This is a genomic window from Zhongshania aquatica (genome assembly GCF_027257955.1).
GTDB lineage: Bacteria > Pseudomonadota > Gammaproteobacteria > Pseudomonadales > Spongiibacteraceae > Spongiibacter > Spongiibacter aquatica.
In genome coordinates this window covers 1-57671 of sequence record NZ_JANZNQ010000012.1, presented here as the reverse complement: position 1 = coordinate 57671, position 57671 = coordinate 1, and the positions used below count along the sequence as shown (strand labels likewise).

Here is a 57671-nt window from a genome sequence, read left to right as displayed (position 1 = left end):
TATTGGCCTCGCCCCCGGCAACGCAACAGGACCCGGGTGAACAAGTACTGAAAAATAGCGGCGATGTGTCCGGCACCATTCAAGTTATTGTGGAATAGCACAAAGCAAATATACGAGCTTAAATCGCCCGTTTCGTTTACCTCGAACTGGCGATTTAAGCTTAAGCCCACCTCCAACACCACGTGATTTTTGACCTTTGTATAAAAAATTATCCTGAGTAATCCCCTTTCACCGTTCTGTAAGTTTTCGCCCCACTGGACGACCCGTAGTGCAGAATAACTAAGTCGCCCAGCAAGAGGGAAATTAGAGCTGGCAGAAACCCTACATAACCGCTTTTTGACCCAATATCTGAACAAAGGCATTCGCTTTGCTCACATGGATACCCGATCAAGCTTGGGTATGGCGTGAAACAAAAAGTACTAAAGCTATTCACGGCAATACCGTCGGCACGGCAAATGACCCCTTTGCGTCTTGCCAGGCAGGAACTAATATCTCTTACTATGATCAACTAGAACGCAAGCGCAAATACCAAGCGCCTTTTTGGGGGTGGATGGAAAGGTGTTCATGTCAAAAACCTTAAGTTACAGGATCGACCTAGTAGAGCGACCTCGTGAACGTGTCGCGAGAGACAATGGTGCTTTAATTATTATTACAATGTTTGCGTTGTTGCTCTCCTTAGCAGGTTGCTCTTCTACACAGTTTCATGAGAATAGTGGCGAGGGAAGCGTTGCCATCATTGAGTCAGGTATGGCGTCTTACTATGGCGATAAATACCACAATAAAAAAACCGCGAGCGGCGAGCGATATAGGCATGAGCTAAATACAGCTGCCCATCGAACACTGCCATTCGGCACTCACGTAAAAGTAACAAACCAAAAGACAGGCCAAAGTGTGTTGGTAAAAATAAACGACCGCGGACCTTTTGTAAGGGGCCGGATTATTGATCTTTCAAAGTCGGCCTTTACAACCATTGGTGATACCTCCTCAGGTTTAATTCGCGTGGACGTTCAAGTAGTTGAGTAATTCAAAATTATATTTAACAAGCTCGGCGCGTATTGGAGATTGCTTTCTGACAAGAATGAAAATTAAAAACAGCGTCGATGAATAGTGCTAAACTTGCTGTCCGCAGCAAATCAGCACAAGTAAAATCGGCTATGACTAATCCCATATCATCCATCTTCAACGCCGAACAACTCCTACTAAAGCCGGTGCCCTTATCGCTCTACATCCACATTCCGTGGTGCGTGCGCAAATGCCCCTACTGTGATTTTAATTCACACGAGCAAAAGGGCGAGTTACCAGAGCAGGCCTATATCAATGCGATGCTTGAGGACCTTGATCAGGATTTAGGGTTTATTCAAGATCGAGAACTACAGAGTATTTTTATCGGCGGCGGCACACCGAGTTTATTTAGCCCACAAGCTTATAAAACTCTATTTAGGGAATTACGCACGCGGCTGAAATTTACCGACGATATTGAAATTACCCTAGAGGCAAATCCCGGCACCGTTGAGCAAGCCCGCTTTGATGGTTACCGGCAGGTGGGGATCAACCGCTTATCGATTGGCGTGCAAAGTTTTAATCCGTCACAACTTAAAAAACTCGGCAGAATACACAATAACGATGACGCGCTTCGAGCAATTGCCTGTGCGCAAAACGCGGGCTTCGATAATTTTAATGTCGATCTGATGCACGGCCTGAACAATCAAAGCCAAGAAGATGCCTTGTGTGACCTCAAGTTAGCTATTGATGCTGGCACGCCACATATCAGCTGGTATCAACTTACCATTGAGCCGAATACCGAGTTTTTTAAGCGACCGCCGAGCTTGCCAATAGAAACCGAAATGCACCGTATTCAAAGCGCGGGCTTTAACAAATTATCTGCAGCGGGCTTTGGGCGGTATGAGGTGTCAGCGTTTGCAATGCCGGGACGCCAATCCAGTCATAACCTTAACTATTGGCAATTTGGGGACTATCTCGCCATCGGTGCCGGCGCCCACGGTAAAATCACCCAGGCCAATGGCGATATTATTCGCTATCAAAAAACCCGCAAGCCCGAAGACTACCTTCTCCGAAGTCCTTCACGCAGCAGCAAAACTGAGATTATCAGCCCCGCTGATTTACCCTTAGAATTTATGATGAATGCGCTACGCCTGCAGCAAGGATTTACCGCGGCGCTCTTTGAGCGGCGCACAGGTTTAGCCTGGTCTGCGATTAGCACTACGATGAATAATTTTATCTGTCGTGGTTTGTTGCAAAAGCACGGTGACAAATACTCGCCAACACCGCGTGGCTACGACATGCTTGATAGCGTGTTGGCCGAGTTTTTACCGGACTAGCTTTTCTATTCCAATGTATCAAACGTAAGATACGGCACCGCCATCAATGCGGATATTTTGACCATTAATAAAACCTGCAAGATCACTACAAATAAAGGCAACGAGATCTGCCACTTCCTGCCGCTCGGCAATTCGACCGCTGGGATTCGGGTATTCTGTTTCGACGATTTTTTTCACAATATCATTCCAGTCTTCGCCCCATCCTTTTTTAGCGGCGCGCCGTCGAAAACCCGCCTCTAACTCAGCCGTGCGAATATACCCCGGCGCGATGGTATTGACGGTAATACCAGTATGGGAAAGCTCCTTTGCGAGACTCACTCCCATCGTGGCAACCGCCCCTTTTGATGCGTAATAGTGTGGCATAATACTATTCGGCTGGTGGCTACCAATTGTGCCTAATTGCACAATCCGACCCCAACCTTTATTTCGCATTGCTGGACTGAAGCCCTTAATCAAGCGCACTGCGGACAGCACATTTTTTTGATACATATCCAACCAATCTTCCGAGTCGCTCTGTAACCACTTACCGGCGGTCGCGGTGCCGTAATTGTTTACCAGAATATCGATATCACCAACTGCCTTTCTGGTTTGGCTTAGCACTTGGTCGCAACCCGCATCCGTAGAAATATCTCCCCATACCGCGTGCGCGGATGCAGTCGCGTCAGCTACCTCTACAGCGCTGCCCTCTTCATTACCATGAAAGACAACAATCGCGCCTTCCCGCGCCAGCGTTTGGGCAATCGCTTCACCGGTGCCTCGGTTACTACCGGTAACCAGCGCAATTTTATTTTGCAGTTTCAGATCCATAACGACACACCATTTTGTTCGATCAAGAGAAATACCTTAGCGCCAAACATGGTCGCACATAGCCAGTCTGTGGCAAAATCTTAAAATTAAGCCATCTACCCGACAATAACGACGAGACGAGACTATGAAATTCTGCCCACAATGCGCCAGCCCCATAGCTGAAATTTTAATTGATAGTGAAATTCGCAAGGGCTGCCCCGATACCAGCTGTGGTTTCGTGCTGTGGAATAATCCCGTGCCTGTGGTGGCGATGATCGTTGAGGTGGAAGGCGGCGTAGTAATGGCCCACAACGTAAGCTGGCCAAAAACCTTTTATTCTATTATCACCGGCTTTTTAGAAGCCGGCGAAGATCCCGAGGAATGCGCTCGCCGCGAAACCATGGAAGAACTTAATCTCCACGCACTGGAAACCTCACTCGTTGGTGTTTATCCCTTTGCACAACAAAACCAAGTCATCATCGCCTACCATGTAAAAGCCGCCGGTGAGGTGAAGCTAAACCACGAATTGGACGATTACAAAATTGTACCTGTAGCCGATATTAAACCTTGGCCGATGGGAACAGGGTTGGCATTAACGGATTGGATAAAAACGCAATTGGGCAAATAGCATTGAATCCTTTGCTGCAATTACTCAGAGCGCCTCACCCACTGACGCTCTGAGTGTCCTTCTAATTCAGCGAAGATAAACCCATCAGCTTGCTAGCGAAACGTGGTAGACGACGCCATATTTATACTTCCATCTTCTTCTAAAATTCCCATTCTCTCGCCAACAGAATCAATCACCACCACAATACGCTCTTGGAATAACGGCCGTCTTATAAAATGGAGTCGCCAGCCGAAACCCTCCATCTGACGCAACGCCAAAACCTGCAATTCATTAAGCATGTCCATCGCATTTTGCGGTATCGCGTCACCGCCCTTGCGTTTGTCTTGATCCATAGCATGCACCTTCTTCACCGGTTCATTCAAAAAATGACCAAATAGTTTTTTATTATCACGCATTTCGACCTATGAGGATCAATTTACTCGGCTTAACGTCATCCGCTATTTCGCCGTATCCTTTCCCTCGTCACTATCCGCCTTACCATTCCGATCTCGAGCAGACTCTTCCTTGGCATTTTCTCGCGCCGTCTCAAGCTCTTCCGTTAGTTTAGCTAACTCTGCTTTTATTGCCTCTCTATCAATATCCTCTTCGCCCTCTTCCGCTTCTGTTTTCAACTTTTCTTTGAGTTTTTTAATCTTGCCCTCAATATTTTCGACGGCGCTGGCCACTTCAGCTTTACTAAACAAAATCTCCTCGGCATGTCCGTTTTTATCTTCTTCCGGCTGACTCGCTTTTTTCCGTTTGGGAATAAATTTCAGCTCTGGCGGTAAGGGCCGCTGATTCATAAAGCTGGGGGATACGATTTCAATACCAGCGTCGTGCAGCGCATCTAACATTTTGCCGCGCAACCGAGAACGTGCGCTAACTAACAGGCCCGCCTCATTCAACCAACCACTAGCGCGATAATTCACCGAGAAGTCGCCAAGATTACGAATTTGTACAAATCCATCGCCCAACTCGGCGGCTTCAATTGCGGAGAGCAGCGCCTTTTCAATATCACGTCGATCAACGTCATACCCTAGCGACACCTCGGCCGACACCACCGTGCCAGAGGCCCGCACGACATTGTAAGGTTCCTGCACTAACAGTAAATTCGGTACGGTTACCAGCTCACTGGTTTCATTTTGAAACTCCACATGCAACAAGCCCCGCTGAGAGACACGACCTAGCTCATTGCGAAATTCGATATAGTCACCCGCACGGAAGCTATTCACTGTACGCAACATAAACCCTGCCATGAGATTGCCCATGACCGAGGTAGAAGACAGTGCTATCGCCGCACTGAGCAACAAGCCGACTAGGCTCAGTAATTGCCCGCGCAATTCGCTTTCCATCGGAAAAGTAGTAATGCCCAGCAGCAAACCGCTTAAGCGAAAAACCAGCTTGGTGCCCTGTTCCCGATAACGAATGTCGGCACCGTGATCTTTTTGGACAGAAAATATCTTGCGGGTAAAAAGCCATACGCCCACTAAAAACAGCATGACCACCGCAAAGGGACCCCAGTCACCCAACCATTCGGGTGCCACATTGCCTACTGCACCCAATGCCTCATCCATCCTCGAACTCCCTTTGTGGCTTATTGATCAATAGCAATTGCTGGCTTGGAAACAAAATTTGATTACTTTGCTTTCAAAGTAGATCATCTTGCCAATGTACGCAGACAAATGCACATCGGACGTATGAGTATGGCCGAATCGCCCATGCGACGACACTGGGCTGTGTGTTAAACTACGCCACTTTACACTATACGTGCGACATGGCTCGGCGACTGCCAAAGAGGAATTTATGCCTGTATATCGTTCTAAAACCACAACTTCCGGCCGCAATATGGCGGGTGCACGCGCACTATGGCGCGCCACTGGTATGAAAGACGGTGATTTCGAAAAGCCGATCATTGCTGTGGTGAACTCCTTTACCCAATTTGTACCCGGTCACGTCCACCTTAAAGACATGGGTCAACTCGTCGCCAGAGAAATTGAAGAGGCCGGCGGTGTCGCTAAAGAATTCAACACCATCGCGGTCGACGACGGTATCGCCATGGGTCACGACGGTATGCTGTACAGCCTGCCCAGCCGCGACATTATTGCCGACTCGGTAGAGTACATGGTCAACGCCCACTGCGCCGATGCCATGGTGTGTATCTCTAACTGCGACAAAATCACCCCCGGCATGTTGATGGCAGCCTTACGCTTAAACATTCCGGTGGTATTTGTGTCTGGCGGGCCGATGGAAGCCGGTAAAACCAAGTTGTCTGAGCACAAACTCGACTTGGTCGACGCCATGGTCATTGCCGTTGATGATTCAGCATCCGACGAGAAAGTCGCCGAGTATGAACGCTCTGCTTGCCCTACCTGTGGCTCGTGCTCGGGTATGTTCACCGCCAACTCGATGAACTGCCTGACTGAAGCCCTCGGCTTGTCTCTACCCGGCAATGGCTCGATGCTAGCAACACATGCTGATCGTAAGAAACTATTCTTAGAAGCTGGCCGCCGTATTGTCGAGATCGCCAAACGTTATTACGAAGAAGATGACGAAAGCGTGTTGCCACGCAGCATCGCCTCGTATAACGCCTTTAAAAATGCGATGGCCTTAGATATTGCCATGGGCGGCTCAACCAATACTATTCTGCATTTATTAGCCGCTGCGCAGGAAGCCGAGCTAGATTTCACGCTGAAAGATATCGATAAACTGTCCCGTGAAGTGCCGCAACTGTGTAAGGTTGCGCCGAATACCCCGCTCTATCACATGGAAGACGTGCACAGAGCAGGCGGTGTTTTTGCTATTCTTGGGGAGCTTAATCGCGCCGGCTTGCTCGAAACCGACCTACCCACCGTACACGCCAGTACCATGGGAGCAGCGGTGGCCCAGTGGGACATCATGACCACTGACAACGATGCGGTGAAGAACTTCTTCAAAGCTGGCCCTGCCGGGATTCCAACCCAAACCGCCTTTAGCCAAGACACGCGATGGACTTCACTCGATGCCGACCGCGAGAATGGCTGTATCCGTAATCTGGAACACGCTTTTTCCAGCGAGGGCGGCCTTGCAGTGCTGTATGGCAATATCGCTGAAGACGGCTGTGTGGTAAAAACCTCTGGTGTTGACGAAAGTATTCTGGTGTTTGAAGGACCCGCTCATATCTGCGAGAGCCAAGAAGGCGCTGTAGACGACATTCTCTACGACCGCGTTAAAGCTGGCGATGTAGTGATTGTGCGTTACGAAGGCCCCAAAGGTGGCCCGGGTATGCAGGAAATGCTGTACCCAACTAGCTACATCAAGTCTAAGGGCTTGGGTAAGGTCTGTGCATTACTTACTGATGGTCGCTTTTCGGGTGGCACATCCGGTCTGTCTATTGGTCATGCTTCGCCAGAGGCTGCGGCAGGTGGCGCAATTGGACTTGTAGAACAGGGCGATATCATCCGTATCGACATCCCCAATCGCGGTATTAACGTGCTGATCGACGAAGGCGAGCTCAATAAACGCCGCAAGGCAATGGATGCCAGGGGAGCCGATGGCTGGAAACCAGTCAATGAGCGTCCACGGAAAGTCTCTGCGGCCTTAAAAGCCTATGCGAAGATGGTCACCAGTGCGGATAAAGGCGCTGTGCGTGATATAAGCCAGCTTTAATAACTGGTTTTTGAAGCATAAAAAAAGGGGCCAAATGGCCCCTTTTAAATTGGCAGAATCTTCACGCAACAGAAGAAAAAACCCGTCCCAATATCTTTTCACGAATCGTCTCAATGAAAAGACATGTACTTCGAATATACCCGATACGTCATCGTTTTTTGATAAGCAATTACCCTTAACAAAGAATTGGTAATAGGTGCCCGTCAAAATTCACTAGCGCGCCAGTTTTGGTGCCGTATCACCACAGTGCCAGCAATAATCAAAATTACCTGGGCTTTCCTCGTCACAACGAGAGCAATGCCACGCCAATTCAGACTTTTCACTTATCTGTTGCAGCAATTCTTTTGCCCTAATCACTTGCCGCCCATCGATCCAAAGCTCTGGCCAAACCTCGGTAAACGCCAAACTACCGGACGCGCCACTCGCATAGGTATTTCTTAGTTCGCCAACAATTCCCTCTGCCGATAACAGGTTTTGCACATTTGCTACTAACATTAGGTTTTGATCTGTAAATATTTTTTCCACTTACCACTCCACGATCTATGGCCTAACGGGTCGCACGTCCACATCATTTAAATTGGCATCGAAGGCATCGGTAAGCAAACAGTCGTAGCGGCGCTCGTCATACTCGCCCAAACGTGCTGCCTGCTCTTCTGTGAACAAACCCATACTTATCGCCGACTGCAGTTTTTCGGTCATCGTATCACCCTGTAAACGATCGTGATGTTCGTTTTCAAGAAATAGGTCGTAGTCCTTGTCTATCTCCGTGAGTAACTCAAAAGCACAGTGGATACGCCCCTGAGCGTCTTGGTCATCATCGCTAACATGAACTGCCCCCGCCAATAGTGTTCGCACGGGGTTGGGCTTCATAATCATTTCGCCCAAGGCGCGAATGTCATCGTCTGACACCTCGTAGTTGGGCATTCCCCAGGGAAAGAAAACACCCTTCAATGCGCAGCCTATCCACTGCTGCGGCATATTTTGATAAAAATTTCGCAGGGCCTGATTCATAGAATTGAAGCTGCGTTTTAAGGCAAACTCAGCGTGTAAGGTATTTGCCTCGCTCTCCGGTTGGTGGTCATGAAACTTTAAAATAGCGCAAGCAATAACGAGCTGACTGTGCACATCACCTAAGCGCGCGGACAGTAATTCGCGACGCTTAAGATCACCGCCAAGAAGTAACAAGGCAAAGTCTGCGGTAGCGGCAAACACCGCGCTATAACGATCAATGCGGGGATACCAGCGCGCAGAGAGCTCACTGTGCCCGCACTTAGGTTTAGCTAATTTAGCTGCCGTTAACCCCAGCAAAAGTCCTCGGCTAAAGACCCCAGCGGTATGTGCTAAATGACCACTCAGCAATTCATCAAAACGCGCTACTGCACCCTCACTTTCGTCTGATAAGGCTTGCAGTTCATCGGCTAAGTACGGGTGGCAACGCATTGCGCCCTGACCAAATATAATCATCGAGCGGGTGAGAATATTCGCGCCTTCAACGGTGATCGCAATCGGAATGGTCTGGTAGACTAGCGCCATAAAATTGCGCGGCCCCATCTGGATACCCCGACCACCAAGAATATCCATGCTGTTATTCACTAAGCCCCGCATGGTTTCCGTAGCATGATACTTGGCCATTGCCGTTAATACGGACGGCGCACCATCTGCCAAGGCCCGAGTGACGAGAGCACGATAGGCCTCAAGCATATAAGCGCCAGAAGCGATCTCTGCACTGGCCTCTTGGACACCTTCAAACTTACCGACCGAAATACCAAACTGACGACGGATGCGCGCAAACGCACCCACCATGAGGTAACTCATTTCACCGCTTGCGGTCGACAGTGCTGGCAGCGAAATACCGCGACCAGCGCCAAGACATTCCACCAACATCATCCAGCCTTTGCCGATGTAGTCCTGCCCACCAATGAGCATAGACATGGGAATAAAAACGTCCTCACCGGTTATCGGCCCATTCATGAATGCCGAACCTGGGTAGTGACGACGACCAATCTCCACCCCCGCCAGATCCGCCGGGACTAAGGCGCAGGTAATACCGCGCTCGACTTCGTCGCCGATTAAGCCATCCGGATCGCTCAGCCGGAACGCTAAGCCCACCACCGTGGCAACGGGCGCTAGCGTGATCCAGCGTTTCGAGAAATTAAGTTTTACACCTAATACTTTCTCGCCTTTAAACTCCTGCTCACATACCACGCCAGTATCTGGAATTGCACCGGCATCAGAACCAGCCTCAGGACTGGTTAAACCAAAGCAAGGTAATTCTTCACCCTTTGCTAAACGCGCAAGCCAAAAATTCTTTTGCTCTTCGGTGCCGTATTTCATCAGCAACTCGCCCGGCCCCAAGGAGTTAGGCACCATCACGCTGACCGCCGCCACCGTTGAACGACTAGCAATTTTGCTTACCACCCGGCTCTGCGCATAGGGTGTAAAGGCGAGACCGCCATATTCACGAGGAATAATCAGACCGAGAAAGCCTTTATCTTTGATGAACTGCCACACCTCTGGGGTGAGGTCTTTATCGTGATGATGGATTTTCCATTCGTCGAGCATGTCGCATAATTCTGCGGTTTCATTGTCTAGAAACGCTTGCTCGTCATCATTCAAGCTTGAGAGTTGGATTTGATCGAACTTCGCCCAATCGGGCTGACCAGAAAATAAATCCTTTTCCCACCACGTCGTACCCGCATCTAAAGCTTCTCGCTCCGTGCTACTCATTGCCGGCATCATTTTTTTCAACGCCGCCATAGCCGGTGCACTAACAAAGCGAACGCGCAATGAATCGACGACGATTACCGCCAAGACAAATAATAAAACTAACAACGCCAGTGGGTGGAGAAAGAAGTCGCTGCAAAAACCTGCAACAATCCACGCCGCAAAAAAGGCAGCGCAGCCGTTACGACGGGATAAGCGATAATAGAAAATTAGTGCGGTAACGAGAACAAGTGCAAGTATGGAAAATAGGCCAGTCATAATACCCTCTCTGAGTCTTCGTAGTTTGCGTGGCAAACACCGTGGATCAGTGAATGTGATTACCATGCTACGCGGTCACAGCGACTTTTGCATTAATGCTTCAAACCAACATCCAAGGCATGCATGCTTAAGCTGGTAGAGACACGCTATTGTCTTAAACAATGAATTCCGCGGTTTGTTTCCGGTATTTTGACCATCACGTAGCTTTTGTTATTTCAAAATATGGACTGCATCGACGATGTCGGCCACACTCTCTCCTATTACATAACTTGAATTAATATCGGGACTACTTACATGAACTCCTCAGTCGTTATTAGCGGGGTGGGCCTATGGACTCCAGCAAATAGCATTAGCAACGAAGAATTGGTAATAAGTTACAACGCGTGGGCAGAACATTTTAATGGCGAAAACCAAGCCGCCATTGAAGCCGGAGAACTAGACGCTAAGCCGCTTTCCAGCCCAGAGTTTATTGAAAAAGCTTCGGGTATAAAAAGCCGTTTCGTCTACTCAAAAGAAGGCATTTTAGATATAAATCGAATGCGCCCACTTCTTGAAGTACGCAGCGACGATGACGTCTCACATCAAGCTGAGATGGCCATTGCTGCAGCGAAAAAAGCCCTTATTGCCGCCAACAAAACAGCTGCTGATATTGATATGGTAATTGTGTCCTGTGCCTATACCCAGCGCTCTTACCCCGCAATCGCCATTGAAGTTCAAGCGGCCTTAGGCATCGACGGCTTCGGCTTTGACATGTTAGTGGCTTGTTCCGCAGCAACCTTTGGCTTAGCAAGGGCAGTTGACGCGATCAAATGCGGCTCGTCAAAAGGTGTATTAGTTATAAATCCTGAACTTACCTCTCCTCAAGTCAATTTCATGGATCGGGATTCTCATTTTATCTTTGGTGATGTCGCAACAGCCGTGGTAGTTGAGAGCAGTGAATCCTGCACATCTGCACACGCCTTTGACGTTGTGAGCAGCAAATGCGTAACCTCATACTCCAATAATATTCGCTCAAACTTTGGCTACACTACGCGCGCGACTGACGAAGACCCCTATGCCGCAGACAAACTATTTCATCAAAATGGTCGCAAGGTGTTTAAAGAAGTGTGCCCAATGGCAGCTGATCACATTGAAGGCCATTTGCGCAGTGAAGGGATTCAAGTTGCAGACTTAAAACGTTGGTGGCTACATCAAGCCAATATCAATATGAACCTTCTGATCAGCAGACGATTATTAGGGCGTGACGCGACACTTGAAGAAGCGCCAATCGTTCTCGACGAATATGCCAATACTGCCTCAGCGGGTTCTATTATTGCTTTCGCTAAACATCATGAAGATCTAGCCGTCGGCGATATTGGCGTAATTTGCTCATTCGGCGCAGGTTACTCTATCGGCAGTTTGATACTTCGTAAACGATAAGCACCCTCTCTAAGCCAACCGTCTTCGGCGATGTTGGCTTAGGCATATGCCCTTATGTTTGGTCGGCCCCCGGCAATAGAATCGGCCTTTGCCTCAGGACCGATATTATTTTTAATATCGGTCTTCGCGTACAAAACCCCGTCTTATTTAGGGCTGCCAAGAAAGGCTGATCCCATAAGTTACTGGCATTCCCGTGTACCGACCAATAGTGTCGAGCTGATTAGTCACATTATTATAGTAATACTCATCACCGAGGTTCCGGCTCCACAGCATCAACTCCCAGGGCCCCACACTTGGTGCAAAAGCGAGACGCGCATTGATCACGCCATAATCGTCAATAAAGAAGCGCTCATCCTGTTCCAGCGACGCATTGGTTTCACCGCTATAGCTATAGTCGATACCCACTGATAACTCATAGCGCTCAAATACCGGCAGCACATAATCAAGTAGTAAAGTGTATTCCCATCGCGGACTATAGTTAAACGGCTTGCCGGCAAAATCGAACTCATCGCCATTGCTATCACCGCTGACAAGTTCTTCAACTTCGGTATCTAAATATGCCGCCGCCACTGACAGATACAAGCCTTCGACCGGCGTGTATTTTATGTCTAGCTCCGCGCCACGCACCGTAGACTTAGGCGCATTGCGCAAAATTGGTAACGCGCCAAATATCGGGTCACGGAAATTAGTGACGAGCTGCTTGTCTTTATAGCGATAATCAAACACTGAGGCATTGAGCTGCATGGCTTTATTTAGCAGGGTGAATTTACCGCCAATCTCCACGGCATCAAGCTGCTCTTGTGTCACGGGTTCAAACTGCACCGAATCGGAAATATTAATCACCGGGAAACTGCCTGACTTAAAACCGCGACTCAGTGCAATATACCCCAGCATATCTTCAGCAAAGCGCCAATCAAGCGCTAGGCGACCCGATACGTTGTCTTCTTGCAATTCGCCAAAATAGCGACCAGGACGACGGGTTTCATTATCCAAAGTAAAGCAGCCACCCTGCGCTGCCGTGCCGGGGAGATAACCTGCCAGCGGCGATTGCAGCAAACTTAGGGCGCTAAAGGCAGTCGCTAAACCCACGCCCTCGTCCTGCGCTCCCGCTGAGTCTTGATCAGCACCCGGCTCATCGGCAACGTTAACGTCTTGACCACAGCCATTAAACTTACGTGATTCGTCGGTGTAACGCGCACCGCCACTTAAGGTCAGGTTGTCAGTAAATTCCCATTCGCTATGAACAAACACGGCGGCGACTTTGGCCAGCTGATTGCCACCAAAACCCGAGCGATTATCCAACCCGGCCACACCGTCACCATTCGGCGCATCGACCGGAAAAATGATGCTCACCGTCTCATGGTGCAAACGCTGGAATTCGGCGACATCGTCTTCACTGTAATTGACACCAAATTGCCAGAACACATCATCGTCGTAATTACCCGATAAACGCCACTCCAAATTATAGTAGTCGGTGGTCGCAAACACGTTGCGCTCGGTATTCACGGTATCAACGCCGGATTGGGGGATAAAGCTGCCATCTGACTCAAAACGACCTAGCGACGCTAAAAATACCGCATCCACATTGTCTGACACGGCCCAGCCGACTCGCACACCGCTAGAATAGAAGCTATCGTTTAAACGAAACTCCATACCGTTATTCGGCCAGTCAGCAGCGCGATTGTCTTGGGTGTTCTTGTCGTTAACGGGGTAATCTGCCACTTCAGGATGCAAGCCAGCGGCACCCAAAATTGCGTTCTGTGATTCAATGGCAATAACCTGCAGTGCTTGAGGCTCAGAGCGATCACGCCAGCCATCGAGGTGATAGCTAACATCAATATTGTCAGCAAGCTGCCAACTCAATGAAAACCGGCCACTCTGCTTGTCGACTTCACCCAAGGTATCATAGCCAAATTGTTGGTACTCACCGCCGAGATTGCGGCCCGTATTGCCGTTGTAAGCTTCGCTGCTCGGATGGCGGGTACGACTACGTTGCCATCCCTCGCGACTATTGATAGTACGCAGCGCAAGCCGTGCACTCACGTTCTCTGTTAGCGGCCCACTAATAAATCCATTCGCTTCACTGGTTTGGTAACTGCTATAGCCTAGGCTGCCACCGTAGGTCAGGCTGTCACTGGGCTTGTTGGCAATATAGTTTATGGCGCCGCCGGTGGTGTTACGGCCGTAAAGTGTGCCCTGAGGGCCTTTTAATACTTCCACCCGAGCAAGGTCTAAATTGCTGCCCTTAGTCATAATTGGGAAGGGCAAATTAAATTCGTCTATATACACACCAACCGTGGCACTGGCGGTTTGACTATTTTCATTAAAACCCACGCCCCGCAGGGTGTAGATTGGCGTGTTAAAGCCACCATCCGCGTAGGTAAAGCCTGGAAGTAACTTACCGAGATCACGAGTATCACTCACACCCAGGGCAAATAGGTCTTCGCCAGTATAGGTGGAAATCGCAAGGGGGATATCGTTAGCACCCTCTTCACGTTTTTGTGCGGTAACCAAGACCTCTTCAATACTTAAGCCGCGCCGAGTTTGACTACCTTCTTGCGCGCTGGCACCCAGGGAATGAACCACACTCAGTAGTGTCAATGTTATTTTTGTTGCAGTGTTCACCCAGACTTTCTCCCAGCACGATAGCAGCAGCGCATGCTAGGGATTCAGCCTTGGTATTTCAAGCAATCAAGGCTTTGTTGCTTTAAATATTCTAAGCTTAGATCAATAAGTTATTAGACTGTATTTTCAAGCACTTAGCTTACAGCGAGGTCGCCCGCCACGCCGCTAGCATCGTATCACGCTGGTCTTCGCTGACGGCCGCACGCCCCAACCATACGCTCAGAATCAATGCCGCCGACTCTGGCGACGCAATCATGCCTAATTGCTTATCATTTAAATAAAGCCCTAAACCTTGCTCAGGCAACCACGTTAAGCGGTATTGATCGCCTTTCTCCACGCCTAAATACCAGCTACAGAAGCGGTTAATATCATCAGCGGCCCGTGACAACTCCTGTTCGTTATATGCACCATCCAATGCCTTCAACGTCATTTTCCGAAATCGATCCGCCGACACACCTAATTTATATTCGATAATTATTTGTTTAGCATAGCTGATATCGAGAATATCGAAGTTCGCTGGCTTTGCTTGCTCAGGATCAACCTGCAGCTCGGTGTAGGTAAGATCTTTCCACAACAAGGTATACGTCTCACCGCTGACTGTTTGCCAGTTTGCGGCGAACACTAAAGGGTGAATCGACAGTAAAACCGTGACTAAAAATCCTTGCCAAATCGTCCGCATCATCTTCAATTTAGTTACCCTGTTCATAGACCTGCCTCCCGCCAACCCATGCCACCGGCAAACGCCCCAGCATAAAATACACCACCAATTTCAATACCACCGGAGCCACAACATATACTGCGGTAATTGCCCATACTGGCGGTACTAATAATTCTGCTTGGCTACCAAGCCATAAATACGACACGCCGACGGCTAAACCCATGGCCGCTTTACTCAACATACTCCAAAGCGCAAACATCCTCGCACCTATTGCCGCACCGCCATGTTCTTTGGACAGCGCTTGCGCTAAACCCGTTTGCATTGCTGAGGGCAGCGCCTGATCTGCTCCCAAGGCAAGGCCAGTACCGACACTAATCGCAATAAACCAATACACATCGCCCTCGCCGAGAAACGCGGCAAAGCTAAAAAGGACTGCTGAACTGCACAGGCCAATTCGCCATGATGTTAAATCACCTATTTTTCTCGCCAAGAAATACCAGAACGGCACACCGATCAGTCCCGCCAAAAAATAACTCAGGAGCGCTAGTGGAACCATATCCTCGGCGCCTAAGACCTCGCGCATAAACAACAGCAATACGGTTCCAGGAATTGCATTGGCGAGCATATTTACAAACCACGGTAGTGCGAGGCTTCGAACCCGACTATCGCCCAGTAATACCTTGAAACTTAAGGTGGGGTTGCTCTCTTCCAAGGGATTTTGGCTACCCTGCAGATAGACCGCCAAAAGCAGAACGCCTAACAGTATCGCTAAAGCCGACGGCAGTGCCGAGGGCGCTAGCAATACGGGAGCCAACATCGCCAACAAGGTTCCGAATAACAATATGCCCTCGCGACTACTGTTATAACGCAAACGATCAATATTGTGCTCTGAGAGGTTCACAGGTAAGGCCAACCAAGGTACAGTAAGACCCGTCCAGCCCAACATGAGTAATACGAGAAAAAGGCCCAGCATCAACGGCGGCCAAGGGTGGGGAATAAGTGCCAATGCCAACGCGCTAGCGGCAATAAGTACCCAAGAACCGAGCCACAATAAGCGATGACTTCCACGACGATCAACCCACGCGCCAACGGGTAGATCACTCACGACGTCACTGAAACGCGCAATAAAAAACACCGCACCGACTAAGGTATAACCATAACCACCTTGCTCAGCCAACCAAAGAGGAGCATAAATGTAGAAAGGCAGCCCTAATGCAGCTAATGGCAAACCGGGCAATGCATAGCGAATAAAACGCCAATATTGGAAAGGACTCCGCATACACACTCCGTGGCGGCCATGAAGCGGCCCAGAACAGACCCGCATAGTGATCTGACTAAGGCCTGTATACGTATTAAAAAGACTGTGAGATCACTGAAACTCTTATGCAAACTTCACCACAAAAAAACGCTCTCAATATCGCCGTCATCGGTTCCGGAATCTCTGGCCTGAGCAGTGCGTGGCTACTCGCCAAGAACCACAAAGTAACTCTATTCGAGCAAGACGCTCGTTTGGGCGGGCATACCAATACCGTCGATGTAAAAACCAGCGCTGGCACCATCGCCGTAGACACCGGTTTTATCGTGTTCAATGAGCGCTGCTACCCCAACTTGGTGGCCTTATTCAATGAACTCGGTATTAAGTATCAAGGTACGGACATGTCTTTCGGCGTGTCTCTAGACAAAGGCCGGCTTGAGTACAGTGGTTCTGACTCAATATCTACCCTGTTCGCACAAAAACGTAATCTGTTTAGGCCCCGCTTTTGGGGCATGATTCGCGACCTATTGCGATTCTACAAACAGAGTGCCGAATGGATGGATACTTTGCCCGACGACCTCTCACTGGGCGATCTGCTTAAGCGTGAAAAGTTTGGGCCAGGATTTTGTGAAGACCATCTGCTGCCTATGGGCGCGGCAATTTGGTCAACGCCAGTTGAGAAGTTCTTAGCCTACCCGGCCAAAACTTTTTTGCGATTCTGCGATAATCACGGGCTTTTGCAGGTCAATGAACGTCCGCAATGGCAAACCGTGATTGGCGGTTCACGAGAATATGTAAAAAAAATCAACAGCACATTTAACGGTGATATTCGGCTGAATTGCGGCATAACGAAGATCCGCCGCTTTGCTGATCACGTCATACTCACCGACATCAATGGCGAAGATCACCGCTTTGACCACGTTGTTATGGCAAGTCACGCCGATCAATCATTGGCAATGCTTACCGATGCTAGCGCGGATGAAAAAAGACTGCTTGGGGCCTTTGCGTACGAGCAGAATGACGCCTATCTTCACCGCGACGAAAAACTCATGCCTGTGCGAGGCGAAGTATGGTCGAGCTGGAACTACCTTGCCGACAGTTCGCAGCAAAACACTAAGGTGTCGGTTAGCTACTGGATGAACTCGCTTCAGCATCTGCCCTGCCAAGAGCAGTTAATAGTCACCCTCAACCCGCTGCAAGCGCCACGCAAGCACCTGCTATACAAACACTTTAGCTACCAGCACCCAGTATTTGACGAAGCAGCATTAAATGCACAAAAACACCTTTGGAGCCTGCAGGGTGCCCAACGAACGTGGTTCTGCGGTAGCTATTTTGGTTATGGTTTTCATGAAGACGGTATTCAATCCGGACTCGCTGTAGCAGAACAACTCGGCGGCGCACTGCGCCCGTGGACGGCAGAAAATGCCAGCGGTCGCATTTGTTTACCGGACAACCCTCTTGTCGCAGCTGCATGAGTACCGGCGATCGCACCGCGATTTACAACGGAGAAGTGATGCACCATCGCTTTTACCCGCGCAAGCATCGCTTTGTGTATCGCATGAGCAGTTTTCTCTTTGATTTAGACAAGCTAAGTGAAACTGCAAAGCGCTGCAAATTGTTCTCGGTCAACACGTTTAATGTTTTCAGCTTCTATCACCGCGATATTGGCAACGGCAGCGGAGAGTCACCCCGACAGTATCTGGAACGAACACTGCTAGAGCACGGTATCACCGACAATCTCAACTCAGCAGCTCTTCTATGCTACCCCCGCGTTCTCGGTTACACCTTTAATCCGCTAAGCGTCTACTACTGCTACAACGCCAAAAATGAGGCCTTTGCGATACTGTACGAAGTTAGCAATACCTTTAATCAACGTCATAGCTATTTACTGCCGATTTCATCCTCAGACAGGCAAAAAGGCATTATCCGCCAGCAATGTGATAAGGCATTTTACGTCTCACCCTTTATTCCCATGGACATGCGCTACCACTTCCGCATGCACTTACCCAATGACAGAATCTCGATGGCAATACGGGAAACCGAAAACAACCAAGCCCTGCTCCACGCGGTATTTCGCGGCACTCATCGACCATTTACCGACACTGAGCTGCTCAAGAATTTTTTCAGTCTTCCACTCATGACAATGAAGGCGGTTGCAGGTATCCACTGGGAAGCACTGAAGCTATTTATAAAAGGGGTAAAATTAGTCCCTCGCCCACCTGAACCAAAATCTTCAATCTCACGTATTGACCAATAATCATTAGAAAATCGCAAAGGGTCGACTATGAAGTCAGCAACTGCTGCTCTAGAAAGTAATATGGGTTCTGGCTGGTGGGCAAAGCGCCAGCAACAGATGGTGTCGAAGGTACTTGCACCGTTGTCCAACGCTGCGCGCGGCGTACTTCGTCTTACCTTACCCAACGGAAATAGTGTGCAGTTTGGAGAACATCCCTGCGACCACTTTAATCCTGTTATCGTACTCCACAACTGGAAGGCCGTACGCAAAGCGTTTACTGGTGGCTCTGTAGGTTGGAGCGAGGCCTATATGGATGGCGATTGGGACAGCCCAGACCTCGCCATGTTAGTAGAGTGGATAGTGATTAACGAAGATCACTTTGGTGACATGCTCGACAGCGGCAAAATAGAGGGCGCTTTCCAAAAATGGCGCCACCAGCGCAACGCCAACAGTAAGCGCGGTAGTCGTCGTAATATTTCTTATCACTATGATTTAGGCAATGAGTTTTATCAACATTGGCTAGATCCAAGCATGACCTACTCGGCGGCCTACTACACCAGCGAGCAACAAACGCTTGCCGACGCTCAGTACGCGAAATATCAGCGCATCATTGATTTGCTCGATATTAAAGATGGCGACAGCATTCTTGAAATTGGCTGCGGCTGGGGCGGCTTTGCGGAACAAGTCTGTGCACAAAGAGCGGTTAAACTCCATGGTATAACCCTATCTGAACGTCAGTTAGAGTTCGCTCAAAAACGCTTGGCAAACGCGAACACCCTTGGCGAAGCAGAATTTACTCTCACAGACTACCGAGACACTGTCGGAGAATACGATCACATTGTGTCGATTGAAATGTTGGAAGCGGTTGGTGAAAAATACTGGCCAACCTATTTCGAGACCGTTCGCAAACGTCTAAAGTCAGGTGGCAAAGCCTCAATTCAAATTATTACCATTGAGGACAAACGATTCGAGATATATCGCAGTAGCCCCGACTTTATACAAGCCTATATCTTTCCTGGCGGTATGCTGCCCACACCCGACATCTTTAAAGAAAAAGCGATCGAAGCTGGTCTTAACGTCGCTGATGAAGAGGCCTTTGGGCTCGGCTATGCTCGTACACTGCAGGAGTGGGGCAAAACCTTCCATCAGCGTTGGGACGAGATAGCACCACTTGGTTTTGATAAGCGCTTCCAGAGAATGTGGCATTACTACTTGACCTACTGCGAGGGTGGCTTCCGCGGCAATTCGATCGACGTATATCAATTCGTGTTAGAAAAACCTGTCTCCTAAGCAATAAGGCAGTACATTAAAATGGCCGCAGTCTGCGGCCATTTTGCGTTCTTCCAAGCCTTAAATTATTTCCCTTTTTTGGCAAGCGCCGCCTCACAGCCTCTGATCCACGGCATCAAAATATCTAAGGCCGTTTTATCACTTGGCGGCAATTCTTCACCGCACTCCGAAAGAGGAGTCACCCGAGAACCCCATTTAATAACTGCCGCTCCCCATGTTAAGCCCGCGCCAAACGCCGCCGTTAAGATCTTATCGCCGGGTTTAATACGCCCTGTCTCCAGCGCCTCGCACAGCGCAATAGGCACGGTGGCCGCAGAGGTATTACCGTATTTCTCAATATTAACAATCACTTTTTCTGGTGGCGCTTTTAGGCGCTTAGCCAAGGTTTCTATAATGCGAATATTTGCTTGATGCGGTATCAATAAGTCGATCTGCTCTGGCTCCAAGGCCAGTTTTTCTAAGACCGATGTTACCGCCTGCCCCATTCCGCGAACTGCACGTTTGAAGATTTCTGGGCCCTCAAAGTTCACATCAAAAAACCCATCAATTCCGGTGAAACGCTCTCGAATCGTGCCTGAATCCCGCGCCGCCAAAATACCTCGGCCCTCACCATCACAGCCCAGCTTTTCTGCAATCAGACCGCATTCTTCATCGCAAGCTTCTAAGACAACAGCACCCGCGCCCTCACCAAACAAAACTGACACATCACGCTGGGTATAGTCTAAAAAATAAGGAATACGGTCTGCACCAACCACCAACACCTTTTTCATTGCGCCACTTCGAATCATGGCGGTGCCAATACTCAAACCGTAGACAAAACCCGTACAGGCAGCGTTCAAATCGAAAACCGCAGCATTGATGGCGCCGATATCGGCCTGCACCGCTGACGCAGCATTTGGAATCAAGGTATCTGGACAGGCCGTGCCCAATATCACCATATCAAGTTCCGCCGCATCTAAACCCGCGGCAGCTAAGGCTCGCTTGCCAGCTAAACTCGCTAATGTTGCGGTTGATACATGAGAAATACGACGCTCTTTAATGCCTGTGCGAGTAGAAATCCACTCATCGGATGTATCTAAAAATGTCGCCAAATCCTCGTTACTAAGCACCGCCGGCGGCAAGCATTTTCCCCAACCAGTAATATTAGCGTACCGCATGACCACCCCTGAATCCTGTTTTAGGCTCAGTATTATGCGCAGCAATGTTAACACTGTCACCCGAGTCACCCATGAGAATTGGGCAAAAATCACACACTAACTACGTACAATCCCCTATGAAATCTACCCTTTTAGGAGGCAAACACAAGATTACAACATGCTAAGATGGTGACAATGCTAATACGTAGGATGCACTAGGATGAAAACAAACAAGCGATGGGGAAACGGGGCGAGGGTTGACGATCTTGATACCGGTAAAAAAATCCTCCTGAAATCCGCCGTAGATTGCTTCATTACTAAAGGCATCAAATCAACTACCATCGAAGACGTCGCCAAAGTAGCTAACGTTACTCGGCGAACTGTGTATCGGTATTTTAATGGCAAATCTGACATCATTGCCGCACTGATCGACATCGAGCGCGAGCGGATGTTTATCAAAGTACAAGATATTGCCAAGCTGTACGACAATAACTTCCCACTTATGCTGGAAGAATGTATCTGGTTCGCTGCCAGCTATAAGCCGCCAGAAGCTGGTAAACTGGATCTAGTATCTGGTGCCAACGCCTCGGAGGCGGCACCGCATATCGACACAGATGAATCCGATGAACATTGGCGCGAGCTGTTAAAAGAGCCGCTTGATGCTTATAACGCGCGTAATAATCGCAATGTTGATCTGGATGATCTGATCAGAATTGTGGGCCGCCTAGTGCTCTCTTATCGGCAATTACCTTCGACTAAAGAACATTTCAAAGCTAGCCTACGCGCGCTAGCACTATAAACCACGCGGGCGTTAAGCCCGCGCTGGCCCCATCCGGTATTCGCTTGGTCAGTTTTGCCATTGTGCCTAAGTAGGTGCACAACTAAGCTTCTATGCAACGTCATTCCGCGCTATATCACGGGGAGATGCACAGGAGCTACATCATGAATTTTGACTTTTCTGAAGACCAGAAAAACATCCAAGAACAAGCCCGTGGCATGCTGGCAAAAGAATGCAGCAGCGCAACCGTGCGCAGGGTTATCGACAAAGGCGAGTATTACGACAATGCGCTATGGCGGCAGATTGTCCAGTTGGGCTGGCCCGCGACGACCATCGCAGAAGAACACGGTGGCCTAGGTTTAAGTTATTTAGAGCTGTGTGTCATTGCCACCGAACTCGGGCGTTCATTGGCACCAACGCCTTTTATTGCCTCGGTCTATCTCAGCACTGAATTAATTAAAACCGCCGCATCAAGCCAGCAGCAAGCCGAGTGGCTGCCCTCACTGGCGTGCGGAGATGTAATCAGCACCGTTGCAGTAAACGGCAGCCCCCGGGACTGCCTTGTAAAGAACATGCAAATATCCGGCAACAAGTCTGCCGTATTGCACGGCATGATCGCCAACCAAGTTATTGTCTCCGCTACAAATGAGCGCGATGAGCTAGGCCTCTATTTAGTCAATCTTGGCGATAGCGGCGTTAGCCGCAAAGTACAGAATAGCCTCGACCCCAGCCTCCCCCGCGCTGAGCTTTCATTTTCTAACGCCAACGTCGTGGCGCTGGGCGGAGACATCTCCGCAGAAAAAGCCTTGTCAGTGGTATTTGATCGCGCCGCTGTATTGCTGGCATTTGAGCAAGTCGGCGGCTGTGAAGCGACTATCGAGATGGCCAAAGCCTATACCAGTGATCGCTATGCGTTTGGCCGCCAAGTGGCGTCATTTCAGGCAATAAAGCACAAGCTAGCAGATATGTTTGTGGCAAAAGAGCTGGCCAAATCCAACGCCTATTACGGTGCTTGGGCCTTGTCGGCAGACGCGCCAGAACTTGCGCTAGCCGCCGCGACCGCTCGCGTCAGCGCCATAGATGCTTATTATCTGTGTAGTAAAGAAAATATTCAGGCACACGGCGGTATGGGATTTACGTGGGAATTCGACTGCCATCTTTACTATCGCCGAGCACAAGCGCTCTCTACTCTGTTAGGCGGCAATCCTTATTGGAAAAGCCTGCTTGTAGATCGACTACTCGCGGCCTAAGCCCACACTGAATTGTTGAGGAATAATCATGGATTTTAAAGACTCGCCCGAGCAAGCCGAATTTCGCGCCGAAATACGTTGCTGGTTGCAAAGCAATGCGCGAGCAAAATCCGCATCTGGCGGACGCAAAGATCAATCAGAAGCCTATGAAGATGCCAAAGCGTGGTATAAAAAAGTCGCCGACGCTGGCTACGCTTGTCTAAACTGGCCCAAACAATACGGCGGTGCCGGACTCACCGATATTCACAAGGTCATCTGGTCACAGGAAGTCAGCAACTACGACGAACCCGATGCCTATTTTGTGATTGGCATCGGCAACTGTGGCCCAGCCCTAATGCATTTCGCCACCGAAGAACAAAAACAACACCTGCTGCCACCTATGGCGAGCGCGGAAACGGTGTGGTGCCAAATGTTCTCGGAACCGAGCGCCGGCTCCGATGTTGCCGGCCTGCGTACCACTGCAGTTGCCGATGGCGACAAATGGCTTATCAATGGCCAAAAGATTTGGACATCGGGCGCGCAGCACTCCGATTATGGCGTGATCTTGTGCCGCACCGACCCCACCATTTCTAAATACCGCGGCATGACCATGTTCTTTATCGACATGAGGCAAGCCGGTGTTGAAGTTAAACCCATCAAACAAATGGACGGAGGCTCGCACTTTAACGAGGTGTTTTTCAATAATGCCGTCATCCCCGATGCCTATCGACTTGGTGACGTTGGTGGTGGCTGGGGCGCCGCACTCCTTGTACTTATGAACGAACGACTTGCTATCGCCGGCGTTCAACCAGATGGCTTCCCTGAATTTTTGAGTCTGGTTAAAACCTTACACATCGATGGCGAGCCAATCAGCGCCAACCCCGCTGTGAGAGAACACCTTGCCGAGTGGTATTACAAACACGCGGGTATCAAAGCCTCGACTAACCGGATGCTAACCGCGGTTGCCAAAGGTGGCATGCCCGGTGCAGAAGCGGCCCTGGGGAAGCTGGTAGGCGCAGTGATGAACCAAGATATCGCCAATTACGCCATTCAGCTCATGGGAGACACAGGAAGTATCAGTGAGCCCGAATTCGCCCAACAGCAGGCGCATTTCCAAAAGACCGTGTTGTTTTCACCGGGAATCAGATTGGCAGGGGGCACCGACGAAGTCATGCGCAATGTCATTGCCGAACAGGTACTTGGGCTGCCCCAGGAACCCCGTGCAGACAAGGGCTTGGCCTTCAACGAAATACCCAGCGGAAATCAAAGCCGCTAATGCCGACGCGGTGGCGGGCAATTCTGCTTACAAATGCCAAATTGGCTGCCACTGCGACACAGCAAAACCTGACTCGGATCACAGTTTCATCACATAGGTTCACTCAGTAAGGGCTTTTCCCTATACTGCATTGCAGCCACTCTCAGTACCTTGAATACACGGTTAACGAAACAACCGAATCAACTGTGCAGAGGGCAACAACAATGAATAGTGCTAGCAATCAAGACGGTTCAATTTTCCATGAGATGCGTCGTAATTTAAACGCTATCAGCCAATTTGGTAGTAATCGCGCTGAATGGTGGTTAAATGTTAACTACGCTGAAGTTATTGAAATGCGTGATGCCGTTAGCACCAAATTTAAACAGGTACGGGCCGCCAACTAAACCCTGTGCCACACACCATGGCACCCTATGATTGATTGGCAAGATATAGACACCGTTCTGCTAGATATGGACGGCACCCTGCTAGACCTGCACTACGATAATTTTTTCTGGACACAGCATTTACCCCGCCGCTACCTCGATATTCATGGCGGCGACCCAGACCTTGTAACTGAGCACCTTATGAGCCGCATTGTGGCGGAGAAGGGATCGCTAAACTGGTATTGTCTAGATTACTGGTCAGAGCAACTCAAGGTCGATATTGTTGCACTTAAGCGCGAAGTTGCCCATCTCATCGCACCTCACCCTAGTACCAAAGATTTTCTCAATGCGCTGAACGCCAGTCACTGTGAAACATGGTTAGTCACCAATGCCCATCACGGCAGTTTAAATCTCAAGCTCGAGCACACTGACCTTGGCCAACACATCCCCAAAATTATTAGCTCTCACGAGATTGGCATCCCCAAAGAAGACCCCGAATTTTGGCGACAACTCCAGCAACACTGGCATTTCGATCCCGATCGCAGTTTACTGGTAGACGACACCGCTAGCGTTTTAGACGCCGCCGCGATATTTGGAATCCGCCACTTATTAACGCTGCGCCAACCAGATAGCAAACAGGCCATCCGTGAGGCGCTAAGCTATCCTGCAGTGTTAAGCTTTGATGAAATTTTACCGATCACACCACCTACTCGATAAAGCCAAACATTTATATGACTCAATCATCCCAAAGTGGCATTCGCCTCGATAAATGGTTATGGGCTGCCCGCTTCTACAAAACGCGCAGCTTGGCAAAGCAGGCCATTGAAGGAGGCAAGGTTCAGTACAACGGTGATCGCTGTAAAGTCAGCAAAGAAGTCCAAGTTGGCGCCCAACTTAGCATCCGAGTCGGATTCGATACTAAAGTCGTCGACATTGTCGCCCTATCTGACCAGCGCCGCGGTGCACCAGAAGCAGCACTGCTTTACGCGGAAACCGCCGACAGTATTAGCGCACGGGAACAGCAGGCCGCAGATCGCAAAGCGCTTGGCAGTGCTTTCGCCCAATCCGAACGCCCCAATAAAAAACAACGTCGGCAAATTCATCGCTTTCAACGCACAACAGATTAACACCCAAGACAGATTAATATCGTCGAACCCGTTATAATTCCACTTCAATTCAGATATGGAATACCCACTCCCATGAGCGACACGATAAGCCGCTTTATTTTCGATAATACCGACGTGCGCGGTGAACATGTCCGCTTAGAAAAGAGCTATCAGGACATTCTCAATATTCATCACTATCCACCCGGCGTGGCCAATTTACTGGGGGAATTCCTCGCCGCCGCCAGTCTACTTAGCGCCACAATCAAATTCGAAGGTTCGCTCATTCTTCAGGTCCGTGGTGACGGAGAAGTGCCACTCATAATGGCCGAGGCCAATTCAGAGCGAGAACTGCGCGCCATTGCACGCGATGCGAACGAAGCCATGAGCCTTGATTTCAAAACCCTCGTTGGCAATGGCCAACTTGCAATGACCATCGACCCTAAACACGGCAAACGCTACCAAGGCATCGTGAGCTTGGATGGCGACAGCTTGGCACATTGCCTAGAAGCCTATTTTCAGCAAAGCGAGCAACTGTCTACTCGAATTTGGCTATGCGCCGATGCCACACACGCCACCGGACTCATGCTCCAAGAACTTCCTAGCAAGACTCCCGATAAAGACCGCTGGCAGCATTTGACCACCATCGCAGATACTGTGCGGGATGAAGAGCTACTCACACTGAGCGCGGAAGATTTGCTCTACCGCTTATACCACCAAGACGCGGTAAGATTATTTGAAGCCAAACCCCTGATCGCCCGCTGCCAATGCAGTCGCCAGCGGGTTGAAAAAGCACTGATATCGATAGGCCAAGAGGAGTTAAACGACATTATTCGCGAGCAGGGGCAAATCGAGACCAACTGCGAATTTTGCAACCGTTTATATCATTTTAGCCCGACTGACATTGCGGCAATGTTCGACCAAAACACCACCATTACGCGGCATTAATTCAGTAAAAATACCCAAAAGCATATTTATGTCTGCAAAGGTTAGCGCTGCTATGGGTTTTTTGTAATAATGGCGCCCCAAATTACCAGCCATCACGGGGGTTTTCATTGCTCTCCGACCCCACTGCTAGACCTAGGCTGCTCTCAGGATTACGTGACAGGAAAACAGAGAATGAGTGCTGAAACGACGATATACAAGGATTTAACCCCCGCGCAATTGATTGAGCAAGCCCTAAGCCGTGGCGAAGGACGACTCGCAGACACCGGCGCACTGGTAGTCACTACCGGCAAGCGCACCGGCCGTTCACCCGGCGACCGTTATATCGTGCAAGAGCCCTCAACCTCAGATTCGATCGATTGGACCAGTGTAAACCGCCCCTTCGACAGCGCTAAATTCGACGCCCTATGGGATCGTGTCCAAGACTACCTAGCAGATCACGACAGTTTCGTTTCTCAACTTCATGTCGGCGCCCACGAAGACCATTACATTCCTGTTGTTGTTAACACACAAACCGCGTGGCAAGGTCTGTTTGGTCGTAATATGTTCGTACGCCCAACCAAGTTCAACCCCAAGGGCAAGGAAGAGTGGACGATCATCAACTGCGCTGGCTTTGTTTGCGACCCTGAGCGTGACGGCACAAACTCTGATGGCTGCGTTATCATTAACTTTGCACAGCGCAAAGTACTGTTAGCCGGTATGCGTTACGCTGGTGAAATGAAAAAAGCGATGTTCTCTGTTCAGAACTTCCTGCTGCCAGAAAAAGACGTTATGCCAATGCACTGCTCGGCCAACGTTGATGAAGAAGGCAAAACCACTTTATTCTTTGGTTTGTCTGGCACGGGTAAAACCACCCTGTCAGCAGATCCAAGCTGCTACTTGATTGGCGATGACGAACACGGCTGGGCAAAAGGCTCAGTTTTCAATATCGAAGGCGGCTGCTACGCAAAAACCATCAACCTAAGCCAAAAAAACGAACCCATTATCTGGGACGCAATTCGCTTTGGCTCAATTGTCGAAAACGTGGTCATTGACGAGCACACCCGCACGGCAGACTACGACGACACCAGCCTGACCGAGAACGGTCGTTGCTGCTACCCACTCGAAAACGTTGAAAAGCGCGTTATCGAAAACGCCGCTGGCGAACCGAAAACTGTTATCTTCCTGACCTGCGACGTTTCTGGTGTTATCCCACCAATTTCGATTCTGTCTAAAGAGGCGGCGGCATTCCACTTCCTAAGCGGTTATACCGCACGTGTTGGCTCAACCGAACTAGGCGCAGAAGCGGGCATTCACCCCACCTTCTCTACCTGCTTTGGCGCACCGTTTATGCCGCGTGCCGCTGGCGAATACGCAGAACTGTTAATGAAGCGCATCGAAGACTTCGACTCGCAGGTTTACCTGATTAACACCGGCTGGACGGGTGGCTCAGGTGCCGCAGGCGGAACGGGCTCACGCTTCCCAATTCCAGTAACCCGCGCTGTGGTAGCCGCAGCACAAAACGGTGTTCTGATTGGTGCAGAGACAGAGACCCTAGAGGCGCTGAATCTAACCATTCCTAAGTCTATTCCTGGCGTTGATGATAAATACATTAACCCACGTAAGGCGTGGGGCGATACTGACGCTTACGACACCGAAGCTAGTAAGCTGGCTAAGTTGTTCCAAGAAAACATTAAGAAATTTGATGTATCAGATGCCATCATCGCTGCTGGCCCAAAAGGCTAAGCGCAATACGATAGTAAGAAAGGGCAGCTCAGCTGCCCTTTTTTTCGCCTGAACAAAACATACGCTCCTTGCTCTATACTAGCCGCATTAAACGGGCTCACCGCCTTGCAAACCAAATACTTAGGTAAATCATGTCGGCTACCAATACGCCAGAAGAAGTCCTGTACTTTCTAGACCAACTCCAGCAGGCCTTCAACAATGGCGCACTGCAACGTTTAGTACTGTCAAAATACCAAGGCAGGGATGCCGGACTAAACCGCGTAACCATACGGCCTGTCCTATTAAAAAACAGTCTTGTTCTGTCTTTTTTATACGAATACCAAACGCAGCATATAACCAAGAATATCCCTATTGAAGAATCACTCACCTTATTGGCAAACTATTTAGGCGAGGAATTTAAAAACGCCCACCTGTTTAGTCAATCTGCAGAAATTCAACTGCGGTTCAGTAAAAAGGGTAAAGCGCTGCTAAGTGAACATCGTATAAAAGACATTAAAACTGAGACCAATGTCGATATATCCCATAACCGAGACAAGAATCGCTTTGTCAAACAAGACCGCCCCTACCTTCAAGCCTTGGGCGTCACCGACAGCAAAGGGCACGTTATTCCTGCGATGTCACGCAAGTGGAAACAAATTAATAAGTTTATTGAAGTATTATCAGCCGCGATTGATAAAACCGAACTCACCAAACAGCGAGAAATTCATATAGCTGACTTCGGCTCTGGCAAGGCTTATTTGACCTTCGCCGTTCATGACTACCTAAGCGACACCCTCGCCATATCGCCACGGGTTACCGGCGTAGAGCTACGCCAAGGCTTGGTTGATTTGTGCAATCAAACCGCGACCAAACTCGACCTTGGCGGTATTAAATTTGAGCAGGGCGACGTACAGCATTTCGCAGCCCAAAACATTAATATCATGATCGCACTGCACGCCTGCGACACCGCCACAGATTATGCAATCAATATGGGAATTCGCAGCAACGCCGATATCATCATGTGCTCACCGTGTTGCCACAAACAGATTCGACCCCAGTTAAAAACCCCACCGATACTAGCGCCGCTGTTACAACATGGCATCCATCTTGGACAAGAGGCGGAAATGATCACCGACGGTTTGCGGGCACTGCTACTAGAGGCAAATGGCTACGACACCCAAGTATTTGAATTTATTTCCTTAGAACACACCAACAAAAATAAAATGATATTAGCGCTAAAACGCAAAACTCAGCGAGATAATAGTCAAACACTAGATCAAATCGCCGAGTTAAAGCGCTTTTATGGTATTGAGGAACACTGTTTGGAACAGTTATTACAGCAGGCGAATTAACTATAGGCCGCTAAACGGCCTAATGATTAGACCGCCAGTGATGGCGTTCGACCAAACACTCGACCACGAATCCCACTTAAATCAAACGGGCGCCACTGCCCCTCTCGTTGAACTAAGCGATCTGCAATCGCGTACATCACCGCTAGATTATGAGTTAATCCAACATGACTGCCGGGTACCCGCAGATTCTCCGAGTGTGCTCCCAACATTTTATCAACGCATAAATTCCAATCTACAATGCCGTCGCCCTCACTATAAATCGCAGTAGACGGTACTTTTGGCATGTCACGCCAGCAATCTCCCCACTCCAACATTGGATCAGTCATCGCACCAGGATTCAGCATTTCATACAGCTTTAAGACAGGCCCAGTTACGCCGCTCATATCGGGAATATGAATTGGCGAGCCCAAGGTAATTACTTGGCGAACAATATCCGGGTTCTTATTTGCTAATGTCCGCGCATAAACCCCCCCCAAACTCCATCCGACTACGCTTACCTTCTTAAAATGACGGGCGGCCAAATCCTTAACGTGACTCTCGAAATTAAGATAAACCTGCTCTCTTAGGCCGGTATTACGTCCCTGTTCCCAGCCGTAAGCTGCGAACCCAGAACGCCGTAAAAATGTTCGCAATGCCGCAGTGCCGCCATCGCCGGTCATAAAAGATGGCGCAATCACCACCGGATGACCGTCACCTCGCTTCAAAGTATCTAGGCGTGATCGGAACGATGCCATTGCCAGCATCTCAAAAATAACGCGCAATTCCTTAGCAGTATTAAAAAACGTCGGCGCCGTAATTTTAGCGACAACGTCATTTATATTCTTATTATCCATTGTGTCCCCTCACGCTATCTACACTTCGTATTTTTACTAAGGTGATGCCGACCCACTTAGTCGAATTCGCCCCAAAGAGTAACAGTTATATAACCGCAATATCGTCCTTGACGCAATCTACGTTTTATCGAGAGGTAACACTAACGAACAATAACTATGAAGCAAAATAGGGGAAATCACTGAGCTATTTTTTTTATTAGTATGCGGTTTCTAATTTTTATCCGTAAGCTTGGTCTCAATCAGCGAGTTTATGTAGATCTGGCTTGGGCCACATACCTCATAAACACCTTAATTTTACACGAGGACATCAGTATGACCGAAGCAAGCAAAATTGAAAAAGCAAATGCGTTAGCAAAAGACGTATTTCTAGCCAATCTTGGTCTGGCCGGCAAAGTTTTTGAGCAAAGCCAAGAGCTACTGAAGCAAACTGAAGCCAAGCTGAAAGAAACCGAAAGCAAATGCAAAGACGCTTACAGCAAGCGCAACGAATTTTTCGATAGCTTAGTCGCTCGCGGTGAGAAAGTACAAAGCGACACTATCTCTATGGTTAAAGACAGCAAAACACAGTTCACCAGCAAAATTGAAAGCAGCAAGTCACAAGCCGTTATTAAGTTCAAAGACACCAAGGCACAGGCACTTGCTAAGTTCGAAGAACTGAAAAGCGAAAGTAACGCTGCTGTTGAAGGTCAAATGAAAACTCTGCGCGAAAGCTTTGGTAAAGTAAAAAGCAAAGTTTCTAGCAGTGCCGATGACGCAGCCGAAGTCGTAAGCGCATCGTAAGCATTCGGTGCCTGTTTCAAGGTACCAAATCCTAGGTCTGTATCTCACCTATGCTTTTGCACGATGCGCCGATTGGCCATCGTGCTTTTTTCATACCCGAGCGCAGAACAAATTTCTTTGGTGTATTGGCGTGTTTATATACCAATCTATTCAGTGAACCGTTTGCAATGGAGAAAACCATGAGCAAAGACAGTAAAAAAAGCCTGCAAGATCTTAAAGACGTAACGAATCAGGCTAGCGAATTAGCCAAAAGCATATGGCTTGCCGGCCTTGGCGCCTACGGCAGAGCTTATGATGAAGCTCACGACCGCTACGAAAAGGCTAGCAAGGAAACTCCACGCTTGTTTACAGACTTGGTTGATAAAGGTTCACGCCTTGAAAGCCAAGCTCGTGAAAAGCTAGGCGAAGTTACCAGCATTGGCAAAACAACCTCCATCGAAGAGCGCATCAGTAAAATGCGTGCTAGCCTTGGCTTCGGTCACACCGCCAGCGCAGATGACCTTCAGCGTTTAGAGAAAAAACTCGATGCGCTGAGCAAGAAAGTTGATTCACTGGCAAAAGCGACCAAGCCAGCTGCAGCAGCAAAAGCGCCTGCTGCCAAAGCCGCTACCGCTGCTGCACCTAAAGCAAAAGCTGCTCGTAAAGCGCCGGCTAAAAAAGCAGCCACTAAAGCGGAATAAAACGTTTGAACTTGCGTTTTTTTAAGCGAAGAAAGTTAAAACAAGCTCCCGTCGGATTGACAGGAGCTTGTTTTATTTTAGCCTCTCAATTCTCTCCAATACGCCACTCGTAAAACCACACAACTAGACACCACCGTCGCTTCGTGGCACCTTGTCGCCTCGCCTATAAGAGTTTAGTTACACGCATGAAAACCCGCGACAAAATTTTATTAAGTAGCCTGCGATTATTTAATGCTGAAGGTGAGCCAAATGTCACGACGGTTGATATCGCCAACGAACTGAATATTAGCCCAGGTAATCTCTACTACCATTTCCATGGCAAAGAAGAGATTATTCAAGAATTATTTGCCGCCTTTGACATTGAATTAATAGACATACTAAGCGCCCCTATAGAAAAGACACTGGGCGCAAAAGACGCGTGGTTTTACTTATACATTGTTTTTGAGCACATATTTAATCATCGCTATCTCTATAGAAATCTCAACGACATTTTGCAGCGCTACCCTCAAATCAGTAAAAAATTCTCTAAATTACTCGAGTTAAAAGTACAGGCGGTTCGAGCGGTTGCGACGGAATTGCGAGCGCAAAATTTTATTGACCTAGATGACATGCTCCTCGAACGGCTCTGCGACAATGTAGCCATGTCACTTACCTTTTGGCTCAACTACAACCAGCTTCGCGAACGCAACACCAGTGATGAAATTATGATCCACCAAGGTGTTTTTCAGGTAATGTCGCTGGTATCACAACATTTGCGTCCTGAGTATCGCTATTTCTACGACGAATGCTGCGCCCTCTTCGAAGCCTTGGCGATCAACGAACAATAGATGAAAATGAGCGCTGTCAAGGCTCGCACCAGCTCCATAGTTTTTGCATAATGTCCGGCTTCTTAAACCGGACAATAAAGCCTTATGAATTCCATCCCCAGCCGTATAGCCCAAGAACTGGGCGTCAAAGAAGCCCAAGTTAGCGCAGCCATAGCCTTACTAGATGAAGGTGCGACTGTTCCATTCATCTCCCGCTATCGGAAAGAAGTCACCGGCGGCCTAGATGATACTCAAATGCGCGACTTGGAATCTCGACTAGGCTACCTGCGGGAATTGGAAGATCGCCGGCAAAGTATACTCAACAGCATTCGCGAGCAGGAAAAGCTCACGCCAGAGTTAGAAAGGGACATTCTAGCCGCAGACACTAAAAACCGCCTAGAAGACCTCTACCTTCCCTACAAACAAAAGCGCCGCACGAAAGGCCAAATAGCGATAGAAGCCGGCTTACAGCCACTGGCAGACACCCTGTTTGACGATCCTAGCCAAGACCCGGTAGTACTGGCCCTAGAGTATCTCAATGCCGACCTCGGTGTTGCCGACGTGAAAGCGGCACTGGACGGCGCGAAATACATTCTTATGGAGCGCCTAAGCGAAAACGCAGACTTACTCGCCAAGCTGCGTAATTTCCTATGGGAAGAAGGCCTGCTGTGTAGCACCGTCATGACCGGCAAGGAAACCGAAGGCGAAAAATTCCGCGACTATTTTGCCCACAGCGAAGCCTTAAAAACGACGCCATCGCACCGTGCGCTGGCGATGTTCCGCGGCCGCAATGAAAGCGTGCTGAGCTTGGCAATTAAATTCAACGAAGAAGAAGGCAGTGTCCACCCCTGCGAAATCATGGTGGCTAAGCACTGGAATGTGGTTGATGAAGGCCGCCCTGCTGACGGCTGGCTGAAGGAGGTTATTCGCTGGACCTGGCGTATAAAGCTCTACACACACTTAGAAACTGACTTACTGGGCCAATTACGCGAGCTAGCAGATACCGCTGCCATTGATGTGTTTGCCCAAAACTTGAAAGACCTATTATTGGCCGCCCCTGCTGGTCAACGCGCCACTATTGGACTCGACCCTGGCATGCGTACCGGTGTCAAAGTCGCCGCTATCGACGCCACCGGCAAAGTACTGGATCACTGTGCGATTTACCCAACCCCGCCACAAAACAAAATTGCAGAATCCGCCGCCATCCTCTTGGCCATGATCAAAAAGCACAATGTAGAGCTGATCGCGATTGGCAACGGCACCGCCAGCCGCGAGACCGAGCGCTTTGTTAAAGACTTACTGGCGGCGCGACCAGAGCTTGGCTGCACCAGTGTGATGGTGAATGAATCAGGCGCGTCAATTTACTCGGCGTCTGAATACGCGGCACGGGAGTTTCCGAATCTCGACGTCACCATTCGGGGTGCGATTTCCATCGCTCGTCGCCTGCAAGACCCACTGGCGGAACTGGTTAAAATCGACCCAAAATCTATCGGCGTAGGCCAGTATCAGCACGATGTTTCACAAACCGCCCTATCTCGCACTCTAGACACCGTAGTTGAAGACTGTGTAAACGCTGTCGGGGTGGACGTAAATACCGCCTCCCCCGCCTTATTAGCGCGCGTATCTGGCCTCAATCAAAGCATCTCTGCCAATATTGTTGAATACCGTGATCAACACGGCGCCTTTAAAAATCGGGCGCAATTGATGGAAGTGAGTCGCTTCGGCGCCAAAACCTTCGAGCAAGCGGCAGGATTCTTACGCGTCATGGGCGGCGACAACCCGCTGGATAGCTCGGCAGTACATCCCGAGTCATACAGTGTGGTAGAGAAAATCGTCAATCGCTGTGGTCGTGCGGTAAATGACGTGATCGGCGACAGTAACTTTCTCAAAACCATCAAGCCTAGCGAGTACGCCGACGAGCGCTTTGGTATACCCACTATTACCGATATTGTTGCCGAGCTAGACAAACCGGGCCGCGACCCTCGTCCTGACTTTAAAACAGCGAGTTTCAAAGACGGTATCGAGAAAATCTCTGACCTCGAACCCGATATGATTTTGGAGGGTGTAGTCACCAACGTCACCAACTTTGGTGCCTTTGTAGACATCGGGGTGCATCAAGATGGCCTAGTGCATATCTCTGCGCTAGCGAATCAGTTTGTTAAAGACCCGCGCACCGTCGTTAAAGCTGGTGACATTGTTAAAGTTAAGGTTATGGAGGTAGATGCTCAACGCAAGCGTATTGCTCTCTCCATGCGCTTAGAAGACAAAGCCAGCGAGCAGGATTCGAGCAATAACGGTGGGGATCGTCGCGGCAGTCGCAGAGCACCCGCTGTACCAAAGCAAGCGCCACAAAAAGAAGTAAATTCAACGATGGCCGCGCTATTTGCCCAAGCTAAGCAGAATCAAAAAGGGCGCTTGTAAACAACTAGGGTTCGGCATTGCCGAGCCCTAGTTTCGATATGCAATTGGCTATTTTTAACCCGTGCGTATCGAACTATTTGTTTAAATAAGCCTTATTTTTAAGGCTTATTCCATTCGCCATCAAACTCACACTGCTCCGATTGCTTGTCTCCTCCAGAGCGAATCTCATCAAGGCTCTGCTGATACGGCGCCTTATCTTCGGCCAACTCGATCGCTGTTGTGATCGCGGACAAGGCCTCGCCTCGGCAATGTTGCGCTAGCAGTGCGAAGGCATAATTATTCCAGAGCGCAGGGTCGTCTGGATTTGTTTGTAATAGGCGACCAAATAATTCAAGCGCACGAGGAGTATCGCCCTGTGTGAGAGCGACGTTCGCTAAGGCGGTTAATACCGGCTTCGAATTTGGCCATTGCTCAGCAGCTAAGGAATAAAACGCTGTTGCGAGTTCGGCATCCCCTACTTGTTCAAATTCATAAGCGGTCGAGATGTACTGAGCCGGTTTCGCTGTGGCAGGCAGACGACTGCTATCTGTTAATACTCGCGCCCAGTAATTAGTTCGCGACCATGTGCTCATAAATGTTCTAAACGACAGCCGGTAATTTTCATGGCTGCCAGAGTGCAAAATGAGTTCTTCCATCTCTAGGTCGTAACCAACAACAACGGCGTAATGCCACTGCGGCCACCAATAAAAAGCAAGATTTTGAAATACCAACACGGGGTTGCCAGCATCTATTTCGCTGAGAACTGCCGATAGATTCTTGGCTAGCGGATAGGGAAGTAAGCCTAAACGCCGTGAGGTCGCCTGCATTTCAATTGCGAGCGAACCCTCTTTATCCGGAATAAATAATTGTTTTGCTAATGATTGTTGATCGGCCTCTAAACCCCAAAACCGCGCAATTTCTGTAAGCGCTGCTGGGCCACAATAATGGGATTGCTGTTCGACAAAAGGCACGACCAGTTGCCGCTGCCTTGGCAGGGATGCAACAGATTCATTCAAAGGTATAGAGGAACATGCCTGCAAAAGCAGGCATGTGATGAGAATACTAGTTAGCCGCATTCACAAAGGGGAATATATCAGTGATACCAAGAATATCAGTAATAAAGAAGATCAATACCAGTAACGCTAGTAAACCAACTGCACCGGCACCGGCAGGTAGTTGATCCATTTTTTCCTGCAACATAGCTAACTCTGCGGGTGTTAATGCATCGATACGCGCCTCTACATCCGCTGGCGATACACCTAACTCTACTAGGCGCTCACGAACATTGTCTTGCGACAGAGCCGCCTTCATTTCAGCGCGATGCTCTTTAACTGCGTACTCAGCCACCATGTGATCCGTGCCAATAACGCTGGCAGACGCCGTTGTGGCCATCACGCCAGTCCATACCATGAAACCGCTCATCACAATCGCCGTGGTGCTACGTTTTAATGTTGTCCTAGCCATAATTTACTTCCTTTATCCACAATGGTTAACTTGATGACCAAAATTATCAGCCATACACTTTTGAAAACGCCTAGAGCCTATAGCTCTTGGGTCTCCGTTTTGTTTAGCACCAACTGACCATCTTGAACGGGTATAGTGTTCCCCGGTTTATGATCCATGACAACGGTGCCAGTTTCGCCATCTAATTTATAGGTTACACTGTAACCAGTAACCCGCTGTTGAGGGTCTTGCACAGTATTACAGCGACGCTCAGTGGTGGTATATACGTCTTTTTGCTGCATATTGCCCTGAACTTTATTACCGGCATAACCACCGGCAGCCGCACCTGCTACCGTTGCGAGTTTTTTACCATTGCCACCGCCAACTTGTTTACCGATAACACCGCCAATTACCGCACCTAAGATTGTACCGGTAATTTTGTTCTCGTCTTTAACCTCAGCCTGATGCTGCACAACCTCGTCATAACACTCTTCGCGGTTGGTAAAGTAGGTTTCAGTTACCGGCTTCGTCTCAAGAACCTCAGCAAAAAGTGGTTTCTTGTTTTCTACATAATTGTTGTAGCCCGCGTAACTGCCCACTGCAGTTACCGCGACTGCACCAAATATTCCGCCAACTAATAAACTTGTATTCATGTCTGTATCCTCTTTTCCTGTGTCTCAGACTTCATATCCTTGTAACACTACGACCTACTATGTACCTAAGAGTGCCGACAACCCTCTATGAAAGGTAGTGCAGTATTCACACTTTCGATTTTTGAACTCATAGTAAAAACGCTAAATACACCATGATCTCTGCTATTTGCTGGCCAGCGCCGAGCGCGTCGCCGGTATATCCGCCGATACGGCGCCGCAAATAGGCGGCATAAAAGAAACGAAAAACAAGCAGTGTCGCCAATAATGGAATAAACGGCGGCAACTCTGCCCACAAGAATAGCGCTATCAGAGGTAATCCAGAGAGTAGCCAGTCTTTCATCTTCATGGCGGTCGCTAGCGGCTTAGATTTCCCCTCACCGCGGACATACTGCAAATCGACCAGATAAGACGTCGATAGCCAGCGACTAAGCACATGCGCCCAAAACAAGGCGCCAACTAATTCTGAGGTCGATGGCATGGCAGTCAGTGCCGCCGCTTTAAGCCCTAGCACCAATACTAAGGCCACAGCACCGTAGGTGCCGATACGCGAATCCTTCATAATTCGCAGCACGTCTTCTGACCGCCATGCGCCGCCAAAGCCATCGCAACTGTCTGCAAAGCCATCCTCGTGGAAGGCCCCCGTTAACAATATTGATGCGACCATTGATAGCAGCACGGCAATCAACGTATTGGTAAAAAGAGCGGCGACGGCAACAAATACCAGCGCAGAAACGCCAGCGACGATTAATCCCACCAAGGGAAAGTAGCGCGATGCCCCGTTTAGTTTTTCTTCGCTAAAATCTGGGTCAGCGGGGACCGGTATCCGCGTTAAAAATCCCACGGCAAGTAGAAATACCTGCCATTCTCGCTGCAATTGTTGACGAGTTATCACCTACATACTCCATAAACAGGGCTTTCCGAGCTTGCACCAAGCACCAGTTCAAAAACATTATCCCGAAATTACGAACCATTGTACGCTAAGTCGTCTAAGTGACTGCGGCAATCTAGATCAGATATTTTTACTGCATTACCACAGCAACTCCGCTCTGCTAAACTAACAACTTCACACTCGCTAGACATAAATAAGGGTTCTACTATGAGCATTCAGACAGGCGATAAAATCCCAGCAGTTACACTCAAAGTTATGGGCGAAAAAGGCCCGCAGGACATTAGCAGCGAAGAAATTTTTTCTGGCAAGAAAGTTGTATTGTTCGCCGTGCCCGGCGCATTTACCCCAGGCTGCACTCTGACCCACTTGCCTGGCTATGTTGTAAACGCCGACAAAATCAAAGCAAAAGGCGTGGACACCATCGCCTGCATATCTGTAAATGACGCCTTTGTAATGGATGCATGGGGCAAAAGCCAGAATGCTGAAGAATTACTGATGTTGGCCGACGGCAACTGCGAACTGACCGAAGCACTTGGCTTAGTCATGGATGGTTCAGGCTTTGGTCTTGGCAATCGCTCGCGCCGCTACGCAATGATTGTCGACAACGGCACCGTCAGTCATTTAGCACTCGAACCTACCGGTGCAGTTGATGTAAGCGCGGCAGAAAAAATTCTCGCCCTGCTGTGATCCCCAACATGCACGCACCACGCGTGTTAGTGTTTGATTCCGGCGTCGGCTCATTGAGCATCGGCGCCGCGATTCATCAGCTTATTCCCCAAGCCAATCTTCTCTACGCCATGGATCACGGTGGCTTTCCCTATGGAGAGTGGCAGGAGGAAGAGCTGGTCACACATATTTGTCAGGCGGTGACTGCTGTCTTACAGCGACACGCCGCCGACATCTTAGTAATGGCCTGCAACTCTGCTAGCACCGCGGTATTACCGGCGCTTCGCAGCATTCTAAGTATTCCCGTCATTGGTGTCGTCCCAGCCATAAAACCCGCAGCGCAGCGCAGTGTAAGCGGCGTGATTGGATTACTCGCCACCCCGGGCACCGTGGCCCGCGCCTACACCGCGCAATTAATCAATGATTTTGCCTCGCATTGCTGTGTAATACCGGTGGGAAGCCGAATTTTGGCCCCCGCAATTGAATCTCTATTTTGGCACGACAGTAATATTGACGAGGTTCTACAACAGATCAAAGCTGCGCTTAGCGAGCACCCTCGCGCTGCTGAAATGGATACCGTGGTTTTAGCCTGCACTCATTTTCCGCTGATGCAAAAACCACTTTCAGAGTTGCTACCCAATCTGCAGTGGATTGATTCCGGCGAAGCAATAGCACGGCGTGTTGCACATGTGATCAACGAACTCAATCTACCCCTCGATAGTGCAGGAGAGCATGGTCTACAGGAGGTACTAATTCTAGGGAAGGAGGAAGCAACACCCATCTTAAAACGTCGCCTAGAAGACTCTAGGCTTTGCCTTATCGATTATTAAACTTACGCACACTCTCTTCGTATTCACGGATGACCAGCGCAGTATTTTCCATAGCCGCATTGTAATTATTGATGCGGCGTCGGCGACGCTCTTCATTATCTCGGCCAGTGCCAATGGCCGTTTTGTCCATCGTATCTAAACACTTTATAAAACGCTGACTATTATCGAGGTAGCGCTCAATTCGACGTTTTGCGAAATCCATGGCCTCTGCATCCGCTACAGAACCGTTAGGGAAATGCTGCGGTGGCAAGGGAATAACGCAAGATGCATGAACTAAGGGTGCGCACAGTGTAAAAATAAAAACAGAGGGAACAAAAAAACGCATTACACTTTCCGGCAAGTTTACTGATTGCCAAAGTATACAGAAAATCCGGCGGGACGCAGCCCCACCGGATGACCAACACTAAAAACAACGCGAAATAAAACTATAGTGCGCGGGGATCAAATCCTTCCGCATAAAATTGGCTATACCATTTACGGAATTTAGCAATTGGCCCATCGCCGTCGCACAGAATTGGCAGCGGACGGTAAATTTTATGCTCCCAAATAGGCTTGTCTTCTTCGAGCTGACCAACAATATTAGCAATAATCGCTGCGTTGACCCCCCCCTTCTTCACTTCTCCATTTACCTTGGGCTGAATGAATGCAAAGCGTACCTGCACCTTGTGCTCATCGATAGGTGTTGTTAGGCCAAGTAAAAACGTATCGGCAATACCTTCGAACTTGGTAAAGCCCTGCCCTGGACCTGCACTGCCCGTGCGAATTGAGCCTTTTACCTCGCCACGTGGCGTTGGCATATTTGCCACCTGTAGCCCCCGAACAAAGTAACCGTCGTAGGTGGTCTCCCATTCAGGGAAAGATGCGGTGCCATGCACGTATTTGAAATGCGCGGGGTCAGCGGCATTTTCTGCCATCTCTTGCGGATGTGTATTAATAATCCACTCGTAGCGATCCTGCGGAGACCAATCATCGCTATTGGCCTCATCGTGACTAATCACTTCCCACAATGGGGCAACACCGTCGGGATGATACCAAGCCCAAACGACCTGATTTGTTTCACGGATGGGAAAACTTTTAAGGCACTTCTTACCGGCAACTTTCGGCGGCATATTCTTGGCGTACGGTACTTCTACACACTCACCTTCGGGGCTAAATTTCCATGAATGGAAGGGGCAGACAATATTATTGCCTTCAATACGGCCGCCACCGGTGCCGGAGCGTTCGTGAATGCCGTGACCCAAATGCGCACCCAAATGCGGGCAATAGGCCTCCATCAATACCGCCTTACCAGCCTCGGTACGAAATAACACCAATTCTTGTCCGAAGTAATGCACGGCCCGTGACTGGCTTGGCGCCAATTCATCAGAATAAGAAACCGCAAACCAACCAAATGGCATGGGCATTGGATAACGCTTTATCGTATTAGTATCGCTCATCATGATCTCGTCCTTGGCTGAACCGGTCTGGCGCTATTGCTAAAAAGTCAGACCTCAGTACGGTGTAGCAGATCCTGCGAACAGAACCCCAGAATTGCCCCACACTTTACTCTTTGAAACTGCAGAGACAATGACAAAATGAGACAGGAAACTGGCAAAAAACGCCAAATTTAGTGGTACGACTTATTGTTATATAGGTGTGGCGATCCGAGAGATCGCCACACAAGGGGCATTACTTCCAGCTTTTATACCGTTCCATCATCACATCCGCGCCCATACGAATTAGTGATTCGTTAGCCGATCCTGGCTGCACACCAGTACGAAGAATAGCTTGCTGCACAGCAATCTCTTTTGCCACCTCCTCCATTGTCGGGCCATCAACTTCATCCCCCGCCTCGGTTTCAGTTTCACCACCTGCGGCGGCACGAATGATCGCTTCACGCTCAGAACCCGGCTCGGCACCACTGCGACGTACAACCTCCTCAACCGCCAGCTCCTCTGCCGCCTGTTTACTACTAATACGGTTTCCTTGGGCGTCGTAGATGCCGTCAAAGGGTTCGTAGGCGGTTTCTGGAGACTGCCCAGCGCTGATACGAATCATCGCGGCTTCGGTAGAATCTGGCGCGACACCCGCTTTTTTGACCGCAGCTTCAGCGGCACGGGCTTTTCCGACTTCCATTGCTGTCACTGGCCGACCGTGACGGTCATAAATGCCGCCTGACTGCACCCCCGCACTAGTATTGGTTTTTGCCTGAGCCTGATTTTGCGGCGCCTGTGCTGAATTATTAGCATTTGCTGCACTACCCGCCGCATACACCGGCAGCGCGGCACAGACTGAAATTAACGCTAAAGTATTGAAAAGTTTCATTTGTCGCCCCTGAGACTAAATTAAAAATCCGTTATTGTAATGTTACAGCCCGTTGTAACCGTAAAACAAACACTTAGCACCGCAGCCTGACTTCATCACATGTGATAACATCCAAGCCATGATAAACACCGACACGCCACTACAAGACCGCTTTGGTCGCGGGGTTGAATACCTGCGACTATCGGTCACCGACCGCTGCGACTTCCGCTGCGTGTATTGCATGTCGGAAGATATGACCTTTTTGCCCCGCGCGCAAATTCTCACTTTAGAGCAGTTGTACGACATCGCTAGTAGTTTCGTGCACTTGGGGGTAAAAAAAATTCGCCTGACCGGCGGAGAGCCCTTGGTCCGCAAAAATGTGATGGCATTGGTCGAGCGCCTAGGCCAACTAGAGCAGCTAGAACAACTGCACCTCACCACTAATGGCGCGCAACTCGACAAGTTCGCCGCACCGCTAAAAGCCGCCGGCCTAACTGGCATCAACATCAGCCTAGACAGCCTACAGCCAGATCGCTTTAAAGAATTAACCCGATTTGGTGAACTAAAAAAAGTATTAACCGGTATCGACGCCGCTCGTGACGCCGGATTTCAACGCCTAAAGCTTAACGCTGTGATCCTAAAAGGACGGAACGACGACGAAATTTTAGATTTAATCGATTATGTCCGCGATAAGCATATCGACATTAGTTTTATAGAAGAAATGCCACTAGGCAATATTAGCGAACACGATCGAGCACTGAGTTTTATCAGCAGCGAGCAAATTCGCAGCAAAATAGAATCTCGCTACGCCCTTACCCCGACTACCGAAAATACCGGTGGGCCGTCGCGCTACTATCGCATGAGTGATAGCACCTCGCGGATCGGATTTATTTCGCCCCATAGCAACAACTTCTGCCATTTATGCAATCGAGTGCGCCTAACTGTAGAAGGTCGTCTGCTGCTCTGTCTTGGCAATGAACACTCGGTCAGCTTGAAAGAGATCGTAGACCGCTATCCCGGAGATGATCAAAAATTACGTGAGGCCATCATCAAGGCCATGGACCTCAAACCTGAGCGTCATCATTTTTCACTGGATGACGAACCACAGATCGTCCGGTTTATGAACACCACCGGCGGCTAACACAACACGCCATGTCTAACGCGAAGATCACCAGCAGCGATGAACTAATCAAGCGGCTCAATCTAGAGCCCCATCTTGAAGGTGGCTACTTTTGTAGAACCTTCACCTCATCCCATAAAAGCAACACGCGTGCGGCAATGTCGTCAATTTTCTACCTTCTTAATAAAGAAAGCCCCGTCGGCCATCTGCACCGAAACCGTTCTGATATTCTGCATTTTTGGCAGCACGGCAGCCCAGTTCATTACACACTGCTATCACCTGCTGGAAATCTAGAACGCGTGGTAATGGGCCCGGATTTAGCCGCCGGACAACAGCTTCAAATGCTAGTGCCGGGCGGCTACTGGAAAGCTTCTGAGCTATTACATGGCAATCATAGCTTAATCTCTGAAGCCGTTTGCCCAGGTTTTGATTTTGATGACCACGAACTCGCCGACGCCAGCCATATTCAGCAACACTATTTACAGCACTGGCCGGCGCTAAAGCATCTTATATCTCGCTAATTTACTGATTTTTCGGACTACTTATGACTGATGCCAGCAACGACATAGCCCAGCTAATCGATAGGCTCGCCGAACAGGGATACATCGCGAGCTCAGCTATTGCGACGACACTTTATATTGCACAACAATTAGAGCGCCCCATTCTTATTGAAGGGCCGCCGGGCGTTGGTAAAACCGAACTCGCCAATGCGACAGCTGCAATGTTAGCGAAACCTCTTTTCCGTCTGCAATGTTATGAAGGTCTGGACGAAAGCAAAGCACTCTACGACTGGAAATACAGCAAACAGCTCCTTTATGTGCAAGTATTAAAAGAACAGCTCCACAACATCCTCGATGGTACCGAGGGCTTAGCGAATGCGGTGGAGCGACTTCATAATTTTGACGACATCTTTTACTCAGAGCGATTTTTAGAACCCCGCCCCTTGTTAAAAGCGCTGCAAAGTAACGACGGTGCCGTATTACTCATCGACGAAATAGACAAAGCCGACTACGAGTTCGAATCGCTTCTGTTAGAAATTCTTGCCGACTTTAGTGTCACTCTGCCAGAAATTGGCACACTAAGAGCAACCCACAAACCCTTGGTGATATTAACCAGTAACAACACCCGGGACCTGAGCGATGCCCTTAAACGCCGCTGTCTGCATTTGTACATTCCCTTCCCGGAAGCAAAATTAGAAAGCAAAATTGTACAAAGCAGAGTGCCTGCAGTACCAGACGAGTTACGTCGGCAGCTAGTAAATTTTGTGCATGCCGTTCGCGACCTGGATTTAAAAAAACAACCCGCAATAAGCGAAACCATTGATTGGGCGCGCAGTCTGCTGCTCCTGCACTGCAACAGTCTGTCGCGGGAATTGGTTGAAAGCACCCTCAATGTACTGCTCAAGTACGAAGAAGACATCGCAATGGTCAGCCCTGAACTACACGGCCTTATCAAGCGCGCGAATAGTGATCACTAATCGCCGTGGATGAAACGCTACTGCAATTTATTCGCCATCTGCGGAACAACGGCTTAGCAATATCCACCGCGGAAACCCTAGACGCCATGCGCGTCGTGGCGACATTGGGCTATAGCGAACCCCGACTTTTACAAGACGGACTGGCAAGCTGCCTCGCTAAAACAGTAGACGACCACGAGCGCTTTGTAGACTGTTTCGATCGTTTCTTCCGGGTTCAGGCGAGCGCAAACGTTCAACAAGAGTTAGCTCCGCAAAATGCAGGAGCCGACGCTAGCGATGAATCACCGGCGGATTCTGACGAGGGGCCGGGACAAGGCGACGCTGGGGGCTACGGGCAAGGCTCAGGTGGTGGCGGCAATGGCGGACAGCGGGATAACACCTTCAGCGACGTCATGCAGGCGGCAGCCGAGGTTGGCCTAGAAAATATACAATTTCGAACACAGCGTGGCGTCTATCGGCGCAAGATGTTAAATGCGCTGAATGACGAGCAGGCACTCAGTGAAATCCAACAACGTCAGGATGCCGGTGACAATGAGCAAGCCCACCTTTTAACGCAATTGCGTGATAGTCGAATTGCAGCGATCAAAGAAATCATCGACCGACAACTGCTGTTAAATAACGATGCCGCCATTAACAGTCTTCGTGAAACAAACCTAAAAGACAGTTCGCTGTCGGCAATGGAACACTACCACCGCGAACGTCTGCCGCCGCTTATTCGCAAACTCGCTAAAAAGCTTGCCTCTCGGCATCGCCAGCGCCATAAACGCGCCAATCGCGGCAAGCTTGATTTGGGTAAAACCCTGCGCCGCAACATTGCCTATGGCGGTATTCCCTTTCACCGCTTTTGGAAAACCACCCGCAAAGACAAAAGTGAAATTTTTGTACTTTGCGACATTAGCGGTTCGGTCAGCGCTTGGTCACGAGTGCTACTCCTTTTTGTACAAGCGCTGAGCGATGTCTTGCCAAACACCCGCAGCTTTGTATTTTGCGGAGAAAGTATTGAAGTTACCGATCTCTTTAAACAGTATTCCGCCGATGACGCCATGGCCATCATCCAGCAGCGCCACGGCATGGGTGGCAGCGACTACGGCGCGGCGCTCACTAGCTTTAAAGACCTTGTCGAAGACAAACTCAATCGACGCAGTTGCGTCATTATTCTTGGCGACGGCCGCGGCAATGGCGGCAACACCGGAATAGATGCACTGCGCAGTATTTATCACCGCGCAAGATTAGTGCTTTGGTTTAATCCAGAATCGCACTACAGCTGGAATACTGGCGACTCAGAAATTCGTCGCTATCAAAGCGCCTGCCACTATGTGGCAGAATGCGGCTCACTGCGAAAACTAGAACGGCTACTCGATCAACTCCTAAGCCTACTGCGTTAGAGGACGCATATAAATTCATACGAATTACAGTATCCTTATCACTCAAACTCGTTACTATAGCGGCAAACCATGATTAGCTCGGATCATCATGAAAAAACTTAAGCATTTTATTAGTCAGTCCTTTATTGGTGGCGTTCTCGTTATTGCACCGATCATCATTTTATTGCTCGGCCTCCGCTGGGCCGTCAACAGTGTGCAATCGCTAATCGCGCCCTTAACTGGACCACTGGTGAGACTAACAGGTGCACCGCCGCTCGCTATAGACGTGCTAGTTATCGCACTTATTCTTTTTTCATGCTTTATGGTTGGCACTATCGTTGCGACAAGCGCCGGTCGCTGGATACAGAACTTTATCGATGCCCACTTGGCGCGTTTCGCGCCGGGTTATCGATTAATTCGCGACATCATTCAACAAATGTTTGGAGCGAATAGCAACTCCCCCTTTACCAAAGGCGAGGCCGCAGTAGTGCAGCTGTATGGCACGCAAAGCCCCGCTAGGGCGACCGCCATTATCACAAGTCGTCACAGCAATGGTTGGTTTACGGTATTTGTGCCCACCGGACCAAACCCCACCTCTGGATTTGTGTATCATCTGCCGCCGGAATGCGTTGAGCCGCGCCCCGACATAAAACTCGATGCCGCCTTTAAATCAATTATTTCCTGTGGAGCTGGCTCAGCCGAACTCGGTATTATCACGCCGTCGGCAAAGTGAAGTCTGCCGGGTAAATCAGAACCTCATATTCAAGATAGCGACTAAACAAATGACCCAGTTCACCCTCATCAAACCGGTTCTAAAAGTTTGCAGTTTAATACTGCTGGTTTTTGGCCTAATGATGACAGTGCCATTACTCATGGCAGTCATTTATCACACCGGCAATACCGCCGCTTTTAGCAATTCAATTGCGCTAACGGTTGGACTGGCTGCTGGGGGATGGCTATTGTCGCGGTCACATCGCATTAATATGCTTACCCCACGACAAATGTTTTTAATCACTACAACTTCGTGGGTATTAATTTCCTTAACAGGCGCACTACCTTTTTTATTAATCCCCGGATTTTGCGGCTTTACCGACGCTGTTTTTGAATCTGTGTCTGGCCTTACCACCACCGGCTCAACTGTACTTACCGGCCTAGATACCATGGCGCATGACGTTTTGGTATGGCGCTCTATGCTGCAATGGATCGGTGGCCTCGGCGTTATCGGTATGGCCGTCGCGATTCTGCCCTTTCTTAAAGTCGGTGGTATGCGCCTATTCCAAACCGAATCATCAGATTGGTCAGACAAAGCCATGCCCCGCTCGCGCACCATGGTCACAATGATTATTTACGTGTATATCATTCTTACTTTTCTGTGTACCGTCGCGTTTATGTTAACGGGTATGGATAGCTTCCACGCGGTGAATCACGCCATGACCACTATATCCACAGGCGGCTATTCAACCTCAGACAGTTCCTTTGCGCAATTCGCCGATCTCGGCAGCCACTGGGTAGCGATCACCTTTATGATTTTCGGTGCAATGCCCTTTGCAATCTACGTTCACGTCCTAATCAAGCGCAATGTACTTGCATTTAGAGACCAGCAAATCCGCGGCTTCCTGCTGACTATACTTGTTATAAGTATCATCATTACCTTGCACCTAATGTCGGAAACCGGCATCGACTTTATTCACGCCTTAACGTATGCCACCTTCAACTTAGTCTCGGTAATAACGACTACAGGCTACGCAAGTGGGGACTATTCTCAATGGGGAAATCTTGCGGTTGCCGCGTTTTTCTTTGCCATGTTTATTGGCGGATGCTCAGGCTCTACCAGTGGTGGCATTAAAATTTTCCGCTTTCAATTATTATTTATGATGATGCAGGAAAGTATCGTTCGCGCCGTGCATCCCCGCGCCATGATCCGTCGCTACTACAACGGTCGAGCGGTAGACGATAGCATTGTATTATCTGCGGTGACCTTCGTGTTCATCATGCTGCTATCATTGGTAGTTATCACTTTAATGCTGGCATTTAGCGGACTTGATTTAGTCACTAGCCTAACCGGCGCATCTACTGCGCTCATGAATGTCGGCCCAGGTCTGGGCGATATCATCGGCCCCGCCGGTAACTTCGCTACCTTGCCCGATAGCAGTAAGTGGATTCTAAGCGTGGGAATGTTGCTGGGTAGATTGGAATTTATGACCATCATCTTAGTGATGACACCCACCTATTGGAAAAGCTAAGCTAGCTTATTTCTGAACATCTAGATCGACAAAACGAATCACATCTGGCTCGTAGAGTTCGCTGTGCGCTGACGGCGCGCATGCTGTGCAGCTTTTACAACTACCGCAGTTAACGCTGACTCGCGTTTTATCCTGCTCAAGTCGCTTTATCAGCCATGCCATACCACGAATATGTCGATGGCGAAGACAAGCTCTGCGTAAATTCTCTAAAAGGGAATCGCAGGCCTCGGGGAAATAATTGCGCAGTGTAATCCACAGACTCAGCAAAACTAAAGCGGTAATAATCAGAAATTGAACTGTGGCAAATATCATCAAGCCTCCCTAGTTCAACACGGCGGTAGCAATTTGATAGGTCGCCAAAGACGCCAAATACGCCAAGGCAAAGAGATAAAACACCGCAAACCCCATAACACGCCACGAGTTGGTCTCGCGACGGATAACAGCGAGGGTCGAAATGCATTGGGGCGCAAATACAAACCACGCCAACAGCGAAAGTGCGGTAGGCAAAGCCCATTGTTGCGCAATCAGTTGGCCTAGCTGCTCGGTAATCGCCTCCTCACTGCCCGACATTGCATAGACGGTTCCCAACGCAGATACCGCCACTTCTCTTGCCGCCATACCGACAATAAGCGCGACCGAAATTTGCCAATTAAATCCAATGGGTTCAAAAACCACAGCGAGTAGATGACCAAGACGACCTGCAATACTGAAATCAATTGCCGCGCCAGTAAAACCTTCTGGCGGGGACGGAAAAGTACAAAGTAGCCACAGGAGCACAGTCAACGCAAAGATAATCCCGCCAACACGGCGCAGAAAAATCTTGGCCCGTTGCAGAAGACCCAAGGCGATATCTCTAGCGTGAGGTAAACGATAGGCAGGCAACTCCATTAACAGGGCGTGATCACTTTTGTTTCTACGCAGCGCTTTCATCACAAAAGCGACCAGCAGCGCGCTGATAATGCCGGAGAAATATAAAGCAAATAGCACGAGTCCCTGCAAATTAAACAACCCCGCCACCTCACGCTGGGGAATGAACGCGGCGATAAGCAATGTATAAACCGGAAGCCGAGCAGAGCAAGTCATCAAAGGGGCCACTAAAATGGTGGTCAATCTATCCCGTGGATCCTGAATACTGCGAGTCGCCATAATGCCGGGAATAGCACAGGCGAAACTCGATAGCAGCGGAATAAAGGCGCGACCAGACAAGCCAGCACTGAACATTAATTTGTCGAGCAGATACGCCGCTCGGGGAAGGTAGCCGGACTCTTCTAAAATAAGAATAAACAAAAACAAAATCATTATCTGCGGCAAGAACACCAGCACATTGCCGAGTCCGGCAATAACACCGTCATTAACTAAACTGTACAGCGCGGAATCCGTCGGCATTGGCGCCGTGATAAGCGCACCGGCCGAATTTACTATGGAGGTAATACCAACCATCAGCGGTTCCGCCCAGGAGAAAACTGCCTGGAACATGAAAAACAACATAGCCGCTAAAATGACCATTCCGGCAAATGGATGTAGAAGTACCGCATCTAAACGATCATCCATGTTTTGGGGCTGTTCAGTCTGGGAAACGCAGCACTCAATAATGTCTTGAACCCGCCGAAATCGTGCTTCCAAACCTTGATCTTCACACGGAACAGGCACGGCCGAAAAATTTTGTTGTTGTAACAAAGCCAACAAGGTATTTGCGCCGTGGCGCTGCACGGCAATAGTTTCTACCACCGGGACACCTAACTTTTCCGCTAAGCGGGCGGTGTCGACCTGAATGCCCTGGCGTTGCGCTGAGTCCATCATATTGACGGCGACAATCATTGGTCGACCTAGGGCAATCAGCTCCAGCGCAAAACGCAAATGAAGTCGCAAATTAGTGGCGTCTACCACGCAAACAATCAGCTCTGGCTGGGCTTCCCCTTTGTATTGGCCACAAAGTACATCACGGGTAACTGCCTCGTCCGGGCTTGTTGCGTCCAAACTATAGGCGCCGGGTAAGTCCAAAATCTGCAGACTCACTTCATCCGAAATACGGCATAAACCTTCTTTACGCTCAACCGTGACGCCCGCGTAGTTGGCAACCTTCTGAGTACTTCCGGTAAGTAGATTAAATAGCGCTGTTTTACCGCAATTGGGATTCCCAACCAGAGCAATTCGGTGCAGTTGTTCGGCGGAAGCGGTCATTGCTGATCCTCAATAAGAATCCGTTGCGCTTCCTTTTTTCGCAGGGCGAAGCGAGTATTACCAACTCGCACAACAAGGGGGTTGCCTCCCCAAAAGCCCTTTGCAACGACTTCTACGGTGGCACCTGCTACAAAGCCTAATTCACGAATACGGCGGGCGATGGGATCAAGCTCACAAGCATCACTCACATTCAGCACCGTGGCCCGTCCGCCTTTTACTAACTCGGATAAATTCACTAGGAGATACCACAACAGCGCTAATAATAATGAGTCTCATTATACTTCTAAGAAAGGGATATATTCAAAGGGGAATGATGAAACAAGGATCTTATTGCCTTAAATGTTACGCAATCACCACAGGCTACTTGAAATACTGTGTGTAAATGCCAAGGCATCTCTGCACCATCGCGATGCTACGACTACGGCAAGAAAGCTGCTTGTGCGTTCAATGCTATTGTTCTTTTTTTGCTTGTATCGCAACCCAGTCTTCGAGCAAAGACGCATTACGTAAATTTTTGCGAAACGCGACATCTGCTATATCACCAATCACTGGCACACTACCAAGTAAAAAATCTAAACCGATATTACCCATCATCCTAAACTTCAATAATCTCGGTGCATTTAGTTTGTGTGCGTGCCAAACAATACCTAAACCGAGTAAGGCACTCACGAGATCTCCGGCGAAAGGAAGTAAACCGAGTACAGCGTCAATACCAAAACGCCAGCGCGTGTTGGGGATTCCCCACGCGCCGTCTAATAACGTAGCGAGTTTGCGACTGCGCTGCAATCGCCGTTCTGTCTCTCGCGATCTCATTTCTTAGCGATGATATAAACCGCATGGATAATGCCTGGAAAGTATCCGCAGAGTGTAAGAATAATATTTATCCAAAAATGCTTACCTAAACCGACTTGTAAAAACACGCCCAATGGCGGTAATAAGATCGCAAAGATGATACGAATGATATCCATAGTATTTGTCTCGCTCTGTTTGCTGAATTGAAATATGCCACCCGTAAAGTAACATATATTACCGTTTTCAAATTATCTATACATAATACGCTCGGTTAATCCAAACTTGATTGCGGATTGCTAAATTGGCGTCGCTGTCCGAAGTGGGCCAATCGCCAACCTGAATTCTATTAAATTTACTAGGAGCACCCTATAGTGAAAGCTGCCACCACCACAGGTTTTGGCCCTAGAGCAAGGTTAATAATTAAAGACGTAAACAAGCCCAGAATTGGCGCCGATGATGTATTAGTTGAAGTGCATGCATCATCGGTGAATCCCAAAGACTGGAAGCTGAATTACAATATTTCCAGCTTGGTCCCTAAAGTCGGCTGCTTATCTAGCTTCCATATTATTGGTGACGACTTAGCGGGTGTCATCGTTGAGCGGGGCAGTAATGTCAGCAACTTTAAGGTCGGCGACAAAGTATATGGTATGGATATGCGATTGCGCACAGCGGCTTGTAGCGAATACGCCTGCATTGCCACCAAGCGGATTGCGCACATGCCTAATAATATATCTTTTAACGAGGCCGCAGCCGTTCCGCTTGCTGCGCTAACAGCCTTGCAAGCTTTTCAAATGGGCAGCGTCAGCAATGGCAGCAAAGTCCTCGTTATCGGCGCGTCAGGGGGAGTCGGCACATTCGCAATACAAATCGCTAAAGCGATGAGCGCCGAGGTAACTGGGGTATGTAGCGGAAAAAATATCGAGCTAGTGACAAGCCTTGGTGCAGATAAGGTCATTGACTATACACAGGGGGATTTTAAATCAGAGAAAAATAATTTTGATTTAGTATTCGATGCAACCGCCTACGAAAGCCTGACAACATGCGCATCATTAATGGCTGACGACGGCCTATTTGTGTCTACCGCAGGCCACGGAAAAGCACTTTTTAACGCCTACCGCCCCCATCTCTTTATGGGTGATAAATCGGCTAAGCCAGTATGGGTTGAGTCCTATACTAGCGACTTAGAGATATTAAAGGACTTTATTGAAAGCGGTGCCGTTACCCCGGTAATCGATAGCGTTCACCAACTAGCTAATATTGAAGATGCTTATATTAGAAGTAAAACCGGTAGAAGCCGAGGTAAAGTCGTCATACAAATAGTGTAGGGATACGCGCTTAAGCGGCAGGATGCAGAAGAAACCGCGTTGGCCCCTCTGACACCCAAGTTAAGAGCTCTGCGGACTGGCTGTCGCACAGCTTGTGACACTTTACTGCTCCCTGCATTACACCACTTTGACGCAAACATATACCGAATGAGTAAATTCACCATCTTGAAAAGGATTATAAAAAGGTACAATTAATTTTCAGACTCGAAATAAGCTGTCATCGATTGATCTAATCACCTTTGTTGCATAAGCTCTATGCCCCTCCCAAATTGTAACGAGTAAGACAAGTAATGCTCGCCATAAATAGCCGATATATTCCTAACGCCGCTGAAATGCTGCAATTCGAAACAATAGGTGAAGACCGTTTTCGAGCTAGCCATAACCTCGACAATATGGCCGGAGTGACCTTTGGTGGGCAGGCGCTAGGGCAATCGCTCGCCGCCGCAACGCTCACGGTTGATGGCTGGCAGTGCCACAGTCTTAGCGGTGTTTTTATGCGGGGCGGCATAATCGACGAACCCATCGATTATGTTGTTGCACGCCTGAGCGATAGCCGCAACTTTGCAACCCGTCGCGTCACCGCTGAGCAGCGCGGGCGAGTGATATTCGAGCTGCTCTGTTCCTTCCACAAAGGCGAGGAAGGACTATGCCACCAGTTTGCAGATTTGGGTAATCCAGCGGACCCAGAATCTTTGTTAAGTCTTGATCAGTTTGCGAAGCAAAATGCCCATCGCTTACCGGAACACATCGTCGCCGTGCTCACGAAACCCTATATTATTGAGCTTAGAATGCTCAAACCTGAACACTATTTTGACAGCCCAGATACCGCATTTCGTGACTACTGGATTCGCCTACCTTCCGCCAGTGTCGTCAGCGATGAACGCGACCATCATTCTTTGCTAGCGCTTTTATCGGATTACTGGTTACCCGGCACAATAGCTGTTCCACATGGTCGTGATTCTGGCGTTAGTTTTTTGGCATCATTGAATCATTCTATGTGGATACACGCACCAGTAAAGGTAGATCAATGGTTGCTGTATCGCACAGAAAGTCACTGGGCGGCGAATGGCAGAGGACTTGCCACAGGCAAAATATTTACACAAACAGGCCAACTAATAGCGACTGTCACACAAGAGGCGGTATTGCGTTAAACCTCATCCCCAAAAAAAAGCCCCAGCAATTGCTGGGGCAAAATAATATACGTCAGGGAGACTGAGTAAATTACTGTTGAGCGGGCTCTATTTTACGGCGGAAGGTACCGGATACACGAACTGTATTGTCGCCACCGGGCATAATTTGCTCGCCCCCCACTACAACCGCGGTTGCGGTGTAAGTACCGTTCACGAAGCCATCATCATCACTGACAATTTCAATCTGACACGCTGCGCCTGGCGTCAAGATCGTTTTTCTCAAGACGCTATCATAGGTTGTGGTTTCGTACTTCACACCGACAGCATTAACCGCAACGTTCACAATGCGACTATTGTCTGGGTTAATACTGGCGCAATCATATACGCCCACCGCACGTGGCGCATTAAGCACTTCTACACCGTATTTCATGACACGCTCACCGCGATCTATTGAGATACCATAGCTCGTGTCAAAAACTGAGATGCGGTCGAACTGATCCTCAAGGAATTTGAAGCGATCACCAGTCTGCCAATCTGGACTGCCATCTTCAATTTGCAGAGTCGCGCCGACTTCTTCTGAGCTCAGTGCGCCTTCATCATCCACGCCACCTTCTGGCCGATTTAGCCGAACCGCGTAATTGCGGAATTCTCCCGTCACTGGCAAAGTACGTAGCGACTCTTCCAGTGAGGTGTCATTTGATATAAGCGTTGCAGTGTAAGACGCATCATAATACCTGCCTCCACGCCCGACCGTTACGATCTGGCAATTGGCGGCCACATTATTCGCAGAGCTATATCTGGTCTCTAACAGATAAGTACCTACCTTTATAGCTAGCTCTAAACCACCAGCACGTGAGCGATATTCTGTTCCGCAGTTGTAGGTTGTGTCTCCTGCAAAGCCAGAGCTAGGATGGCCCTTAGTTACGAGACTGATTACATCTGATGCATTACCGGTGAATGCTGGTGAGCCATCATCAGGGCTCGTTCCGCCAAGACCAACGCGGTTTTCAAGTAAGAAATATTGATTATCCCCCAGCTCGAACGTGCCGCCATCACCAATTTCGATTGAACCAAACTTATCTAATGGCAAATCGCCAGAAAGTGCGCCGGCCGTACCGACATGGTGATAAATACGGAATGGCGTGTTTATTAATTCAAAGGTCGGACTAGTATCTGACGTTGTGACCAGTGTAGCCGATAAAATTACTCCCTGAAGACCGCCAATATCGCTGGCATAATCAAGACGCATTTTACATGCGCTAGCAGAATAGCGTCCGGAATTTGTGCCACCTGCCATATTCAAGCGAATTTTTAGCTCATCGCCACAATCCTGTTCGCCCAGTACTGGGTTAGTGATATCGACCTCTAAATAACTTGGATAAGCTTCTTGGAATAAGGTCGTATTCACGTCCCTTGTGCGATCAACATAGAAATCGAGTCCGCGCAAGCCAAAACCACTACCGACGTCGGCAACTCCTAGGTTGTAAGATTCTGCACTGCCAACGAAGCTAACTGTAGCGCCATTGCGGCCGTTCAAAGAATCGTAAACTGCATTATTCAGATCACCGCTCACTCCGCCATCCGTGCCGCCGCCGGTATTACCACCACCGCCGCCAGTGTCTACAACCTCTGAGGTAGCATAGAAGTAACCGTTTGTTACCGGCTTCAGCGGGGTCCCTACTGCGCCATAGAGGTTCCCTATAAAGTATCCTTCGTAAACCGAACCAACTTGCAAGACCTTAACTATACAGTCGCCATCATTTGAGCCAGCACCGGAATTAACCGCTAACCCGCCTTGATTGAGATGCTGCAGAACCGTGTCATCGCCGGAGTCATCGCAGTTATATGTACCGACTGCATTCGGAATAACTACCCGCCATTTACTCAAGGCGGAGGCATCACGACCTTCAATGTAAAACTGAGTCTTGTCAGTGTTATTAGGTAATACATTAACTGAATCGGTGTAGGTGTATGTCACGCCATTAACGTCACCAGTAAAGCCATCGCCGGTGAAGCGCCCTTTACCTTCATTGTTAAGTGCAGGGTCTGTATTGCCACCCGTTCCGCCGGTACCTGATCCACCGGTACCACCCGTTCCGCCTGTACCTGATCCACCGGTACCACCCGTTCCACCTGTACCCGATCCACCGGTACCACCCGTTCCGCCTGTACCCGATCCACCGGTACCACCCGTTCCACCTGTACCTGATCCACCGGTACCACCCGTTCCGCCTGTACCTGATCCACCGGTACCACCCGTTCCGCCTGTACCCGATCCACCGGTACCACCCGTTCCACCTGTACCTGACCCACCGGTACCACCTGTGCCAGATCCACCCGTATCACCTTCTTCAACAGTGGCACTACTAGGTTTTTGATCTGCAGCCGATGCCTTCAACGCAGCATTGCCATAGGTATTTGCTTGACGCGACAATGCCGCTGCCATGTCGGCGATAAAATCGCCATAAGGTACAGTTATTGAAGAACCATCCACCAAGCCATCTAAAGAGCCGTCTGCACCATCAGTTGCCATCGCGAGTAATGTATTTAAGGCAGGACTGGCGTTACCAGAAGACAGGTCAGCCAAAGCTGCTAACACTAGTGCGTGTTTACCCGCATCTGTATCACCCAACTTAGCGCCTGTAGCACTGCTTAGTAACTCTGGTACCGCCAAAATGCTGCTAATGCCTGGCGCTAAACTAAGGCGTACCTGTTCATTAATATTGGCTACGTCGGCAGCTGTAAGCGTCGCGCTGCTGCGCGCTTTAGCAATTTCATACGCCAAGTTTGTTAGTGGTGTTACGGCGAGATTTTGTGCAGGTAATACCGCGATAGCACGAACAGTCGCAGACGCAGGAAGCGCAGCAAACTGCTTTAAAGACTCATCATAATAAATAGCGCTGCCACCACCAAGCACTTCTATAACAACCGGACCAGTGTAATTAAGATAGCTAACGTCAACGGTACCGTCATCAGCACTCGTTCCTTCGCCGAGTAAGGTCGTACCATCTGCCTGAAATATTTTTATCCGTGCGTTACGGATCAGGCCTAATGACGGCGCGACCACCACAGATTGCTGTTCAGCGCTAGCGCCGGAAGAGCTCTTATTATCGTCATTACACGCCGCTAATGAGACCGCGACGGCAAGTAACGGCAAATGCAGACATTTTATGCGAGACATACACTTCTCCAGAGTTAATTATTCTGCTCAGTGTTTCCGCGCAAAAAATCAACGCGACACTGTTAGCTAACTCGGGAGAATATTTTGTTACGCCAAGAATCACTACCCCATAAACAAGGGGGTAATGGTTAGTAACTACAAGATTTAATGTGCGAATTTACGGTTATGGGTTAGGTAAATTACTTGGCTTATCTCTGTATCTATTAAGCTCTGCTCTAACATAAAAGAATCGATAAATCCCAAAGATGAGCACGACTAAGCCGACAACAACGAGCACCCAAGCTATCGCAATATAGGCATGTAGAGATGAGAAAAACTGGAACAGCACTATCGCGCCAGCGATCAAAGATAATGCCGTGCGGATGTAGGCAAGAAAGGTCCGCTCATTGGCTAAATGCGTACGCTCTAAGGCAAGCATATCGCGCGTTTCGGAATCAGCCCCCATTACCACACCTTTTCTAAGCTTATAAAGGACAATAGCATGACAAAAAATTTGAACAGTGTCGCGCTATTAAACGAATATTTTCATCATCGTTTTTAGTATTTTACCTCAGGAATTTTTACATTGAATTCCGTGTTTGATTGGCGACTGAGCCATTACTAATCAAACACGGATGTGCTTTACCTTTTCATATAAAGGCAACAAAATTTCGCAGACTATTTTTTACCTTCTTCTTTACCTGCGTCTACTTTTACAGATGTACTATCGCCTTCAGCATCACTTTCAAATGAAAACGATCCGCTATTAACCCGGCGGATTTTGGTATCTGTTATGCGGCATAACGAATTTTCTCGTGCTTAAAATATTTGCGGACACGATGTGGCTTCCGTTGCAGCATACGCATGTGCTTCGATACCTTCTGTTTGA

At 49.1% G+C, this 57671-nt stretch carries 56 protein-coding genes (1 of these 56 running past the window's edge); 32 read left to right on the top strand and 24 right to left on the bottom strand.

What is annotated here, in order from left to right; all coding sequences use genetic code 11:
• From O9X78_RS13160 to hemW, 3 genes are all read left to right on the top strand, one after another.
• Nucleotides 1-98, top strand: partial view of a hypothetical protein gene (locus O9X78_RS13160; protein ID WP_269620165.1) — the 3' end only. The gene continues 2824 nt to the left of window position 1, outside the view; only the last 98 of its 2922 coding nucleotides appear in the window; its start codon lies off the left edge, out of view; it ends in the stop codon at nucleotides 96-98.
• Between the two features lie 466 nt (nucleotides 99-564).
• Nucleotides 565-1023 (top strand): septal ring lytic transglycosylase RlpA family protein, encoded by a 459-nt coding sequence (locus O9X78_RS13155; RefSeq protein WP_269620164.1) that lies wholly within the window; start codon nucleotides 565-567, stop codon nucleotides 1021-1023.
• Between the two features lie 131 nt (nucleotides 1024-1154).
• Nucleotides 1155-2339 (top strand): radical SAM family heme chaperone HemW, encoded by a 1185-nt coding sequence (gene hemW, locus O9X78_RS13150; protein ID WP_269620163.1) that lies wholly within the window; start codon nucleotides 1155-1157, stop codon nucleotides 2337-2339.
• Nucleotides 2340-2357: 18 nt separating this feature from the next.
• On the opposite strand, the gene O9X78_RS13145 is transcribed toward hemW, so the two are convergent.
• Nucleotides 2358-3146 (bottom strand): SDR family NAD(P)-dependent oxidoreductase, encoded by a 789-nt coding sequence (locus O9X78_RS13145; protein WP_269620162.1) that lies wholly within the window; start codon nucleotides 3144-3146, stop codon nucleotides 2358-2360.
• Between the two features lie 124 nt (nucleotides 3147-3270).
• Here O9X78_RS13145 and O9X78_RS13140 point away from each other — a divergent pair, with 124 nt between their 5' ends.
• Nucleotides 3271-3753 carry an NUDIX domain-containing protein gene (locus tag O9X78_RS13140; RefSeq protein ID WP_269620161.1) on the top strand — a complete coding sequence of 161 codons (483 nt, stop codon included), beginning with the start codon at nucleotides 3271-3273 and terminating at the stop codon, nucleotides 3751-3753.
• A gap of 92 nt (nucleotides 3754-3845) precedes the next feature.
• Here the strand turns inward: O9X78_RS13140 and O9X78_RS13135 are convergent, their stop codons facing one another.
• Nucleotides 3846-4085 (bottom strand): hypothetical protein, encoded by a 240-nt coding sequence (locus O9X78_RS13135; RefSeq protein WP_269620160.1) that lies wholly within the window; start codon nucleotides 4083-4085, stop codon nucleotides 3846-3848.
• 105 nt (nucleotides 4086-4190) lie between these two features.
• Nucleotides 4191-5306 carry a mechanosensitive ion channel domain-containing protein gene (locus tag O9X78_RS13130; protein WP_269620159.1) on the bottom strand — a complete coding sequence of 372 codons (1116 nt, stop codon included), beginning with the start codon at nucleotides 5304-5306 and terminating at the stop codon, nucleotides 4191-4193.
• A 229-nt stretch (nucleotides 5307-5535) separates the two neighbouring features.
• Between O9X78_RS13130 and ilvD the strand changes: the two genes are divergently transcribed.
• Nucleotides 5536-7377, top strand: coding sequence for a dihydroxy-acid dehydratase (gene ilvD / locus O9X78_RS13125; RefSeq protein ID WP_269620158.1), 1842 nt, complete (start codon nucleotides 5536-5538; stop codon nucleotides 7375-7377).
• A gap of 213 nt (nucleotides 7378-7590) precedes the next feature.
• Here ilvD and O9X78_RS13120 read toward each other — a convergent pair whose 3' ends face one another.
• Together O9X78_RS13120 and O9X78_RS13115 are read right to left on the bottom strand one after the other, a co-directional pair.
• Entirely contained in the window at nucleotides 7591-7902 is a 312-nt protein-coding gene (locus tag O9X78_RS13120; RefSeq protein ID WP_269620157.1) for a putative signal transducing protein, read from the bottom strand.
• Between the two features lie 15 nt (nucleotides 7903-7917).
• On the bottom strand, nucleotides 7918-10359 hold the full coding sequence (locus tag O9X78_RS13115) for an acyl-CoA dehydrogenase (RefSeq protein WP_269620156.1): 2442 nt from the start codon (nucleotides 10357-10359) through the stop codon (nucleotides 7918-7920).
• Between the two features lie 294 nt (nucleotides 10360-10653).
• Here O9X78_RS13115 and O9X78_RS13110 point away from each other — a divergent pair, with 294 nt between their 5' ends.
• On the top strand, nucleotides 10654-11778 hold the full coding sequence (locus O9X78_RS13110) for a beta-ketoacyl-ACP synthase III (protein ID WP_269620155.1): 1125 nt from the start codon (nucleotides 10654-10656) through the stop codon (nucleotides 11776-11778).
• A 147-nt stretch (nucleotides 11779-11925) separates the two neighbouring features.
• Here the strand turns inward: O9X78_RS13110 and O9X78_RS13105 are convergent, their stop codons facing one another.
• The 3 genes from O9X78_RS13105 to O9X78_RS13095 all read right to left on the bottom strand — a co-directional run bounded on the left by O9X78_RS13105 (nucleotide 11926) and on the right by O9X78_RS13095 (nucleotide 16340).
• On the bottom strand, nucleotides 11926-14403 hold the full coding sequence (locus tag O9X78_RS13105) for a TonB-dependent receptor (protein WP_269620154.1): 2478 nt from the start codon (nucleotides 14401-14403) through the stop codon (nucleotides 11926-11928).
• Nucleotides 14404-14542: 139 nt separating this feature from the next.
• Nucleotides 14543-15109 carry a chalcone isomerase family protein gene (locus tag O9X78_RS13100; protein WP_269620153.1) on the bottom strand — a complete coding sequence of 189 codons (567 nt, stop codon included), beginning with the start codon at nucleotides 15107-15109 and terminating at the stop codon, nucleotides 14543-14545.
• On the bottom strand, nucleotides 15093-16340 hold the full coding sequence (locus tag O9X78_RS13095; protein WP_269620152.1) for an MFS transporter: 1248 nt from the start codon (nucleotides 16338-16340) through the stop codon (nucleotides 15093-15095). Before O9X78_RS13095 ends, O9X78_RS13100 begins: the two co-directional genes overlap by 17 nt.
• A gap of 104 nt (nucleotides 16341-16444) precedes the next feature.
• Between O9X78_RS13095 and O9X78_RS13090 the strand changes: the two genes are divergently transcribed.
• The 3 genes from O9X78_RS13090 to O9X78_RS13080 are packed head-to-tail and all read left to right on the top strand — an operon-like array spanning nucleotide 16445 to nucleotide 19842.
• Complete coding sequence (locus tag O9X78_RS13090) at nucleotides 16445-17791, top strand: NAD(P)/FAD-dependent oxidoreductase (protein WP_269620151.1); 1347 nt, start codon at nucleotides 16445-16447, stop codon at nucleotides 17789-17791.
• Nucleotides 17788-18573, top strand: coding sequence for a DUF1365 domain-containing protein (locus O9X78_RS13085; protein WP_269620150.1), 786 nt, complete (start codon nucleotides 17788-17790; stop codon nucleotides 18571-18573). The genes O9X78_RS13090 and O9X78_RS13085 overlap by 4 nt, the downstream gene beginning before the upstream one ends.
• Before the next feature lie 27 nt (nucleotides 18574-18600).
• Nucleotides 18601-19842, top strand: a complete 1242-nt coding sequence (locus tag O9X78_RS13080; protein WP_269620149.1) for an SAM-dependent methyltransferase — start codon at nucleotides 18601-18603, stop codon at nucleotides 19840-19842.
• A 65-nt stretch (nucleotides 19843-19907) separates the two neighbouring features.
• On the opposite strand, the gene O9X78_RS13075 is transcribed toward O9X78_RS13080, so the two are convergent.
• A complete protein-coding gene (locus tag O9X78_RS13075; protein ID WP_269620148.1) occupies nucleotides 19908-20999 on the bottom strand; it encodes a ketoacyl-ACP synthase III in 1092 nt (363 codons plus the stop codon).
• A gap of 199 nt (nucleotides 21000-21198) precedes the next feature.
• Between O9X78_RS13075 and O9X78_RS13070 the strand changes: the two genes are divergently transcribed.
• From O9X78_RS13070 to O9X78_RS13030, 9 genes are all read left to right on the top strand, one after another.
• Nucleotides 21199-21777 carry a TetR/AcrR family transcriptional regulator gene (locus tag O9X78_RS13070; RefSeq protein WP_269620147.1) on the top strand — a complete coding sequence of 193 codons (579 nt, stop codon included), beginning with the start codon at nucleotides 21199-21201 and terminating at the stop codon, nucleotides 21775-21777.
• Nucleotides 21778-21920: 143 nt separating this feature from the next.
• Nucleotides 21921-23006 carry an acyl-CoA dehydrogenase family protein gene (locus O9X78_RS13065; protein ID WP_269620146.1) on the top strand — a complete coding sequence of 362 codons (1086 nt, stop codon included), beginning with the start codon at nucleotides 21921-21923 and terminating at the stop codon, nucleotides 23004-23006.
• A gap of 28 nt (nucleotides 23007-23034) precedes the next feature.
• Nucleotides 23035-24261 (top strand): acyl-CoA dehydrogenase family protein, encoded by a 1227-nt coding sequence (locus tag O9X78_RS13060; RefSeq protein ID WP_269620145.1) that lies wholly within the window; start codon nucleotides 23035-23037, stop codon nucleotides 24259-24261.
• A 203-nt stretch (nucleotides 24262-24464) separates the two neighbouring features.
• Nucleotides 24465-24644, top strand: a complete 180-nt coding sequence (locus O9X78_RS13055; RefSeq protein ID WP_269620144.1) for a hypothetical protein — start codon at nucleotides 24465-24467, stop codon at nucleotides 24642-24644.
• Nucleotides 24645-24671: 27 nt separating this feature from the next.
• Nucleotides 24672-25340, top strand: a complete 669-nt coding sequence (yrfG, locus tag O9X78_RS13050; RefSeq protein ID WP_269620143.1) for a GMP/IMP nucleotidase — start codon at nucleotides 24672-24674, stop codon at nucleotides 25338-25340.
• A 14-nt stretch (nucleotides 25341-25354) separates the two neighbouring features.
• Nucleotides 25355-25750, top strand: coding sequence for an RNA-binding S4 domain-containing protein (locus O9X78_RS13045; RefSeq protein ID WP_269620142.1), 396 nt, complete (start codon nucleotides 25355-25357; stop codon nucleotides 25748-25750).
• A 72-nt stretch (nucleotides 25751-25822) separates the two neighbouring features.
• Nucleotides 25823-26674 carry an Hsp33 family molecular chaperone HslO gene (hslO, locus tag O9X78_RS13040; protein WP_269620141.1) on the top strand — a complete coding sequence of 284 codons (852 nt, stop codon included), beginning with the start codon at nucleotides 25823-25825 and terminating at the stop codon, nucleotides 26672-26674.
• A 69-nt stretch (nucleotides 26675-26743) separates the two neighbouring features.
• On the top strand, nucleotides 26744-28396 hold the full coding sequence (locus O9X78_RS13035) for a phosphoenolpyruvate carboxykinase (protein WP_269620140.1): 1653 nt from the start codon (nucleotides 26744-26746) through the stop codon (nucleotides 28394-28396).
• 131 nt (nucleotides 28397-28527) lie between these two features.
• Nucleotides 28528-29727, top strand: a complete 1200-nt coding sequence (locus O9X78_RS13030; RefSeq protein ID WP_269620139.1) for a class I SAM-dependent methyltransferase — start codon at nucleotides 28528-28530, stop codon at nucleotides 29725-29727.
• Nucleotides 29728-29753: 26 nt separating this feature from the next.
• Here the strand turns inward: O9X78_RS13030 and O9X78_RS13025 are convergent, their stop codons facing one another.
• Nucleotides 29754-30560, bottom strand: a complete 807-nt coding sequence (locus O9X78_RS13025) for an alpha/beta hydrolase (protein ID WP_269620138.1) — start codon at nucleotides 30558-30560, stop codon at nucleotides 29754-29756.
• A 312-nt stretch (nucleotides 30561-30872) separates the two neighbouring features.
• Here O9X78_RS13025 and O9X78_RS13020 point away from each other — a divergent pair, with 312 nt between their 5' ends.
• From O9X78_RS13020 to O9X78_RS13005, 4 genes are all read left to right on the top strand, one after another.
• The gene (locus tag O9X78_RS13020) at nucleotides 30873-31340 is read left to right on the top strand and encodes a hypothetical protein (protein ID WP_269620137.1); all 468 of its coding nucleotides are present in this window, start codon (nucleotides 30873-30875) and stop codon (nucleotides 31338-31340) included.
• 179 nt (nucleotides 31341-31519) lie between these two features.
• A complete protein-coding gene (locus tag O9X78_RS13015) occupies nucleotides 31520-32020 on the top strand; it encodes a hypothetical protein (RefSeq protein ID WP_269620136.1) in 501 nt (166 codons plus the stop codon).
• A gap of 185 nt (nucleotides 32021-32205) precedes the next feature.
• Nucleotides 32206-32847, top strand: coding sequence for a TetR/AcrR family transcriptional regulator (locus tag O9X78_RS13010; RefSeq protein WP_269620135.1), 642 nt, complete (start codon nucleotides 32206-32208; stop codon nucleotides 32845-32847).
• A gap of 84 nt (nucleotides 32848-32931) precedes the next feature.
• Entirely contained in the window at nucleotides 32932-35247 is a 2316-nt protein-coding gene (locus O9X78_RS13005; protein WP_269620134.1) for a Tex family protein, read from the top strand.
• A 98-nt stretch (nucleotides 35248-35345) separates the two neighbouring features.
• On the opposite strand, the gene O9X78_RS13000 is transcribed toward O9X78_RS13005, so the two are convergent.
• The 4 genes from O9X78_RS13000 to O9X78_RS12985 form a co-directional block, all read right to left on the bottom strand.
• The gene (locus O9X78_RS13000) at nucleotides 35346-36197 is read right to left on the bottom strand and encodes a PA2778 family cysteine peptidase (protein WP_269620133.1); all 852 of its coding nucleotides are present in this window, start codon (nucleotides 36195-36197) and stop codon (nucleotides 35346-35348) included.
• Between the two features lie 91 nt (nucleotides 36198-36288).
• Nucleotides 36289-36690, bottom strand: a complete 402-nt coding sequence (locus O9X78_RS12995; RefSeq protein WP_269620132.1) for a PA2779 family protein — start codon at nucleotides 36688-36690, stop codon at nucleotides 36289-36291.
• Nucleotides 36691-36767: 77 nt separating this feature from the next.
• The gene (locus O9X78_RS12990) at nucleotides 36768-37322 is read right to left on the bottom strand and encodes a glycine zipper 2TM domain-containing protein (RefSeq protein ID WP_269620131.1); all 555 of its coding nucleotides are present in this window, start codon (nucleotides 37320-37322) and stop codon (nucleotides 36768-36770) included.
• 127 nt (nucleotides 37323-37449) lie between these two features.
• Nucleotides 37450-38214 (bottom strand): adenosylcobinamide-GDP ribazoletransferase, encoded by a 765-nt coding sequence (locus O9X78_RS12985; RefSeq protein ID WP_269620130.1) that lies wholly within the window; start codon nucleotides 38212-38214, stop codon nucleotides 37450-37452.
• A gap of 204 nt (nucleotides 38215-38418) precedes the next feature.
• Here O9X78_RS12985 and O9X78_RS12980 point away from each other — a divergent pair, with 204 nt between their 5' ends.
• Together O9X78_RS12980 and murI are read left to right on the top strand one after the other, a co-directional pair.
• Nucleotides 38419-38898 (top strand): peroxiredoxin, encoded by a 480-nt coding sequence (locus tag O9X78_RS12980; RefSeq protein WP_269620129.1) that lies wholly within the window; start codon nucleotides 38419-38421, stop codon nucleotides 38896-38898.
• Between the two features lie 8 nt (nucleotides 38899-38906).
• Nucleotides 38907-39707: a glutamate racemase gene (gene murI, locus O9X78_RS12975; RefSeq protein ID WP_269620128.1), complete on the top strand. Its 801-nt coding sequence runs from the start codon at nucleotides 38907-38909 to the stop codon at nucleotides 39705-39707.
• Here murI and O9X78_RS12970 read toward each other — a convergent pair.
• The 3 genes from O9X78_RS12970 to O9X78_RS12960 form a co-directional block, all read right to left on the bottom strand.
• Nucleotides 39694-40032, bottom strand: a complete 339-nt coding sequence (locus O9X78_RS12970; RefSeq protein ID WP_269620127.1) for a hypothetical protein — start codon at nucleotides 40030-40032, stop codon at nucleotides 39694-39696. The genes murI and O9X78_RS12970 overlap by 14 nt on opposite strands.
• Nucleotides 40033-40132: 100 nt before the next feature.
• Complete coding sequence (locus O9X78_RS12965; protein ID WP_269620126.1) at nucleotides 40133-41146, bottom strand: aromatic ring-hydroxylating oxygenase subunit alpha; 1014 nt, start codon at nucleotides 41144-41146, stop codon at nucleotides 40133-40135.
• A gap of 229 nt (nucleotides 41147-41375) precedes the next feature.
• Complete coding sequence (locus O9X78_RS12960; protein ID WP_269620125.1) at nucleotides 41376-42011, bottom strand: hypothetical protein; 636 nt, start codon at nucleotides 42009-42011, stop codon at nucleotides 41376-41378.
• Between the two features lie 118 nt (nucleotides 42012-42129).
• Here O9X78_RS12960 and moaA point away from each other — a divergent pair, with 118 nt between their 5' ends.
• The 6 genes from moaA to O9X78_RS12930 all read left to right on the top strand — a co-directional run bounded on the left by moaA (nucleotide 42130) and on the right by O9X78_RS12930 (nucleotide 48194).
• Nucleotides 42130-43131 (top strand): GTP 3',8-cyclase MoaA, encoded by a 1002-nt coding sequence (gene moaA / locus O9X78_RS12955; protein ID WP_269620124.1) that lies wholly within the window; start codon nucleotides 42130-42132, stop codon nucleotides 43129-43131.
• Nucleotides 43132-43142: 11 nt separating this feature from the next.
• Nucleotides 43143-43631: a cupin domain-containing protein gene (locus O9X78_RS12950; RefSeq protein WP_269620123.1), complete on the top strand. Its 489-nt coding sequence runs from the start codon at nucleotides 43143-43145 to the stop codon at nucleotides 43629-43631.
• Nucleotides 43632-43654: 23 nt separating this feature from the next.
• Nucleotides 43655-44587 (top strand): AAA family ATPase, encoded by a 933-nt coding sequence (locus O9X78_RS12945; RefSeq protein WP_269620122.1) that lies wholly within the window; start codon nucleotides 43655-43657, stop codon nucleotides 44585-44587.
• Nucleotides 44588-44592: 5 nt separating this feature from the next.
• Nucleotides 44593-45972 carry a VWA domain-containing protein gene (locus tag O9X78_RS12940; RefSeq protein ID WP_269620121.1) on the top strand — a complete coding sequence of 460 codons (1380 nt, stop codon included), beginning with the start codon at nucleotides 44593-44595 and terminating at the stop codon, nucleotides 45970-45972.
• Nucleotides 45973-46060: 88 nt separating this feature from the next.
• Nucleotides 46061-46684, top strand: a complete 624-nt coding sequence (locus tag O9X78_RS12935; RefSeq protein ID WP_269620120.1) for a DUF502 domain-containing protein — start codon at nucleotides 46061-46063, stop codon at nucleotides 46682-46684.
• 49 nt (nucleotides 46685-46733) lie between these two features.
• A complete protein-coding gene (locus tag O9X78_RS12930; protein ID WP_269620119.1) occupies nucleotides 46734-48194 on the top strand; it encodes a TrkH family potassium uptake protein in 1461 nt (486 codons plus the stop codon).
• Nucleotides 48195-48200: 6 nt separating this feature from the next.
• Here the strand turns inward: O9X78_RS12930 and O9X78_RS12925 are convergent, their stop codons facing one another.
• The 5 genes from O9X78_RS12925 to O9X78_RS12905 all read right to left on the bottom strand — a co-directional run bounded on the left by O9X78_RS12925 (nucleotide 48201) and on the right by O9X78_RS12905 (nucleotide 51343).
• Nucleotides 48201-48506: a DUF6587 family protein gene (locus O9X78_RS12925; protein ID WP_269620118.1), complete on the bottom strand. Its 306-nt coding sequence runs from the start codon at nucleotides 48504-48506 to the stop codon at nucleotides 48201-48203.
• Nucleotides 48507-48515: 9 nt separating this feature from the next.
• Nucleotides 48516-50375 (bottom strand): ferrous iron transporter B, encoded by a 1860-nt coding sequence (gene feoB, locus O9X78_RS12920; RefSeq protein ID WP_269620117.1) that lies wholly within the window; start codon nucleotides 50373-50375, stop codon nucleotides 48516-48518.
• Nucleotides 50372-50611 carry a FeoA family protein gene (locus tag O9X78_RS12915; protein ID WP_269620116.1) on the bottom strand — a complete coding sequence of 80 codons (240 nt, stop codon included), beginning with the start codon at nucleotides 50609-50611 and terminating at the stop codon, nucleotides 50372-50374. Before O9X78_RS12915 ends, feoB begins: the two co-directional genes overlap by 4 nt.
• A gap of 214 nt (nucleotides 50612-50825) precedes the next feature.
• Nucleotides 50826-51161 carry a DUF4112 domain-containing protein gene (locus tag O9X78_RS12910; protein ID WP_269620115.1) on the bottom strand — a complete coding sequence of 112 codons (336 nt, stop codon included), beginning with the start codon at nucleotides 51159-51161 and terminating at the stop codon, nucleotides 50826-50828.
• Between the two features lie 23 nt (nucleotides 51162-51184).
• Complete coding sequence (locus O9X78_RS12905; protein ID WP_219043250.1) at nucleotides 51185-51343, bottom strand: YqaE/Pmp3 family membrane protein; 159 nt, start codon at nucleotides 51341-51343, stop codon at nucleotides 51185-51187.
• Between the two features lie 195 nt (nucleotides 51344-51538).
• Here O9X78_RS12905 and O9X78_RS12900 point away from each other — a divergent pair, with 195 nt between their 5' ends.
• Nucleotides 51539-52492: an NAD(P)-dependent alcohol dehydrogenase gene (locus O9X78_RS12900; protein ID WP_269620113.1), complete on the top strand. Its 954-nt coding sequence runs from the start codon at nucleotides 51539-51541 to the stop codon at nucleotides 52490-52492.
• A 290-nt stretch (nucleotides 52493-52782) separates the two neighbouring features.
• Nucleotides 52783-53643, top strand: coding sequence for an acyl-CoA thioesterase (locus O9X78_RS12895; protein ID WP_269620112.1), 861 nt, complete (start codon nucleotides 52783-52785; stop codon nucleotides 53641-53643).
• Nucleotides 53644-53713: 70 nt separating this feature from the next.
• Here O9X78_RS12895 and O9X78_RS12890 read toward each other — a convergent pair whose 3' ends face one another.
• Together O9X78_RS12890 and O9X78_RS12885 are read right to left on the bottom strand one after the other, a co-directional pair.
• A complete protein-coding gene (locus O9X78_RS12890) occupies nucleotides 53714-56803 on the bottom strand; it encodes a hypothetical protein (protein WP_269620111.1) in 3090 nt (1029 codons plus the stop codon).
• 163 nt (nucleotides 56804-56966) lie between these two features.
• The gene (locus O9X78_RS12885; protein ID WP_269620110.1) at nucleotides 56967-57248 is read right to left on the bottom strand and encodes a YidH family protein; all 282 of its coding nucleotides are present in this window, start codon (nucleotides 57246-57248) and stop codon (nucleotides 56967-56969) included.
• Nucleotides 57249-57671 lie beyond the last annotated feature (423 nt).

What these genes read in the sequence shown, in the direction of transcription:
- O9X78_RS13155 (WP_269620164.1), top strand. Translation starts at nt 565, where the DNA reads ATGTCAAAAACCTTAAGTTACAGGATCGACCTAGTAGAGCGACCTCGT.
- hemW (WP_269620163.1), top strand. Translation starts at nt 1,155, where the DNA reads ATGACTAATCCCATATCATCCATCTTCAACGCCGAACAACTCCTACTA.
- O9X78_RS13145 (WP_269620162.1), bottom strand. Translation starts at nt 3,146, where the DNA reads ATGGATCTGAAACTGCAAAATAAAATTGCGCTGGTTACCGGTAGTAAC.
- O9X78_RS13140 (WP_269620161.1), top strand. Translation starts at nt 3,271, where the DNA reads ATGAAATTCTGCCCACAATGCGCCAGCCCCATAGCTGAAATTTTAATT.
- O9X78_RS13135 (WP_269620160.1), bottom strand. Translation starts at nt 4,085, where the DNA reads ATGGATCAAGACAAACGCAAGGGCGGTGACGCGATACCGCAAAATGCG.
- O9X78_RS13130 (WP_269620159.1), bottom strand. Translation starts at nt 5,306, where the DNA reads ATGGATGAGGCATTGGGTGCAGTAGGCAATGTGGCACCCGAATGGTTG.
- ilvD (WP_269620158.1), top strand. Translation starts at nt 5,536, where the DNA reads ATGCCTGTATATCGTTCTAAAACCACAACTTCCGGCCGCAATATGGCG.
- O9X78_RS13115 (WP_269620156.1), bottom strand. Translation starts at nt 10,359, where the DNA reads ATGACTGGCCTATTTTCCATACTTGCACTTGTTCTCGTTACCGCACTA.
- O9X78_RS13110 (WP_269620155.1), top strand. Translation starts at nt 10,654, where the DNA reads ATGAACTCCTCAGTCGTTATTAGCGGGGTGGGCCTATGGACTCCAGCA.
- O9X78_RS13100 (WP_269620153.1), bottom strand. Translation starts at nt 15,109, where the DNA reads ATGAACAGGGTAACTAAATTGAAGATGATGCGGACGATTTGGCAAGGA.
- O9X78_RS13095 (WP_269620152.1), bottom strand. Translation starts at nt 16,340, where the DNA reads ATGCGGAGTCCTTTCCAATATTGGCGTTTTATTCGCTATGCATTGCCC.
- O9X78_RS13090 (WP_269620151.1), top strand. Translation starts at nt 16,445, where the DNA reads ATGCAAACTTCACCACAAAAAAACGCTCTCAATATCGCCGTCATCGGT.
- O9X78_RS13085 (WP_269620150.1), top strand. Translation starts at nt 17,788, where the DNA reads ATGAGTACCGGCGATCGCACCGCGATTTACAACGGAGAAGTGATGCAC.
- O9X78_RS13080 (WP_269620149.1), top strand. Translation starts at nt 18,601, where the DNA reads ATGAAGTCAGCAACTGCTGCTCTAGAAAGTAATATGGGTTCTGGCTGG.
- O9X78_RS13075 (WP_269620148.1), bottom strand. Translation starts at nt 20,999, where the DNA reads ATGCGGTACGCTAATATTACTGGTTGGGGAAAATGCTTGCCGCCGGCG.
- O9X78_RS13070 (WP_269620147.1), top strand. Translation starts at nt 21,199, where the DNA reads ATGAAAACAAACAAGCGATGGGGAAACGGGGCGAGGGTTGACGATCTT.
- O9X78_RS13065 (WP_269620146.1), top strand. Translation starts at nt 21,921, where the DNA reads ATGAATTTTGACTTTTCTGAAGACCAGAAAAACATCCAAGAACAAGCC.
- O9X78_RS13060 (WP_269620145.1), top strand. Translation starts at nt 23,035, where the DNA reads ATGGATTTTAAAGACTCGCCCGAGCAAGCCGAATTTCGCGCCGAAATA.
- O9X78_RS13055 (WP_269620144.1), top strand. Translation starts at nt 24,465, where the DNA reads ATGAATAGTGCTAGCAATCAAGACGGTTCAATTTTCCATGAGATGCGT.
- yrfG (WP_269620143.1), top strand. Translation starts at nt 24,672, where the DNA reads ATGATTGATTGGCAAGATATAGACACCGTTCTGCTAGATATGGACGGC.
- O9X78_RS13045 (WP_269620142.1), top strand. Translation starts at nt 25,355, where the DNA reads ATGACTCAATCATCCCAAAGTGGCATTCGCCTCGATAAATGGTTATGG.
- hslO (WP_269620141.1), top strand. Translation starts at nt 25,823, where the DNA reads ATGAGCGACACGATAAGCCGCTTTATTTTCGATAATACCGACGTGCGC.
- O9X78_RS13035 (WP_269620140.1), top strand. Translation starts at nt 26,744, where the DNA reads ATGGCGCCCCAAATTACCAGCCATCACGGGGGTTTTCATTGCTCTCCG.
- O9X78_RS13030 (WP_269620139.1), top strand. Translation starts at nt 28,528, where the DNA reads ATGTCGGCTACCAATACGCCAGAAGAAGTCCTGTACTTTCTAGACCAA.
- O9X78_RS13025 (WP_269620138.1), bottom strand. Translation starts at nt 30,560, where the DNA reads ATGGATAATAAGAATATAAATGACGTTGTCGCTAAAATTACGGCGCCG.
- O9X78_RS13020 (WP_269620137.1), top strand. Translation starts at nt 30,873, where the DNA reads ATGACCGAAGCAAGCAAAATTGAAAAAGCAAATGCGTTAGCAAAAGAC.
- O9X78_RS13015 (WP_269620136.1), top strand. Translation starts at nt 31,520, where the DNA reads ATGAGCAAAGACAGTAAAAAAAGCCTGCAAGATCTTAAAGACGTAACG.
- O9X78_RS13010 (WP_269620135.1), top strand. Translation starts at nt 32,206, where the DNA reads ATGAAAACCCGCGACAAAATTTTATTAAGTAGCCTGCGATTATTTAAT.
- O9X78_RS13005 (WP_269620134.1), top strand. Translation starts at nt 32,932, where the DNA reads ATGAATTCCATCCCCAGCCGTATAGCCCAAGAACTGGGCGTCAAAGAA.
- O9X78_RS12995 (WP_269620132.1), bottom strand. Translation starts at nt 36,690, where the DNA reads ATGGCTAGGACAACATTAAAACGTAGCACCACGGCGATTGTGATGAGC.
- O9X78_RS12990 (WP_269620131.1), bottom strand. Translation starts at nt 37,322, where the DNA reads ATGAATACAAGTTTATTAGTTGGCGGAATATTTGGTGCAGTCGCGGTA.
- O9X78_RS12980 (WP_269620129.1), top strand. Translation starts at nt 38,419, where the DNA reads ATGAGCATTCAGACAGGCGATAAAATCCCAGCAGTTACACTCAAAGTT.
- murI (WP_269620128.1), top strand. Translation starts at nt 38,907, where the DNA reads ATGCACGCACCACGCGTGTTAGTGTTTGATTCCGGCGTCGGCTCATTG.
- O9X78_RS12970 (WP_269620127.1), bottom strand. Translation starts at nt 40,032, where the DNA reads ATGCGTTTTTTTGTTCCCTCTGTTTTTATTTTTACACTGTGCGCACCC.
- O9X78_RS12965 (WP_269620126.1), bottom strand. Translation starts at nt 41,146, where the DNA reads ATGATGAGCGATACTAATACGATAAAGCGTTATCCAATGCCCATGCCA.
- O9X78_RS12960 (WP_269620125.1), bottom strand. Translation starts at nt 42,011, where the DNA reads ATGAAACTTTTCAATACTTTAGCGTTAATTTCAGTCTGTGCCGCGCTG.
- moaA (WP_269620124.1), top strand. Translation starts at nt 42,130, where the DNA reads ATGATAAACACCGACACGCCACTACAAGACCGCTTTGGTCGCGGGGTT.
- O9X78_RS12950 (WP_269620123.1), top strand. Translation starts at nt 43,143, where the DNA reads ATGTCTAACGCGAAGATCACCAGCAGCGATGAACTAATCAAGCGGCTC.
- O9X78_RS12945 (WP_269620122.1), top strand. Translation starts at nt 43,655, where the DNA reads ATGACTGATGCCAGCAACGACATAGCCCAGCTAATCGATAGGCTCGCC.
- O9X78_RS12935 (WP_269620120.1), top strand. Translation starts at nt 46,061, where the DNA reads ATGAAAAAACTTAAGCATTTTATTAGTCAGTCCTTTATTGGTGGCGTT.
- O9X78_RS12930 (WP_269620119.1), top strand. Translation starts at nt 46,734, where the DNA reads ATGACCCAGTTCACCCTCATCAAACCGGTTCTAAAAGTTTGCAGTTTA.
- O9X78_RS12925 (WP_269620118.1), bottom strand. Translation starts at nt 48,506, where the DNA reads ATGATATTTGCCACAGTTCAATTTCTGATTATTACCGCTTTAGTTTTG.
- feoB (WP_269620117.1), bottom strand. Translation starts at nt 50,375, where the DNA reads ATGACCGCTTCCGCCGAACAACTGCACCGAATTGCTCTGGTTGGGAAT.
- O9X78_RS12905 (WP_219043250.1), bottom strand. Translation starts at nt 51,343, where the DNA reads ATGGATATCATTCGTATCATCTTTGCGATCTTATTACCGCCATTGGGC.
- O9X78_RS12895 (WP_269620112.1), top strand. Translation starts at nt 52,783, where the DNA reads ATGCTCGCCATAAATAGCCGATATATTCCTAACGCCGCTGAAATGCTG.
- O9X78_RS12890 (WP_269620111.1), bottom strand. Translation starts at nt 56,803, where the DNA reads ATGTCTCGCATAAAATGTCTGCATTTGCCGTTACTTGCCGTCGCGGTC.
- O9X78_RS12885 (WP_269620110.1), bottom strand. Translation starts at nt 57,248, where the DNA reads ATGGGGGCTGATTCCGAAACGCGCGATATGCTTGCCTTAGAGCGTACG.